Genomic DNA, 57,671 nt, shown 5'->3' with positions numbered 1-57,671 from the left:
GTATATAAAGCCAATAACTTTTTACCAATACAGTCTTTACCCTCATATAGTAAAGATAAAGAGTCATAATTTTTATGTAAATATTTCTTAATCAGTGTCTTTTCTTTCTCGTGTCCGATAACCTTCATATTATGCTTCTCTGTTTTAACGAATCAACAATAATTTTGTGTATTTCCATAATATCCATCGTTCCATCAATGACAACAAATCTACCTTTTTCATTTTCAGCAATCTTTAAAAATCCTTCTCTTAACTTTTTATGAAATTCTATATCTTCGCTCTCTATCCTGTCTTTACTTTCGCTTAATCTTTTAAGACTAATTTCAACAGGAATATCTATCAAAAATGTTAAATTAGGCTTTAATCCATCTGTTGCAAGAGTATTTAGATAGCTAACAATCTCATAATCAATCCCTCTTGCATAGTGCTGATATGCAGTTGTAGAGTCAATGTATCTATCTGATAAAACTATATAACCGGCATCTAAGCTTGGTTTGACTATGCTTTGAATATGTATATTTCTGTCTGATTCGTAAAGTAAAAGTTCAGCTATGTATGGAAATTTTTCATCCCATTTTGAAAGTAATATTTCTCTAATTTTTTGACCTATTTTAGTCCCGCCGGGTTCTCTTGTCTTTATAACATTCTTACCTATACTTTTTAAGTAATCATAAAGAAGATTTATCTGTGTAGTTTTACCTGATGCTTCTATTCCTTCAAACGTAATAAAAAACCCCATTTATCCTCACTTAAATCATAAAAATTTTAACCGCTTGGTATATAATTTTAGCATAAACAAAGTAGGAGGCTTTAAGATGGCAATAGATAGACAAAAGGTCGAGGAAGTTTTAGAGCAAGTTAGACCATATTTAAGATTTGACGGTGGAGATGTTGAACTTGTTGATGTTGGTGAAGATGGTACTGTTTATGTTAGATTAATGGGTGCATGTTCAGGATGTCATATGTCTTTATGGACTTTAAAAGGTGGTGTAGAGACAAGATTAAAACAAGCTATCCCAGAAGTTAAAGAAGTAGTAGCCATAAACTTAGGATAATCACATAAAAAGAGGTTTTTCACGGCAGAATCTCTTTTTTGATTTTTTGAAAATAAGAACATTCGTTCAGAATGACACTGTAAGGCATACAGGCGGAGATTCTTCTCACAGCTTTAGAATGACGCATTTTTACATTCCTCGTCATCCTGAGGACTTTAGTCCGAAGGATCTCTTTTTTGATTCTTTAAAAAGAAAAACAGGAAATTCTTCTAAGTGAGCATAGAAGATAAAAAGCCTTCAAAGTAATCAAAGTTTCTGTGAGAAAATCGATGGAAGGAATTTTAACTAGCAAGTTCTTGCCCCTTTCTCGGAAAGTTTTTTCTTAAGAGACTACTTCTCTGGAAAAGCTGTTAATGATTTGGCGAGACGTAGAATAGGATGGTAGGTAGGGGGCAATGCATAAATTGTCCATAACTTAGTCCTGTTTCAGACTGACGGGACATTCCTGTAGTAAAACCCACTCTCTTACCTCTCGTTTTCTTACTTCAAAAACAATAAAACATATACAAATTAATCTCAAAAAGTGATAAAATTATCCTAAATTTTTTGGAGGTTGTATCATGAAAAAAGTATTATTTGCATTAGCTATTACATCTGTTGTAAGCGCATCATTTGCAATCACAAAACAAGAAGCAGAGAAAAAGATAGCAAACTATGTAGGACTTGGTAAAGACTATACAATCAACGTTTGCGAAAATGATAAATATTTTATAGGTGAAATCAATCTAAAAGGTTATGAAAATTTATCAACTGTCAGAAAAGTTTATGTTAACAAACAAACAGGCGATATTATCCCGGAGATGGCTCAAGCTTCTGATTTTTGCTACATGCTAAATAAATAATGAAAAAAATCGGATTACTTACAAGCGGTGGAGACTGCCCTGGTCTTAACGCATGCATTAGGGCAGTTGTTAGAACTGCTAATTACTATAATATTGAAGTTGTAGCTTTTAAAAGAGGTTTTAAAGGTCTTATAGAAAACGATTTTACGACCTTAGATTACAAATCTGTTGCAGGTATTTTACAAAAGGGAGGAACTATTCTTTTAACTGCAAGAGAGCCAAGATTTAAAGATTATAATTTTAGAAAAATAGCTTATGAAAATATACAAAAACATAATATAGAGGCATTGTTTGTGATTGGTGGTAATGGAAGCTTTCAAGGTGCTTATTTACTGCAAAAAGATTTTGGACTAAACATCATAGGAATTCCAAAAACTATTGACAATGATATTTATGGAACAGATTATGCAATAGGGTTTGATACAGCTGTAAATAATGCTATGGAAGCAATAGATAAAATAAAAGACACAACCATGTCCCATGAAAGAATCTTTATTGTAGAAGTGATGGGAAGAGATAACGGATTTATAGCATTAGAAGTAGGTATTGCTGTAGGAGCGGAATTAACATTAATACCAGAATATCCATTTCCGCTTCATGTAATTGAAGAAACAATCTTGAAAGCAAAAGAAATGGGGAAAAACTTTGCGATAATTGTTCTTGCTGAAGGTGTTGCATCAGCAAAAGAACTTTCTGAAATACTAAACGAAAGATTAAAAGACAAAGATGTTGGAGAAATTAGATATCAGGTTCTTGGATACATACAAAGGGGTGGTAGTCCTTCAGCATACGATAGAGTAATGGCTTCAAAATTTGGAGTTTTTGCTGTTGAAAAATTTGTTCAAGGTGAGAAGAATTTTATGGTTGCCTATGAAAATGGTAAACTTCTTACAAAACCACTGGAAATTAGCTTTAATAAAGTTAGAATTCCAAATCTTGAAGAGTATCAAATAAATAACATTCTATCTATGTAATAAGCATGAAGATTACTCAAGTAAATCTATTTCCTTTTAACACTGGAAGAATAGGCGGAAGGGTTAGAGCTGTTGCAGAGATAGTTTTAGATGACTTAATCTTAATAAGAGATATAAAACTCATAGAATCAAAGCACGGTGGACTTTTTTTAAGCTTTCCAAAGAAAAGGTCTGGCAACAAATTCGTTGATATTGTTGAAATTCTTGAAAGTCAGCAATTAGAACAAATCAGAAGGGCAGTGGTTGATAAGTATAAAGAAATGATGGACGTAAAGCCGGAGGAAAACATTGATTAAAAAAATCATATCATTTCTTGGAAATGTAAAACTTGGAATTATTTATTTAATTCTTTTAGCAATTTTGTCTGTTTTAGGGTCAACATACATAAAACAAGGTGAAACCTATATTACTTACTATAAAGAGTATGGAGAAATTCCCGCAAAAATTATATGGATTACTTGGTTAAACAATGTATTCCATGCATGGTATTATCAGTTATTGATAGTTTTGGTAGCCATAGCTGTAATCTTTGCCACAATCGAAAGATTTCCATCAATCTATAGAACTGCCTTTGGTAAAGTAGAAAAGAAGATGCCGGAAGGTGTTTTAAAAAAGCCTTCTACGATAAAGCTTTCTTTCAATGAATCAATCGATGAAACTCTTCAAAAAATTGTTTCATTTATTCATAACTTAGGTTTTAGAAAGGTTGAAGTCATAAAAGAAGATAATGCTGTATATCTCTTTGCAGAAAAAGGCAAGGTCTCAAGACTTGCGATGCTTGTTACTCACATAGGTATCATTATTTTCCTTATAGGCGCTTTCTTAGGTTCCTATCTTGGTGTTAGGGGTCAGATAGAAATTCCAGAAGGTGAAAAAGCTGATTATATAAGAAAGTACAGAGAAGGTTCTTTAAAACCCGGAGATGAAATTTATAAATTGCCGTTTGAAATAAAGGTGGATAAATTTTGGCTTGAATTTTATGATAGCAAAGAGTTTGCAGGTGCTGTAAAATCCTATAACAGTGAAATAGAGATTTTAGAAGATGGAAAACCCGTTATGAAAAAAGTTATAAAAGTTAACGAACCAGCAGAACATAAAGGTTATAGAATTTTTCAAACATCTTACGGAAAAACAGGAGAGATTAAAGAAGCTTCTATAGTAGCAGTTAATTATGATGAACTTATAAAGTATATAGAAGAATCTCAAATTTTAAATCAAAAACTTGCATCAGAATCAGATGAAGACAAAAAAAGAGAGATTGAAAAACAGCTGAGAGATTTAGATAGGAGAGTTTCTGAATTTTTTAATAAAGCAAAAAGAATAAATTACAACTACAATAACAATATTTATAAATTTGACGATGCTGTAATTCAAGTTGTTAATACGACTTTAAACTACAAAAATCCAATGTTAGCCCAGCAAGATGTGTTTGACCCCTTAGTCGTAACAAAAGTAAAGTACAACGATAAAGAGTTTAACATGCCAGTTGGTGCAGATGTTAACGTTTCTATTTTTGCCTACGAAAAATTTGTAAAACCTTATGGATTTCCTTACTTACTTATCATTGAAAATATGCAACCAAGATATTTTTCAGGATTGCAGATTAGCTATTTCCCTGGAACCAATCTCATTTGGCTTGGAACTATTATAGTAGTTCTTGGAACAATGCTGGCATTCTATATCGTTCATAGAAGAATTTGGGTCAAGATTGAGGAGAATAACGGTATTTCTAATGTTTACATAGCCTTCTACTCTCAAAAGTTTAAAGAATCTTTTGAAGCTAAGCTGAAAGAAGAGGTGGAGAAGTTAAAAATTACTTCTTGAAAAGGAATTTAATATTAAGACAGGTTATCTATCCTCTTTTAAAAAATTGAGTAAAAAGGGAGGCTGCTTGCAAAAATCAACATCGTCATTCTGAGCGTTAGCGAAGAATCTCATGTTTTTTTGAGTTTCTTGGCCGATATATTTAATAAATATTAGAACTTTTTATTGTTTGTCTCCTAGATGACGTAGAACCGTATTATTTCTCCTTTGTAATTCCAAAGCACAAGACTGAACGAACTTCTACAAAATTTTGGAAAATCTGCTTACTTTAGTCAAAGAATTCTGCAAAACTAACTAATCAAATCTTGAAGATAATCTATATCAAAAATCTCTATTTTGCCTCTTTCTGTGTCTAATATTCCTTCTTTTTTCCATCTGCTTATTACTCTAATTGCTGTTTCTACCGTTGTTCCTGCCATTTCTGCTATATCTTGCCTTGTTATTGGGGCATTTATTACTACGTTATCGCCTTCTTTCTTTCCAATCTTATCAACAAGTTCGAGAATAAGCGTTGCTATTCTTCCTTCTACCTTTTCAACAGCTAAGCTTTTAAGTCTGTCATATGCTTCAAGAATATTTTTAGTAAGCTCGCACGTTATTCTTACTGCTAAAGCAGGATACATTAGAAGCAGTTTTAAGAAATCCTGATTTGATATATATAAAACTGTTGTATCAACCAAAGCTTGAGCTGTATAAGTATTAACAGGTGGTCTGTTATCTTTCATAACAAGCCAGCCAAAGCTTTCGCCTTTTGTTGCAAGTCTTAGTATTACAGTTTTGCCTTCGTTCGTTTCTTTGATTAGCTTTACTATTCCATCTATTACAAAATAAATACCCGGCTCTTTATCTCCTTCATAGAATATGTATTCACCTTTCTTAAATTTCTTTACAACAAAGAACTTTTCTATATTTTTCAACTCTTCTTCTTTAAGCTCTTTAAATAGTTCTAACTCTTTTAAAGCCTCTATTTTATCTATATTTATCCTTTCTCTTTCTCTCTTCATCATTTACCCCCAAATTTTATCTAACTTTTGGCAAACTGCCGAGAAGATATTTTAAATAATTGTCTGTAAATACAAATCCACCACCTACATAAAAGCCTCTAACAGAACTGTTTATTAAATCAGAGCCACCAAATTTTACAAATATTGGATAACCACTAAATCTGTACTCAAGTCCAATGTCTAACTCGGGATTGTTTGGCTGATTTATCAAATCTTTTCTATTAAATTTATAAAGGTCTGACACTAATTTCAAATTATCGTTTAATACTATATCTGCACCAAGGCCTGCTGAAGAATCTTTAATACCAAAACGAGCCCAAAGCTGTGTAGAGCCAAGTGTTAATATTTTTCTTGCATATTGAAGGTCAAAAAGTATTCCATATTTTTTTGTTACGTATGTTGTAGTGGTTCCGTTTGAAGTAATTTCTTCTTTTTTATCTACATAACCTTGAGAGTTGGAAAGTATTCCAACATAGTAGTATCTGTCATCTGTTGGTATAAATCTAAATGCTGCACCAGCTTTTGAATCATCGTTTCCTGTATGTTTCTCACCTTGCATGATAACTTCAAGATTTGACTCTTTTACAACTTTAAACGGCTCTGCAAAGGATTTTATACCCTCATTTACATTATTATACATATCATCTTGATTTACTAATTTTCCAAGTGTTCCTTTTCCTTCGTTAACTTTTGCCAAAAGTTCGTTTAAGTTTTGAGATGCTTTTCTGATATTTTCGATTGATAGCTTTAAATCTTGTCTATTTTCACTAACAGCTTGTTCTATTTGTGTAGCTGCCTTATCTACAGAATCAAGAGTCTTGGGAGCTTTTTCTTTCAGTGCAACAGATAGGTCTTTTAAGTTAGCAATCAACTTTCTCATATCTTCTCTGTTTTCTGCCGTTATATTTTTAGTGTTTTCAAGAGTTTTGTCTAAATTTTGGATAATACTTGGAAGCTGTTGTCTAATGTCTGCTGTAATCTGTCTGATATTGGCTATAGACTGTCTTATATCTTCTTTGTTTTCTACTACAACATCATTTGTGTTTGAAGCAAATTTATCAAAATCTTCTATGAGTTTCTTTAATCTGTCATCACCCAAGGCTTTGTTTAAATTATCCATCAATTGCGCAAATTTCTGTGCTGAAATCTGAACTTGATTTATCATCTCTTCCGTTGAAGCAACTTTTGCTTGATTTTGAATAACCTGATTTTCTGCTAAATTGCCTGCGTTAGGACTACCCGGATCTATATAGATATACTTATCTCCCATTAAACCATAAGTTCTAATTGAAACAGTTGCATTTTTGTATAAAGGTATTTCTTCTTTTATCTTTAAAAGTGCTTTAACTTTTCCATTTTCAAAGGCTATATCTTCAACTCTACCTGCTTTTACACCTAAAACCTGAACATCCGCACCCTTAGATAAACCTTGAGCATCATCAAAATAAACATAATAAGTCTTAAAAGATTGACCCAGCTCTTTGCCGCTAAATTTTATAATCAAATATCCTGTTAAAATTGATATCAATAAAACAAATATTCCTACTTTTTGTGAAGTTTTCATTTTATTTCTCCAAAATAGTCTCTTCCACTTTCATTCCAAAGTGTCTTCCAGCCTCTTCAACGTAGCCGACAATTTCATCTCCGACTTTTAAATCTACCACAGATATTGGCGTTCCGTCAGGCTTTACAACTCTTATTGTTTCTGCATTTTGTAATACTGCTGATAGTTTTTTTCCTTCATATTCAGCTTCTATTAAAAGCATAGGTCTTCTTTCTACCTTAGCCCTTCCTACATAGACAACCCTTCCGCTGCCGTTAAAATCATAAACCATCACTTCTTTTCCTGCTGAAAGCTCGCTTAAATAGGTGGTTTTTCCGTTTGGCACTCTTGTATACATATGAACCGCACCAGCATTAACTCTAAACGGCCTTGATGCTACATATTCAGATTCTTCCGTTTCTCCATGAACTAAAATCATTCCGGCTGAAGAATTTCCGACAAGCATTCCTTCACCACGTTTTAAAAGAGAGGTTGTATCTACCGCAACCCTATCACCCATTCCGATAGGTTTTATTGCGGTCACTTTTGCTTTAATAAAGTTTAATTTTTCAGTATCTTCTTTAATAACCTTAGCTACCTTTTTTACTTCGTTTATATCTGTTGTTTTTAAAACAACACCTTTAACTCCCTTTTCAAGAATGCCAACAGAGGTCTTTGCTTCTTCTGAATTTTTAACAATTGAGTATATGTTGGGAGATTGGGCAATTAAGTTTTCAAGTGGAATGATAGTCCAGTCTGTTGTTTCTACGATTACTTTTTTACCACTTTTTGCAAGATTTGCCGCCTTTTCTTCATCGGCTTTATTTTCTATTTTTACTATTACGAAATCGTCAGAAAGATTTCCTTCTTTGTCTTGGATTATCAATTTGACTCTTCCGAGCTTTTTTATCTCATTTGCTTGTTCTTCTTTTATTAATATAAAATCAACTCCAGATTCTATCGCGGTTGTTATTACAGCTTTAGGAACATTTCTGGCATCAAGAATAAACTCTTTCATTTAAACTCCTTAACTAAGTTTATGGTTTTCTTAATTTTATCACAAAATAATTATGATTACCATTAAAATGGTATAATTTAAAAACTAATAAAGCATTGTTTGAGGTGGTTAAATGTTAGATATATATCTAAATCCAAAAAAGTCTATGGAAAACTTAGAGATTAAAGGCTACTTTGAAATGTTTTTAAAATATATTCTTCCTTTCTCTTTCTTTCCGGTGCTTGGATATCTGATTGGTTTTACAGTTTTAAAGTCAAACTATATTTCTTCTATAATCCAGTTTTTAGACATGCTTAAAAATGACCCAAAGGCTGACAAATCAACTATTGACTATATGAATTTGATTTTAAACATGCTTCAAAATAATGATTTTAATAAAATCTTAATTTTCTTATTGATTGTATGGATATTTGAAATTTTCAAACCTATATTTTTAACAGGTTTAACTTACTTTTTTGGTAAATCTTTTGGTGGTGAGGATAATCCAATGAAAGTTTTTAACCTTGTAGTCTATGCTGTTATACCCGTTTATATATCTGAAATTACCTATATGATAAACTCGCCATTAACTGCTATTGCATTGTTTTTGAGTAGTTTTTATATGTTTTACCTTATTTTTATAGGAAGTGAAAAGGTTTTAAAAGTTCCTTCAGAAAATTCTAAAAACTTTCAGTTTGTAGTGGTGCTTGTTATCTTTTATGTAATATTGAGCGGAATTTTAGGTATGCTTCAAACTAAGCTTATTCAAATGCTAATTAGCTAAATCAATTATCAAACAAAGAATGTAATAAACTTCTAACAAAAAAGGCTATATCTTCTTTTGATGTTCCAATGCCTATAACTTCCACAAATGCTTGGTAGAGAAATGGCAGCATAATTCCGATCAACGCAATTAACATAACTACCATACCGGCATGTAAATTTCTTTTTAGAATGCTTTCTGAAGGATTCAAAGGATTATAATAAACCACAACCTTTTTATCAATAAAATCGTTTATTATTTTCTCGGCAGTGTTGTAGTCAGATTCAAAAGGAGTTATAAATATCCTATTAGACATGTACTCTTTTCCATCTACTTGGTATTTATATTCTATAACCGGCTTATAAGTCTCATATTTGATTATCTCTTTAACTCTCTCAACTCTCTTATCTAAAATCTCCCCTTCTATCTTTCTCCAAAAGAAAAATCTAAAATATTTGTATATAACAAATACAGTCAAAGCAGATGCAAATAACACGTAAGCAACAAACACTTTGAGCATAGCCTAACCTTTAAATAACGAGATTTAAGCTATTATTATAAATCAAATCCAATCTATGTTAAAATTTTCTTAATGAAAATTTTAGTTTATCAAACAGCATTCTTAGGTGATTTGATTTTAACTACGCCATTATTAGAATCTATAAAAAACATCTATCCAAACTCACATCTTGCCATTATTACAAAATCTTTTGGGAAAGATGTCTTAAAAAACAATCCATTTGTTGATGAGCTTATAATCTTTGAAAAAAGCAAAGATTCTATGATAGATTTAATAAAAAAAATCAGGAAAAGGTTTGATATTGCAATCTCTCCCCATAGGTCTCATAGGGCATCTTATGTTTTATTTTTTGCATCTATCAAAAAAAGAATTGGATTTGACAAAGCAGGATTTTCTTTCTTATATACAGACTTAGTTCCACACAGATTTGACGGCACTCATGAGATAGATAGAAATCTAAAACTTCTTGAAAAGCTTCCGGATTTTGATGAAAAAAAGATGGTAAAAAATCCAAAACTATTTTTAGACGAGGCAGAAGATAAATATATTCAAAAGTATGATCTAACTTCTAAAAACTACATTGTGATTGCTCCCGGGTCTAAGTGGGCAACAAAAAGATGGACTGAAAAAGGCTTTGCAAGTGTAATTGATTATCTGATTAGTAAAAATGAAAATGTTGTCTTGATTGGTGGAAAGGAGGATGAAGAGTTTACAAATAGAATTTTAAACATTGCTAAACACACTCCTTTAAACTTGGTAGGAAAAAGTTCTTTAAGAGAAAGTTTTGCGATAATCAAGCATTCAAAATTATTGATATCTAACGATTCTGCACCTGTTCATATGGCAGTGGCTTTTAACGTTCCAATAATTGATATCTATGGTCCGACTGTTAAAGATTTTGGATTTTATCCTTATAAAAATGGAATTGTTGTAGAGATTGAAGGCTTAAAATGTAGACCTTGTGGACTTCATGGCCATGATAAATGTCCCATCGGAACACATGAATGTATGGAAAAAATAAATCCTGAGATGGTAATTGAAAATATTGATAAAATATTAAGTTAAAAAACCTTAAGTAGAGGTGAAATATGGAATTATCTCAGAGAATTCAAAAGATAAAACCTTCTCAAACGTTAGCAATAACTGCAAAGGCTAACGAGCTTAAAGCTAAAGGTGTTGATATAATAAGCTTTGGAGCAGGAGAGCCAGATTTTGATACACCGGACTTTGTAAAAGAAGCAGCAATAAAGGCATTAAAAGAAGGAAAAACAAAATACACAGCGGCAGCAGGAATTCCAGAGCTTAGAAAAGCAATTGCAGAGAAATTAAAAAACAGAAATAACATAGAATACACACCTTCAGAAGTTATAGTAGTTCCCGGTGCTAAAATGGGATTGTATGAGATCTTTGCAATTCTCTTAAATTCAGGAGATGAAGTGATAGTTCCAGCTCCTTATTGGGTTTCTTATACAGAGCAGATAGCTTTAAACGATGGAGAAAGTATTACACCGGAGCTATCAGAAGAAAACGGCTTTGTTTTAACAGCGGAAATAGTAGAAGCATCAATAACTCCAAAAACAAAGGCTTTAGTCTTAAACACACCATCAAACCCTACCGGTGCAGTAATACCAAAAAAAGAGCTTGAAAGAATAGCAGAAGTTTGCTTAAAACACAAAATAATGATAATTTCTGACGAGTGTTATGAAGAGTTTAGCTATGGAGAGCCACACGTTAGCATAGCTTCTTTGTCAAAAGAAGTTAGAGAGATAACATTTACAGTTGGAGCATTTTCTAAATCTTACTCTATGACAGGTTGGAGGCTTGGATGGGTTGCAGCCCCTGAAAAGTACATAAAAGCTATTACTAACATACAAAGTCAGACAATCTCAAACCCAACAACTTTTGCCCAGTATGGAGCTTTAGAAGCATTAAAAGATAACGGTCAATTTCCGGCGATGATGAGAAATGAGTTTATAAAAAGAAGAGATTATATAGTTGATGCTTTAAACAGCATTAAAGGCGTTAAGTGTGTAAAACCAGAAGGTGCATTTTATGCTTTTCCTAATGTTTCTTATTACATAAAGGGCAATATTAAAAACGATTTAGACCTAACAGAGTATTTACTTGAAAATGCAAGAGTTGCGGTAGTTCCCGGCTCAGCCTTTGGAAAAGAAGGTTACATAAGATTATCTTATGCAACATCTATGGATAATATTGTTGAAGGAGTAAGAAGAATTAAAGAAGCTTTAGAGAAGTTAGAAAGTTAGGAGTGAAAATAACCAAGAATTACAGTCGGAGATTGGAGGTATAAATTTTTAGGTTAGAAATGAAAGAAAGTAAAGGATTTAAAGAAACTGAGATTGGATTAATTCCAGAGGATTGGGAAGTTGCGAGGTTGGGGGAGGTTTTTGAAGTTAAACAAGGAAAACAGCTATCTGCAAAAGAAAATAGGGATGGTAAGGTCTTAAAACCATTTTTAAGAACATCAAATGTTTTATGGAACAAAATAGATTTATCAGAACTTAGTTATATGCCATTTTCAGAATCGGAATTTAAAAATTTAAAACTCAAGAAAGGTGATATACTTGTATGTGAAGGTGGAGATGTTGGCAGAACTGCGGTTTGGGACGGTCAAATAGATGAAATATCTTATCAAAACCATTTACACAGGTTAAGGTCAGTTAAAGATAATATAAACAATTACTTTTTTGCTTACTGGATGGAATACGCAATTACTATAAAAAACCTTTATCATCAAAACGCTAATAAAACAACTATTCCTAATCTTTCTTCTTCAAGACTTAAAGCTTTTCCTATCCCCCTACCACCACTTGAAGAGCAAAGAGCTATTGCTGATATTCTTTCTACTGTCCAAAATGCTATAGAAAAAACAGAAAAAGTTATAAATGCTACAAAACAGCTTAAAAAGTCTATGATGAAGCATCTTTTTACATATGGAGCTGTTGCAGTTGATGAGATTGATAGAATTAAATTAAAAGAGTCTGAAATCGGACTAATTCCAGAACATTGGGAAGTTGTGAGATTGGGAGAGGTTGTTGACCTTGATAGAGGAATTTCTTGGAGAAAGTTTGAAGAAGGTAGCAAAGATAATGGACATTTGATAATTTCCATTCCAAACATTAAAGATGGATATATTGACTTTAACTCAAAATATAATCATTATCTAATTAAGCATATTCCCAAGAATAAGCAAATTCAATTGAACGATATTCTTTTTGTTGGTTCAAGCGGAAGTATTGAGAATGTGGGCAGAAATGTTTTTATTGAAAATCTTTCTTTTGAAGGTATTGGGTTTGCTTCTTTCGTATTTAGAGCAAGAGTAAAAGTTAATACTGTCATCCCAAAATTTTTATATTTTATGGCAAATTCACATTGGTTTAATTATAAAGATTATGTTAGAAGGTCTTCCGATGGTAAGTATAATTTCCAGCTAACAGAATTCAAGACTATAAAAATCCCCCTTCCACCACTTGACGAACAGCAAAAAATAGCTAACATCCTAACAACCATAGACCAAAAAATTCAAGCAGAAGAAAAAAAGAAAGTAGCATTACGAAGCTTATTTAAAACACTACTACATCAACTTATGACAGGAAAAATTAGAGTTAGATAACAACTTTTATATACGTCGGGTGAGAAATTCAACAAAAACATGAGATTCTTCGCTTCGCTCAGAATGACAGTGTGGATTTTTATAAGCAGCCTCCATATAAGGTTGTCTTTTTCTCTAATGCTTATCAATCAACCTTTCTGTCATCCTGAGGCCGTAAGGCCGAAGGATCTCATTTTTAAATTCTATAAAAATTACTAATTTCTCATCCCAAGCTATATAAAATATTCTTATGCTATAATATAGCTATTATGAAAAACTTAATTTTTACATTTTTGCTTATAAAAACTTATAAAAATGGATAGTAGTAGGCAGCCGCTTTTAAAGGTTGAAAATCTTACTAAAAGATATCTTATAAAAAAAGGATTTTTCAGTAAAAATTATTTCACAGCTGTTAATAATGTATCCTTTGAGTTAAACACAGGTCAAGTTTTAGGGCTTGTTGGAGAATCCGGAAGCGGAAAATCTACAATCGGAAAGCTTATTCTAAACCTTATCAAGCCAAATGAAGGAAAGATTTTATATAAAGGCATAGATATTACAAACAATTTATCAAAAGCTTTAAGAAGAGAAATATCCATCATATTCCAAGACCCAAGAACATCCTTAAACCCAAGATTTAAAATCTACGACATTTTAGAAGAACCTTTAATAGTTCATAATATACCAAAAAATGAAAGAAAAGATATTGTAGTCAAAACTATAAAATCTGTTGAATTAGATGAAACATTTTTAGATAGATATCCACACGAGCTTTCTGGTGGTCAAAGGCAGAGAGTAGCCATTGCAAGGGCTATTATTCTTAATCCAAAGCTAATAATTGCAGATGAGCCAACATCCGCCCTTGATGTTACAGTTCAGCTACAGATTGTAAATCTTTTAGAAAAACTAAAAAACGAGAAAAATATAAGCTTTATTTTTATATCTCACGATTTAAACGTAGTTGGAAAGCTATCTGATTATATAGTTGTATTATACAAAGGTAAAATCATGGAGAAAGGAGTAAAAAACGATATTATAGAAAACCCATTGCATCCATACACAAAAATATTATTTGATAGTCTGCCACCACATCATCCAAAATATAGAAAGACAATAACAAACATTATAGAACAAGATGATGAAAGCTTTGATGGATGTGAGTTTTACAGTCGTTGCCCAATCAAAAAAGATGAATGTAAAACAAAGCCAAACTATAAAAATATAAATGGGAGAGAGGTATACTGCCATTTTGTCTGATCTAACCATGGAAGCTTTAATAATATTCTTGGTTATTTTAACAGCCGGGTTTTTTGCTGCTATAGAATCTTCGTTTTTTTCCTTAGATAGAATAAAAATAAAAAAATTAGCAAATACTGGCTCAAAATCTGCAAAGCTTGTAGAGTTTTTAAGAAACCATCCAAAGGAACTTGTAATTACATTTTTGATAGGTAATGAGCTTGCAAACATAACAGCAACATCTTTAATAGCATCATTCACCATAAACCATTTTGGAAAAGAGTATTTAGCAGTTGGAGCCTTAGTAAGTGCATTACTTTTACTTAGTCTTGGAGATATAACGCCAAAGCTTATCGGAACAAATTATCCAGAAAAGTATGCATTAATAACTGCAAGACCTTTCTATCTGTTTTACATTTTAATAACACCTTTTAGAATTGTTTTTTTAAAATTTACAACTTTCGTCTTAAACAAACTTGGATTAGAGCTTGCTACCCATGAACACAAAATAACAGAAGAAGATTTAAAATTCATCATCCATCAGTCAGCCGAACATAAGATTCTGTCAGAAGAAGAAACGGAGTTGATTTTTAATACTTTTGAACTATCAGAGATTTCGATAACCGAGATAATGGTTCCAAGAAGAGATATATTTGCAGTAGAAAAAGGAATTTCAGTAAAAGAGTTAGCAAAAATATTAGAGGGTAAAGATTATAGTAAAATTCCTGTTTATGAAGATAATCTTGATAATGTGGTTGGAGTTATTTATCTAAAAGATATTTTATTTTTAATCTATGAGGGCAAAGAAGAGAAGATAGATAGCTTTATAAAAGCAATCTTATTTTTGCCAGAATTTACAACCGTCTTAGATGCAATGAAAAAATTTAACGAATCAAAGCAGAATATAGCCATCGTAGTAGATGAGCATGGTACAACCGTTGGACTTATTACATACAAAGATTTGATTGAGACAATCGTAGGAGATATACCAGAGGAGTATGAACCGGAAGAAGCAACAATAAAACAAATTTCAGATAATGTATGGATTGTCTCCGGTAAGGAAGATGTTGCATTCTTAACAGATGAGCTTGGAATTGTATTGCCAGAAGACTATGACTATGACACCATAGCAGGCTTTATTCTTGACTATTTAAAAAGATTTCCGGAGGAAAATGAAGAGTTCATCGTTCAAGATTACAAATTTAAAGTTATTGAAATGAGTTCAAACAGAATAGAAAAGGTAATGATAGAGAGATTAGAAACTCCAAACTCTAACGGGGAAGAAAATGATTAGTTCTGTAATATTGATAATCTTATTTATATTTTTTGAGGCTCTTTTTTCCGGTTCAGAGATTGCGTTATTTTCAGTAAACAAAAGCAAATTAAAGTATCAAGCTTCAAAAGGTGATGAGAAAGCAGAAAAAATTTATCAGCTTTTGGCTAAACATTACAATGAATATATCTCTATTGGATTGATTGGCACGATTTTAAGCATAACTTTTGCAACATCTACATTTGTCGCATTACTTCATGATATTTCCTATTATACACCTATCATAAAAGGAAAAGAAGAAATCTTTGCAGAAGCTATAGTAATTTTGACTCTTCTGTTTGGTGAAGTTATTCCAAAGAGTATTTTTCAGCATTACGCAAATGACATTATTTATTATGTTGTTCATTTTTTAGAAGTTTTTAGAAAAATATTTAAGCCATTCTTAATGTTTGCAAATTTGATAAACAAAATTGTTTTCGTACTTTTTAAGCTAAAACCTGCATCAGAAAAACCTTTATCAAAGCAAGAAATTTTAGATTTACTGATTTCTGAAGTTAAAGAAATAGATGAATTAAAGAAAAAAATAATAGCTAATATCTTAATTTTTAGCGAAAGAAGAATATCGGAGATAGTAGTACCACTTTCAGATGTTATTGCAGTTTCTGATGATAAAAAGGTTATGGATATAGTCCCGATATTTAAAGAAACAGGTTATTCAAGAATTCCGATTTATAGAAAAAGAATAGACCAAATAATTGGATTTGTAAGGTCTTATGATTTAATTTTTGCAAAACCAAACGAGCCAATAACAAAGTACATGAAAGGTATTAGATACATTCCGGAGTTTGCAAATCTGCCAAATGTTTTAAAAGGTTTTAAAAACTACAAAGACCATATAGCTGTAGTCGTTGACGAAAGAGGAGCAACTATCGGAATAATCACTTTAAGAGATGTTTTAGAAGAAATAGTAGGAGAAATTAAAGATGAGTTTGTCAAAAAAGATAAAGTAAGACTAAAAAAACAATCTTTAACGGAGCTTATTGTAGATGGACTTATGGAAATTAGAGAGTTGAAAAATTATATAGATATCAATATTCCGGATGGACCATTTGAAACTATCAACGGCATGATTACTTACATTCTTGGAAGAATGCCAAAGAAAGATGAAGAGATAGTTATAGACCAATATGTTTTCAAAGTTTTGAAAATTGAAAAGAGAAGAGTTTTAGAAGTTTTAATCAAAAAGTTAGAAGAGCGAGAGACGGGACTCGAACCCGCGACCTACTCCTTGGCAAGGAGTCGCTCTACCAACTGAGCTACTCTCGCATAAAAGATACTAAATATTATATCACAATTTAATATTCTTTTCAAGTGCGAGTGGTGGGAGTTGAACCCACACGCCCTTTCGGGCACGGGATCCTAAGTCCCGCGCGTCTGCCAATTCCGCCACACTCGCAAAGTAAATATATATTATATCACAATTAAATTAATTCCAGAGCGTTTCAAAATTAATTGAATATTATAAAGAAAGCAGGAATTAGCTTTGAAATATAAGTAGAGTCAATTCATTAATTGCCCATGCAATAAATAAGTGAGAGGTGAAAGGATGCAGATTCTTCGCTTACGCTCAGAATGACACTGTAGAGGGACAAAGGCGAAGATTCTTCGCTGTAGCTTCAAAATGACACCATTCGGAAGCTCCTTGTCATCCTGAGGCTGTAAAGCCGAAGGATCTCTTTTTTTGATTTTTTTTTAAAAATAAAACAGGAGATTCTTCGCTCGGTTGCAGAATGACGACTAAAAGGTTATTTAATTTTTAGATCACTCTCAGCTCAAAATTCTCTCATTCGCAAACATTAAACCCTTATCACTTCCAACGTGTTACTTTCATCCGGGTTTTTCTCAGAAGGACCTTTGATTAATACAAAATAGCCATTTTTCAATAATGTTATATTTTTGATATACTCTTTCCAATTTTTTGGCATTTGTTCTTCGTATACTGGATAAACACCATATGAAAATTCTAAGCTTTTTTCTACATTTTTATTAAAACAAACAGCAATTATCCATACAGGAAGTTTGAACCTGCTCATTCTTCTAGCTGTGGCTCCACTTGATGTTGGAGTTATAACAAACTCAGGATTTAGGTTTTTTACTAAATTAAAGGCATTTAGTGTCATAGTATCTTGGAGTGAGTTTGACTTTGAAAGGTCTTTCAAAAGCACTTCATACATTGGACTTTCATATCTTTCTTTTTCTATGCATTTCGCAATATTTTTTAATGTTAAAACTGCTATATCTGGATATTTGCCAACAGCAGTTTCTGCCGATAGCATAAGACAGTCTGTTCCGTCTAATATTGCATTTGCTACATCCGTTGCCTCTGCTCGTGTTGGTCTAACGCTTTCAATCATAGACTCAAGCATTTGTGTTGCAGTAATCACCGGCTTTCCGGCTAAATTTGCTTTTTTAATGATTCTTTTTTGTGTAATTGCTATACACTCTATCGGCGTTTCTATGCCAAGGTCTCCTCTTGCAACCATTATCCCATCAGCTTCTTGTATAATCTCATCTATATTTTCTACTGCCTTTGGTCTTTCTATCTTTGCAATCAAAAAAGGATGGTAATCTATACTTTTTGCATACTCTCTTGCATCTACAATATCCTGCCTATCTCTAACAAAGGATACACATAAAGCGTCAATCTCAACTTCTTTTGAAAACTCAATGCATTTTTTCTCAAACTCTCCGATGGCTTTTAATGGTAAATCTACGTTTGGCAGGTTTATACCTTTACGAGAAGTAAGCTTCCCATTTGTTAAACTTACAACATAAACTTTATCATCTTTTATATCTTCAACCTTAAACTGTAAAAATCCATCGTTTATATAAATAACATCTCCAACTTTTAAGTACTTAGAAAAATCTTTTAAGTTAACAGAAATGACTCCTTCCTGTGGCTTATCTGAAAGGATTAACCTATCGCCAACTTTTATATCAAGAGGCTGCAAGTCTCCAATTCTGATTTTTGGTCCGGGCAAGTCTCCTAAGATAACTATTCTTTTATTTAAAGATTTTGCTGTTTGTCTAAGAAGATTTATAACTTTTTGATGAGATTCAAAAGAGCCGTGAGAAAAGTTAATTCTGGCAATGTTCATGCCATTTTGAATCAATTTTTTAATAGTCTCTTCATCAGAAGATGCCGGTCCAATGGTGCATACAATCTTTGTTTTGATTTCTGGCAGGTTTAGCATGGTTATTTACTCAAATAGTGCATCTACAAACTCTTTTGCGTCAAATGGCTGTAAATCGTCTATTCCTTCACCAACGCCGATAAATTTGATTGGTATTTTTAAATCCTTACAGATAGGAATGATTGCTCCGCCTTTTGATGTTCCGTCAAGCTTTGTGATAATAATACCGCTTACATCCGTTGCTTCTTTAAATGTTTTTGCTTGATTTATTGAGTTTTGACCTATCGTTCCATCCAAGACTAATAAGGTCTCTACCGGTTGATTTTCAGAAAATTTAGCAATCGTTTTTTTAATTTTTTGTAGTTCTTTCATCAGATGTTCTTTTGTATGAAGCCTTCCGGCTGTATCAACAATAACAATATCATCGCCTTTAGCTTTAGCACTGTTTATAGCATCAAAAACAACCGCTGATGGGTCTGCTCCTGGCTGATGTTTTACAATTCTAACTCCTACTCTGTTAGCCCATACTTCAAGCTGGTCTATTGCCGCAGCTCTAAACGTATCTGCCGCAGCAAGGACTACCGATTTGCCGTCTTGTTTTAGCATATAAGCTAACTTTCCAACGGTTGTAGTTTTTCCACTTCCGTTAATTCCAAGAAATAATAAAACATCCGGCTTTTCACCTAAAAATGTCAGCCTTCCTTCGCAATCTTTTAAAATATCGTATATTTTCTCTTTTAATAGCTCTTTTAACTGCTGGCCTTCGGTGATTTTTCTTTTTTTGCTCTCTTCTCTTAAAAATTGTATTATCTCCTGAGTAGCTTTTACTCCAACGTCTGCTTTAAGTAAAACAGCTTCTATATCTTCAAACAATGACTCATCTATCTTTCTTCCAAAGGAAATTTTACTAAAGCCTTCAGCTAATTGTTTTTTTGTTTTTTCAAGACCTTTTTTGACTTTTTCAAAGAAAGATTTAAACAACGCCTGCACCTCTTAAAGTTAGTTTAATTAATATTTTATCATTGTAAAGAGACTTTTTGTGTCAACGTATAAGTTAAAAAGCATGGAAAAATGTATAATAGATTTCAAAAAAGAATTATTAAGATTTGTACCTTGGGTGAGAAATTAGTGGTTTTTATAAAATTTAAAAAGAGATCCTTCGGACTAAAGTCCTCAGGATGACAAGAAAAGGTTGAATGATAAGCATTAAATAAAGGATAACCTTATATGTCATCGTATATTAAATATACCAAAAATTTTTTAAACTATAAGAGAATAAGATTTTATAATAATTATAGACATGAGAGAAAAAAGAAGGACAGATCAAGTGACTGTCATTGGTCTTTTAAGACCGCTCAGGATGTTTTAGACTGTCCTTCCTCTACTTCCTACAACCTGAATTAGAACATTAGGCTTTTAAGCCTGTATTTAACTACGATGATAGGTTATCAGGAAGTTTCTTTCATGTCAAGTATTTTATGAAAGGAGGTACTATTATGAACAGCTACAAAATAGTCATAGGAATTGATGTATCTAAAAACTCATTCACTGCTACAGTTTTGTATGATAACAAGAAAGAAAATTTTGAAGTTAAATCTGACCCAGTTGAGTTTGAAATGAAAGTAAAGCCTTACCTTAAGAAGTTTAAAAAGTCAGATATGCTTATCATAATGGAGCATACAGGAGTTTACCATTTAAAGCTTGCTAATTATCTGTATGAAAATGACTATAATGTAGCAGTAATAAATCCATTTTCAATAAAGAAATTTATGGAAGCTAAAATGACAAGAGTCAAAACAGATAAAGCTGATTCATTCTTTATTGCAGAATATGGAAGAACGTTTTTCGATGGAGAGCTTTATAAACCAAAATCAGATGTAGAAAAAGAAATTGAAGTAAAACTAAAGATATTAGAAGACCTACAACAGCAGCTTACAATGCTAAGAAACAAAAGAGAATCATTAACCTATGTGGAGACTTATCAATAATTTTGTGTCTGGATTGAAAACTTTTTATTAAACAATTGTAAAATTTCATAAGAAGCTCCTTTAAAAGCAGGTATAGGTTTTTTCCATTTTCCATTCTTTAAATTATCTCTCTGTATAAGCAGATTTATCTCAAGAATGTCTACAGATTGAAAATATCCGCCTAAATTTATTCTTACTTTCTCTATCATGCTATTAACACTTTCAACTGGATTTGTTGTGTATATGTGCTTTCTTAGATTTTCTGGATATTTTAAAAAACATAAGTATCTCTCTTTGTTAGATTGAATATGTTTTATAAAGCTTGGATATTTAGATTTAAATCTACTACATAAATCATCTAATTTTTCTAATCCATCTTCATAATCTAAGCTGTTTTCTTTTATGTTTTTTAATTCTTTGTTAAATACTTGTGAATCTTCTTTATCCATCTGATTTCTAACGTTTCTTTGTAAATGGACTAAACATAGCTGATGGTCTGTATAAGGAAATAGTGTTTCTATGGCTTTTGTTATCCCAGGAAAATCATCACTTACTATAAGCATTACCCTTTTTAGTCCTCTATCTATTAAATCATTGAATACTTTTATCCAGTCTGCTTTGTTTTCACTACTGAAAAATGTGTAAAATCCAAATATATCTTTATTTCCTTGTAAATCTATTCCAAGAACTACATAGACAGAAGCCTTTCTGATTTTGTTTTTCTCTTTTATATCACAGTGATATGCGTCTATATACAGTACAAATGCATCCGATGGAAGCTCTCTTGTTTTAAAATCATTAAGTCTTTCTATAAGCTCTTTTTTGATTTTATCCATATGTTGTTTTGAATAGTTTAAGCCTAAGCTTTTTAATGTAGAATCTATCTTGCTTTCTGAGTATCCATTGGATACCAAACTCATAAGAAGGTCTATATAATCTTCATCAACTCTTTTGTAAGGGTCAGGTAATATTTGTGGTCTAAATTTACCCTTTCTATCTCTTGGGACATTTATGTTAAGCTTGAAAGAACCAGTATTTAGGTTTCTTTCGTAGTATCCATTTGCTTTGTTATCTTCATCATTTTCAAGGAAGAAATTTCTTTCCTGATTCATGACCAGTTCTACAACAGATTCTAAAAGCTTTCTTATACCTATCTTTTCTTTGGTTGTTATACCGTTTGGGAAAAATTCTTTTACTAATTCCTCTGTGGATCTGTTTAATACTTTTTCAAAGTATTCTTTTTTATCCATTATCATTCCTCCTTATAAATTTAATTTAGACACAACATTATTTTAACTCCCATACCCGGTATAAGTGATAGGACTATAGGAATGATAATATCAGTATATGGAAATTTTGAAAGATTTAAGAGTGTAAAAGATGCATCAAGTTTTATAGGAATCAGTCCGGGTATACATGAAAGTGGAACGAGTGTAAAGAAAAGTGGTTCAATAAAAAAGATGGGAAATCCATATGCAAGGAAAATATTATACATGGCAGCATTATCAGCAATAAGGTTTAACAAATACTGCAGAGAATTATACGAAAGATTAGTAAGTAAAGGTAAGGCTAAAAAGTTAGCATTAGTGGCTGTAGCACATAAGTTATTAAGGCAGGCATATGGTGTATTAAAAAGCAGAAGACCATTTGATGAAAATTTTTGTACTTGACATTTAACATAGAACATTCTGAGCGAAGCGAAGAATCTCCTATTTTTATTGAATTTCTCATTCGACGTATTTCACAATTTTTATTTTTCAATTTTCCTAAACTGATATGACTTTATGCACTTTCTCACTTTATTTAAAAAGATGTTATAATTTTTATGAGGTTTAGGATGGATACGAAAATAAAGGTTGAAAATCTTACAAAAAAGTTTGGAAATAGAGAAGTTTTAAAGAATATATCATTTGATGTTAAAAAGTCTGAAGTCTTTGTTATTATGGGTGGTAGTGGAAGCGGTAAAAGTACCGTTATCAAACACATCATCGGACTTTTAAAACCCACATCAGGAAAAATCTATATCGATAACGTTGATATCACATCTTTAAAGGATACCGAATTAATAGAATTTAGAAAGAAAATAGGCTATCTATTTCAAGAAGGAGCATTATTTGATAGTCTAAAAGTTTGGGAAAATGTAGGTTTTTACTACTTAGAAAATACAAAAATGCCGGAAAGAGATATATATAACCTTGCAAAAGAAAAGCTTGCGTTGGTTGGTTTAAAAGATGTGGAAAATTTATATCCTTCTCAGCTATCAGGTGGTATGAGAAAAAGAGTTGCCCTTGCACGGGCAATTTCTTATAATCCAGAAATCATACTTTATGATGAGCCATCTTCCGGACTTGACCCTGTAACTGCTGCAATGATTGATAAATTAATCTTAAAACTTAGAGATGAGCTTGGAGTTACTTCTATCGTAGTTACCCATGACCTTGAAAGTGCTTTTAGCATTGCAGATAGAATAGCTATGATTCATAAAGGTGTTATTTACGCTATCGGGACGCCTGAGGAGATTAAAAACCATCCAGACCCAGTAGTTCAGCAATTTATCAGAAGAAGCCCAGAAGGTCCAATAACGGAAGAGTTGATGAAAGAGCTTAATAACAATCTTAAAAAATAATAAAGGAGGCATTTTTTCTTGGGTTGTAAATGGAAAGGAATCATAGAAGCATACAGACAGTATCTACCAGTTAATGAAAATACTCCAATCATAACGCTTCATGAAGGAAACACACCACTTATAAAAGCTGATAATTTATCAAAAGAAATAGCGCCAAACTTAAATTTACAGATTTATTTAAAATATGAAGGACTTAATCCAACCGGTTCTTTTAAAGACCGTGGAATGACTATGGCAATTTCAAAAGCGAAAGAAAATGGAAAAGAAGCTGTAATCTGTGCATCTACCGGAAACACTTCTGCATCTGCGGCAGCCTATGCAGCAAAAGCCGGAATGAGAGCATACGTTTTACTTCCAAAAGGAGCTGTTGCCATAGGAAAATTATCCCAAGCAATGGTATACGGAGCAAAAATAATAGCGGTTATGGGAAATTTTGACGATGCCTTAGAAATTGTTAGAGAAATAGGAGAAAAATATCCTGTTGAAGTTGTAAACTCTGTAAATCCTTACAGAATAGAAGGACAAAAAACAGCAGCATTTGAGATTTGCGATTACCTTGAAGAAGCACCAGACTTTCATTTTATACCCGTTGGTAATGCAGGAAACATTACAGCATACTGGAAAGGATATAAAGAATACCATCAACTTGGAAAGGTTAAAAAACTTCCAAGAATGATAGGATGGCAAGCAGAAGGAGCAGCACCAATTGTAAAAGGATTTCCTATAAAAAATCCACAAACAATAGCAACAGCAATTAAGATAGGCAATCCTTACAGCTGGCAGCCAGCACTACAAGCAGCAAGAGAAAGTAATGGTTTTATAGACGCAGTCTCTGATGATGAAATTTTATATGCTTACAAACTTGTAGCATCAACGGAAGGTGTATTTTGCGAGCCGGCATCTGCTGCATCAGTGGCAGGAGTGATAAAATCTGTTAAAAAAGGTTTATTTAAAGGTGGAGAAGTTATCACTTGCACACTTACAGGAAATGGACTTAAAGACCCGGACACAGTAATAAAAGCAAGTGAAAAACCGGTAGAACTCCCACCAAACTTAGAAGAAATAGCAAGATTTTTAGAACTAATATGAAAAATATCCTTGTCGTAGGACTTGGAGCTGTTGGAACAGTATTTGCAACGTTTTTAAAAGAATCTAAGCATAATGTTTATGGCTTAGTAAAAGACCATCATTTAGAGTTTGCAAAAGACAATACTCTAAACGTTGAAGGAATTTGGGGCAATCATAAAGCAAAGCTTGATTTAATAACAACTAACATAGAAAATTTAAAAGATATAGATTTTGATTTAATCATAGTTGCCGTTAAGTCTTTTGATACAAAAGAAACTATAAAAAAGATACTTCCACTTATAAAACCAAAAACCAAAATACTATTAACCCAAAACGGCTATGGAAACTATGAAACAGCATCAAAATATATAAACAAATCAAAAATTTTACTTGGCAGAGTGATTTTTGGCTCAAAATTAATTGAACCTTTTCATGCTTACATAACCGTAAACGCAGATGATGTAAGAATAGGACAGCCGGAGAATCTATTAGAAGACAAAGAAGTTTTAGATGTAGTTTGCACAATAAAACATGCCGGCATTCCTGCTTCTTTTTCTAAGGATGTGTATAAAGTTTTATGGGATAAGATACTTTATAACTGTGCGTTAAATCCTCTTGGTGCGTTGCTTGAGTGTAGTTATGGAACGCTAAAAGAAAATAAAGAAACAAAAGAGATAATGGATTTAATCATAGATGAAATCTTTCAAGTGGCAAAGTTAAACAACATACAACTAAACTTTGACAACCCAGAAGATTATAAAAAATTGTTTTATGAAAAATTAATCCCACCGACAAAGGACCATTTCCCATCTATGTATTATGATTTGAAATCCGGTAAAAGGACAGAGATAGACGCTTTAAATGGTGCTATTGTAAAACTTGGTGAAAATGTAGGCTATCTGCCAAAGGTTAATTTTACGATTACAAATTTGATTAGATTTAGAGAAAAGAAATTAATAAACAGTTAAAAAGTAAGTAGAGGCGTTTCGCGAATCGTCCACAACTTCACTCATTATTTGCTGCTTGAGGCTGCTTATAAAAATCCACATCGTCATTCTGCAGCCGGCGAAGAATCACCTGTTATTGTTTCCTTCCTTTTAAAACACATTAAAACATTAGATCCTTTACTTCGTTGCTGGATGACAAGGAAAATAAAAATCCGTCTTCTGAAGCCGGCGGAGAATCTCGTAATTTTATTGAACTTTTCACTCGACGTATTTATAAAAATTACTAACCAACCGATTAACTTAAAAAAGAAAAAATCAAACAGTATTTGATTTTTATAAAAAATATGTTTAAATATATGAATGTAAATTTTTACAGAGGTGGCAGCTATGGAGTTTTTTTATCTTAAAGTGTTTAGATACGACCCAACAAAAGACGCAGAACCATATTACAAAACTTACAAACTCCCGGTAGAAAAAGGAATGACGCTACTGGCAGCACTCTTCAAAGCTAAAGAAGAACAAGACCCGTCAATCTCTTTCAGATATAACTGTAGGGCTGCAATCTGTGGTTCTTGTGCAGTAAAAATAAACGGACATGCGAACTTAGCCTGCAAAGTCCAAATTACGCATCTATTAGAAAAATATAATACAGATACTATAATCGTAGAACCGGCAGGAAATATTAGAGTATTAAAAGACCTTGTCTATGATATGGACTGGGTAGTTGATAAATTAAAAAGAATTAAGCCTTGGTTTATACCAAAAGAGCCTCCACCTGCAGATGGTAAAGAATACAGACAAGACCCATTTGACCATCAGAAAATAGATTATGCTTCTGATTGTATTTTATGTAATTCTTGTATGTCAGATTGTAATGCTCTTAAAGTTAATAAAGATTTCTTAGGACCAATGGTAATATCAAAAGCATACAGATTTATTGCAGATTCAAGAGATGGGGCAAAGAAAGAAAGACTTGAAGAAGTATTAAAAGAGTTCAATCTTGAATGGTGTGTTAGATGTATGGAGTGTACAACAAGATGTCCTAAGGAAGTTCAGCCGTATGAAAACATCATAAGAACAAGAATCATTGCAGCAGAAGAGGGCTTTAAATCACCGGGAGAAATCCACGCTGAGATTTTTGAAAATGATATATACAACAGGGGTCTTTTAAACGAAATGCTTCTTCCAATGAGACAAGAAGGATTGCTTGGTGCTGCAAAAAGAGCTCCATTTGGTCTTAGAATGTTCTTTAAAGGTAAAGTTAACATTGCAGACTTCTTTGGTGGTCATAAAGTAAAAAGACATGAAGAAGTTCAAAAGATCATGGATAAAGCAAGAGAAATGAAAGATAAAGTTAAGATAAAAATTATTCCGGACGTACATACTGTTTATGAAGACAAGAGAAAAAGCAAGAAGAAGGAGGTTCAATCATGAAATATGCATTTTATACAGGATGTTCAGCTAAGGGTGTAGCTCCTGAGCTTTATGATTCAACAAAGCTTGTTGCAGAAAAGCTTGGAATGGAATTAATAGAGCTTGAAGCTGCTACTTGCTGTGGAGCAGGTGCCGTTCAAGAAAAAGATGAATTTTTATCTCTTGTTATAAATGCAAGAAACTTAGCATTGGCAGAAGAGCTTGGGCTTGATATGTTAACAATCTGTAATACTTGTACATTAATGCTTAGAGAAGCAAAATTCAAATTAGACCATGACCCAGAAGTTAGAGCTGCAGTTAATGAAGTTTTAAAAGAATCCGGATTAGAATATAAAGGAACGATAGAAGTTACTCACTTTTTATGGGAAGTAATAGATGCGGTTGGTCTTGATAAAATTAAAGAAATGGTGGTAAGACCATTAAAAGAGTTTAAAATAGCTCCTTTCTATGGTTGTCACATCATAAGACCACCTTACTTAACAGGATACGAAGACCCAGACAACCCAACTTCTATAGAGAGATTGATAGAAGCTCTTGGCGGAACACCGGTAGACCATGATGCAAGGCTTGCTTGCTGTGGATTCCATTCTTTCTGGTCTGCAGAAGACAAAGTTACATTAAGATTAACAGCAATGGATACACAAGCAGCAAAAAAAGAAAAAGCCGACTTTATGGTAACACCTTGTCCATTATGCCATACGCAACTTGATGCTATGCAGCCGGAAGCAGAAGAAAAAATCGGAGTAAATATTGGAATGCCGGTTTTACACTTACCACAGCTTATAGGTTTAGCAATAGGTTTAAAACCAAAAGAGCTTGGATTACACAAGCATGTAATTTCAACAAAAGCAATCATTGAAAAAGTAGCATAGTAAATAGGTAAGAAAAGAGAAGGTCTTAAAATTTTAGTAAATTGTAGAGTGTAAATACAACTTTATCTTCAACCATCATCCTGAGGACTTTAGTCCGAAGGATCTCTTCTTTTAAGAAAATGAATAAGTGAGAGGTAAAAAAGGAGATTCTTCGCTAACGCTCAGAATGACATTTTCACTTTCCTTGTCATCCTGAATGAAGTGAAGGATCTCTTTTTTTAAAAAGCAAGAAAGTAGAGGTAATTCATTAATTGTCTATACAATAAATAAATGAAAGGTAAAAGGATTAAGATTCTTCGCATGGCTTCATAATGATGATGTTGATTTTTGCAAGTAGTCTCTAAATTTCTATTGCATATATAAAAAAATATATTTATAATATATTCTAATATTCTAAATCGCAGGTGATTTTTATGGAATTGAAGGAAGGAACAAAAGAGCTTGAAAAATGGCAAGATGAACAATTTTTAGAAGATACAGCTGAACTTCTTAAAGCTTTAGCTCATCCGGCGAGACTTAAAATTATCGGGTTTCTTGCAAGCGGAAAAAAATGCGTTAAACATATATGGGAAGCTTTAGATTTGCCACAACCAAACGTATCTCAACATCTATCAGTATTGAGAAACAGAGGAATACTTGGATACAAGCGAGAAGGCTCAATTGTATGTTATTATATTAAGGATAAAAGAGTATTAGATTTATACAAAAATTTAACACAGGAGGATTAAAAGTATGGCTGGCAAAGTTATATCCGTGAACGAATCCAATTTTGAACAAGAAGTATTAAACTCAGATGTGCCTGTATTAGTAGACTTTTGGGCTCCATGGTGTGGTCCATGTAGATTAATAGCTCCGATCGTAGAAGAGCTTGCAGTAGAATTAGAGGGAAAAGCAAAGGTTGTAAAAGTAAATACAGATGAAAATCCTAATCTTGCAATGAAATATGGCATAAGAGCTATTCCAACAATCATGGTATTCAAAAACGGAAGAGTAGTTGATACAAAAGTTGGCGTACAATCTAAGGAAGTTTTAAAAGCATTACTTACATAAAGGAATTTAATGGTAGAAATACATCCAACAGCAATTGTTAGTAATAAAGCAAAGCTTGGGACCAACGTTAAGGTTGGTCCTTTTTCTATTATTGAGGATGAAGTAGAAATTGGCGATAACACAGTCATTCATTCATCTGTCAAAATTAGAAATTATACAAAAATAGGTTCAAACTGCGAAATCTTTGAAGGCTGTGTTATTGGAAACATTCCGCAGCATCTTGGCTTTAAAGGTGAAATTTCTTACGTAGAAATCGGCAATAATACAGTTTTAAGAGAATACTGTACAGTACACAGAGGAACATCTTTTGATGATGGAATTACAAGAATCGGAAATAATACTTACTTGATGGCATACGTTCATATTGCTCATGATTGCAAAGTAGGAGACAATACAATCTTAGCTAACTGTGTCACATTAGCAGGACACGTAAAAATAGGAAACTATGTATTTGTAGGCGGACTAACACCGATACATCAATTTTGCAGAATTGGTGATTATGCTATGGTAGGCGGTGCATCTGCCGTAGATAAAGATATACCACCTTTTACAAGGGCGTCAAAAAATCATGTTTTATTGTATGGTTTAAATTTAGTTGGTTTAAAAAGAAGAGGATTTAGCTCAGAAACTATAAAACTTTTAAAAGAAGCATACAGAATATTATTTAGAACATCTCCAACTTTGGCAGAGGGTATAAAAGAAGTAGAAGAAAAACTTCCTAAGACTAAAGAAATTCAAATGCTTTTAGACTTTGTCAAAACAACAAAAAGAGGAATAGCCCCAGAAGCTTCAAAAAGGAAACTGCTTATATCTGACGAAGAATGAAAATCGGACTTATCGCAGGTAGTGGAGAACTTCCAAAAGCCTTTGCAAAATCAGCCTATCAAAACAACGAAGACCTAACAATCATAGCCATAAAATCCTCAGCAGATAAAGAGTTAGAACGCTATGGAAAAACTCACTGGTTTTCATTCACAGAAGCTCAAAAAATAATAGATTTTCTCAAAAAAGAAAACATTCAAAACCTTGTTATGCTTGGGAAAATAGAGCATAGCTCTATACTTTTTCATTTTCATAAATTAGACCATAGAGCAAAAACATTTTTAAGTAAATTGAAAGACAAAAGGGCAAAATCTATACTCCATTCAATCATTCAGGAGCTTGAGTCAGAAGGATTTAAATTTATAGACCCAACACCTTATTTAAAAGAGTTGCTAATCCCGGAAGGTTTTTTGATAAATCCGGTTGATGATACAGAAGTTTTAAACGATGTAGAATTTGGGATAAAGATAGCAAAAGAGATTGCAGACCTTGATATTGGTCAAACTGTGGTTGTAAAAGATGGTGTTGTGATAGCTGTGGAAGGCGTGGAAGGAACTGATAAGTGTATTTTAAGAGGTGGGGAGCTTGGAGGAGAGAATACAGTAGTCTGTAAAACTGCACGTAGTAATCAAGATATGAGATACGACGTTCCAGTTATTGGCTTAAAAACTCTTGAAAGTATGAAGAAAGCAAAAGCCAAAGTTTTGGCAGTCGAGGCAAATAAAACATTTTTGTTAGAAAGAGAGAAGTTTATAAATAGAGTAAAGGAATATGGCATTACTGTAATGTCTGTTAAGGTTTAATAAAAATGTTTTAAAATTTTTGTAAGTTTACATTTCATCATATCGTTCTAAGGACTTTAGGCAGAAGAATTTTCTGTTTTAAGGAAAGCAAGTAGAGGCAATTCATGAATTGCCCGTACAATGAATAAGTGAGAAGTAAAACAGGAGATTCTTCGCTTCGCTCAAAATGACGAATAAGATTATCCTTTTTCTAGTGCTTACCATTAAACCTTCCTCTGTCATCCTGAGGCCGTAAATCCGAAGGATCTCCTTTTTTAAGAAAGTGAAAGAGTGAAAAGAGGAGATTCTTCGCTTCACTCAGAATGACAGATTTAGACACACAAAGGCAGAGATTCTTCGCCGGCTGCAGAATGACGGTGTGAATTTTTGGAACAGTTCCCCCCCAAGATATTTATCTAAAATTTTAAAGCACTTTCATAACACCATAAAAACCTAATCTAAAAAATATCTTATGCTTGCAATTCCATAAACGCCTGTATCAAGCACAGATTGAACATTGTACTTATTTATACCACCAAGAGCATAAACAGGCAAAGGTAATTTATTTACTATCTCTCTTAACTTTTCTACCCCGATCGGTGGTGCTTTGCCTTCTACCTGAAAAATTGGAGAAATAAAAACATAATCTACCCCATCTTGATAAGCCTGTAATCCACATTCCAAAGAATGACAAGACTTGCCAACTATCAAATTAGGAAATTTTTTCTTTATTGGCTCTATTGGAAGACCATTTTCTGGAAGATGCACGCCATCAAGATTTAAAAGTAAAGCAACATCAAGCCTGCTATTGATGATTATCTTTACATCGTAACCTTCGGCAATCTTTAAAACATCTTCCGTAAGCTTAAAAAGTTCATTATCTGGAAGGTCTTTTTCTCTGATTTGAAATAATCTAATGCCTTTATCTAAAACTTCTTTTATAGTATCAAGAAAAGGTTTTTTAAACTTTTTTCTGTCAGTAATAAAATAAAATCTATGGAGCATTAGTCCCTATCTAAGTATACAAAAATTCCAAATAGTACAAAAGTAAAAATCACCATTCCAAGAATTACTATTGGAAACCAAGTTCCAACATCCATAGTATTAACCTCCAAGGCAGATTAATACTATTTTAACATATCAACCGCCAATGCTCGTCATAACTCTTACACAGTCTGAAAAAGCATAATTTGATTTTTGAATGTTTAGATTTGAAATTTCCTTAGCTATTAAAACTTTTCTTAAAAATTCATCTAAATCTTCATCAGTTCCATATCTTAATACTTCTTTAACTGATAGTTCTTCATCCGTTCTCAAGCAAAGTTTTATTTTTCCTTCTGCTGTAAGTCTTAATTTAGAGCATCCATCACAGAAAGGATTTGAGATAGGAGTAATAAAGCCAACCTTCACACCTAATTTTGGTATTTCATAAACCCTTGCTGCACCACTACCTATAGACGTTGAAGGGATTAATCTTCCATACTTTTCTTCAATCTTTTCTCTCACTTGGTCTAATGGTTTAACCATCTCTTCATTCCATTTTATATAACCATGACCAATTGGCATCATCTCAATGAATCTTACTTCAACACCATAATCTATTGCAAATTTTACAAAATCTAAAGCTTCATCTTCGTTTAAACCTTTTATTATTACTGCATTGACTTTGATTGGGTCAAATCCAAGTTTTTTGCTCATCCTTATTCCTTCCAAAACATCTTCCAATCTACCTTTTGTTATCTGATGAAATAATTCTGGCTTTAGGCTATCTATGCTTATATTCAATCTATCTAAGCCTGCTTCTTTAAGCTTTTCTGCATGGTGTTTTAGTGTTATAGCGTTTGTTGTCATTCCTATATCTTCTATTTCAGGGATTTCTCTAATTAGCTTAACTAAGTTTTCTATCTGTGGTCTTACCAACGGCTCTCCGCCTGTAATTCTGACTTTTTTTAATCCGTATTTTGTCATTGCTTTTACAAGTCTTACTATCTCTTCATATCTCAATATTTCTTCATGTGGAATGAATTCCTGATTATCAGGTCTGCAGTAGAAACATTTAAGATTACATTTATCTGTAACTGATATTCTAAGATATGAAATTTCCATCTTCATCACCTCAAATATTATTCATTTTAATGATATAACAAATTTGTCATTTTGACAATATTGTAAGTTCGGTAATATGCACAAAAAAGGTGCATCTATTACTTGACTTTACTTAAAAAATGGGTCATACTATAAGAACAAAATAATAGAAGACGTTTAAAGAAGTACTGTTAAATCAGGGGAAGGAAGTAACACATCAAAAAATCTCTTCAGGTCCCAAAAAATCCAAAGTGTTTCTTTAAACCTCTTCTGTTAGAGGTAAATTTATTATTTTTTTGGAGGTATTATAGTCGTGCGTATCACAGGTACAGTTAAGTGGTTCAACTCAAAGAAAGGATTTGGCTTCATCACAAGAGATGATGGTCAAGGGGACGTTTTTGTTCATTTTTCAGCGATTCAGTCAAGAGGATTCAAAACTCTTGAAGAAGGTCAAAAAGTAGAGTTTGAAATTGCTCAGGACGAAAAAGGTCCAAAAGCAGCAAACGTAGTAAGAGTTTAAGGAAAAAGGAGGTAATTAGAAATGGCAGTAACAGGGACAGTAAAATGGTTTGATTCAAAAAAAGGTTTTGGTTTCATTACAAGAGATGACAATGGACAAGACATATTTGTACACTTCTCAGCTATCCAAGGTTCTGGATTTAAGAACTTAGAAGAAGGTCAAAAAGTTAGATTTGAAATCGTTCAAGACGAAAAAGGTCCAAGAGCTGATAAAGTAGAAAAACTTTAATCAAATACACCCGGGTCTATCCCGGGTTTTCTATATTTCCAATCAATCTTTTAAATTAAAATGGTGTTCCAAATTTCAACTAAGTTTAAAAATTAATTAGCTTTTTTATTGTCATTCTGAACGAAGTAGAGAATCTCCGTCCTTTTACCTCTCACTTACTCACTTTCTCACCTTCTTTAAAAGAGGAGAACCTTCGGACTAAAGTCCTCAAGGATGACGAGCAAATGTAAACCCATTTTACACATACATTCTACAACTTACGAGAATTTTAGAACACCCTCACTTATAACTTGTGAATTTGTTGGTGTTCATTCTAAAATTAGGTAATTTAATTTTTTGCTTGACTACAGTATAATCGGTAGAAGTGTTCTAATCAGGAGCTTGAAATCAACCTATGTTTATCATCTAATTACTACTTTTTATCTTTTTCTTGAAGCTTATAAACCAAGTAAAAAATAACTATCAACAGAATTGGATAAACAAAAAACAATGCAGGCATTTTTTCAATGATTTTTAAAAAGTAGTAGTTTAATACCATATAGCCAATAGACAGGCTGACGGCAAAGGTTAAAAGGGTTTCTTTTGAACGATAGGTATTTATTCCTGATAAAAAACCAATAAATCCTAAAAACATAAAAGGTATTACAAAATAAAATCTATCAGCTAAAATAGATAAAACTTTACTATCTTCTTCAACGGCAAGTTTTAATAAATCTTTTGTTCTAAAATCTTGCATAGAAATCTCTTTTATGTAAGAAACATCCAAGCTAAATGTATATTTTTCGTACTTTATTGTGTCAAAGGATTTTTCGGATGGTAGCTGTATGTAGCCATCTTTTAAAATTAGGTTGTTTGATATAAACATACCTTCTTTGGCTGTGATAAGATAGCCGTTAGAAGCATTATAAATCAAGATATTATAAAAAGTGTTTTTTTCCTTCTTTTCAACGTATACAGAGACATTGTCGTTTATCTTAGAAAAGTTTTTTGGAGAAACATTTTCTAAAATGTAGCTTTTGACTTTATACGTTAAAAATTTATATCTTTCTCTGTTTGCTGATGGGACTATAACCGTAGAAAAAACAAACGCAATGATTACAAAAATAACAGTCATGATAAAAACAGGTTTTAAGAGCTGTTTTTTTGATATGCCGGCAGAGTACACAGCGTAGATTTCATTTTTGTCTCTTAAAGATATCCCAACAAGTAGCCAACTTATAAAAAAAGCAAAAAGAAGTTGATATTTTATAAAAGATATGTCTATCAAAAACAGCAGCTTTGAAAAGTCTATTATATTCATACTGTAGGCAAAAGATGGAAGATGCAAAAGCTGAGAAGATGTTATGATCAGTGAAAATAGTCCGATAAGCAGTATAAAGTTTTTAAAAAATAACTTTATCAGATACTTATCAAGAATTTTCATCTATAAGCTAAACCATCCTTCCGGCGGTGTTATTTGCATTTTGTTTTCTTTTACATTTACATCTTTCACAAATTCATTAATAAATGGTAAGTGTCTTGTTTTTTCATCTGTGCATTTTATTATCAAATACGCTTGAGATAATCTATCATCTATTTTTTCAACCTTTCCAATTAGCTTGTCATTATAATAAACATCCATTCCAATTAATTGAAATTCGTAAAACTCATCTTCTCCAAGTTTTGGCAGCAAATCTTCTGGTACATAAATTAGCCTATGGCTAATTTCTTTTGCTTTTTCTGGTGTGTCATAGTTTTTGAACTTTATCAATCCTTTTTTTCTGTCTACGGTTTCTATGTTCAAAGGTTGCAGCTCATTTTCTTCATCTTTTATGTATATCTCTTCCGGTAGATAAAAATTTTTAACAAATATCTCAAATTTTAAATTGCCTTTTACGCCATGGGTTCCGTGAATCTTTCCAATGGCTATAAGGTCTTTTTTCATCTGCCTACCTCACACATTTTGGTAAATCTTTTAAAATGTTTATGGCTGTATTTTTAATATTTTCATCTTCGTAATTTTGTAAAGGTGTAAGCAGGCAAGATGCTTCTTTTCTTTTTTCAGCTTTTAATAAGATTTTTGCAGCTTCGATTCTCGATTTTGCTGTAATATCCTTTGCTTCTGGATATAGATATATTCCGTTTAAAAAGTAGTTCAACGCTTTATTAGGATTTTCTTTATTATAAATCATACCAAGGAGGTAATAGCTTTCTGCCGCGTCGTTGTAGTTTGAGGATTTTGTCCCATTTTCTAAATAACTTACAGCATCTTTTTCATTGTTCATAAGATAATATGTTTTTCCAATATAAAAGCTAAGTTCATTAACCTTTTCAGGGTGTTTTTCTAAAAGTTCTTTAAAGTATGCTGATGCTTTATCATAATCCCCTTTTTGAAGTAGTATTTTTGCAAGTTTAAATTTAACGTCATCATTTTCTTTAAGCTCTTCATAGATTTTTATGCTATTGTCTAAATCGTTTTGTTTTTCATAGATTTCTGCTAAAAGTAATTTACTTGGAACTTTATATTCTTCGTTGTTTGTATTTAAGTAATCTATTAAAACTTGTTTTGCTTTGTCAAGTTGGTTTAGTTTATAGTAGCTTTCTGCAAGTTTGTAAGTAGCAAGGGCTGATTCTTTACTATTTGATGCCGCTACTTCTTGATAAATTTTAATAGCATCTTCTATTTTTCCTTTGTTTTGATAAATCTCTGCAAGCTGGATTTTTAGAATATTTGCTAAAGGATAGTTTGGATATTTAGCCAAAAAGCTTTTAATCATACTTTCCACATCTTCAGAAGAACCTTTAGATTCAAGAATGATTAAATTGTAGGCAGCATCAATACTATCTTTAGTACCTGAGTATTTGGTTATGAAATCTTTGTATATATTTACTGCTAAGTCTCTTTCTCCAAGGTTGTAGTAGCTATCTGCAAGTCTAAGAAGTGCTTTCCTTGTGTATATATCATCATCATTTTTATATTTTTCTAAAAATTTGCTAAACTCTTGGGATGCTCTTACAAAATCTCCTGAGGAGAAAAATGTGTAAGCATAAAGATAGTATGCTTTTTTTGCAATTAAATCATCTCCATTTAGCAGCTCTTTTAACACTTCTCTTGCTTTTTCAAGGTCGTTTTCTTTGATGTAAACATAAACTAATAAAAACTTTGATTTTCTATCGTTTCTATTTTGAATTATATTTTTAACAGCTTCTAAATCTCCTGCGTTAAAGGCTGATACTGCTTTCATATATGGGTCTTTAAAGGCTTTAAAAGCGTTTTGATAGTCTCCATTTAAGTAAAAGTACCAACCAAGTAAATCATATGCATAGATTTGGTCAAACTCTTTTAGCTGTGAAACTGTATTGACAAAATTTTCATCATCTTTATTTATTAAATAGATTTCTGCTAAATATATCAATGCTTTCTTTCTAATCTCTGAATTTTTTGATTCTGATGCTTTGTTTAGAAATCTTTCTGCTTTTACAAAATCTTTATCTGCGTAAGCGGTTATTCCTGCATAATAAAATACTTCCGGGTCTTTTGTTTCTGTCGTTAAATCAGAAAATAATTTTAATGCGTAGTCGTAGTTCTTAAGATTGTATAAAGATGTTGCAATGGCAAGCTTTAAGTATGTTTTATTTTTGTCTGTTAGCTTTATAGCATTTTGGAAGTATATAAAAGCATCTAAATAATCTCCTTTTTTAAACCTTTCATTTGCAAGTTTTATGTAAAGATAATGTGCTAAAAGCTCATCTCTTGATTGTAAAACGCCTGCGTAGTCATCAATGTTATTTGAATCTATTAAAGCTTTACCGTATAAAGCAAGATTATAAACATACCCATTTGTGTTTTCTTTGAGAATAAGGTTGAATTTTTCCAAAGCATTTTGATAATCACCTGTATAATAATAAGAAAATCCATCTATTAAGATAGAGTCATATATTAACTGTTTGTTCTTGCCTGTGTATTTTATCTTTAAAGCCTTTAAAAAGTTTCCTACTGAAAAATTATAATACTTTTGAATGTATTGACAGTACTCTATGCTTCCAATGTCTAAATTATCGCAATTTATATTGTTAAAATCAGCTTTACCGCCTGATAGTAGATTTATCACTTGATTATAAAAACTAACATCTATATCTTTGTCAAATTGTGATAATAAGAATTTGGCTTTTTCTTGATTGCCAAGCATTATATTAACAATAGCTGAAGATAGGCATGCCTCTTTTGTTTTTAATATTTCACAGCTTTTTGATAGATTACTTTCTGCCTCCAGGTATTTTCCAAGATTGTATTTAACTACCCCAAGTAGATAATAAGCATAAAACAGGTTTTTATGGTCTTTATATTTTTCTATAAATTTTTCAAGACTGCTTTCAGCAAACAATAAATCTCCTTTGTTGTAGTAATCTATTGCATCGGATAATAGTGCATTTGATGGAGGGATTCCTAAGTAAGCTGTAGGTTTTTCTATGGTAAGGACTGGAAGTTTTACATCTGTCGGTTTTTTTGGTTTTATGTATTGTGTAATATTTAATTCTTCGTTTAAAGTTTTCAGCTCAAGAGTATTAGGTGGTTCTAAATAGGGTTTTTCTTCAGTGATTTTTGTCGTTATTTCTAACGGAAAAACTACCTCCGGGACTTTTACTTCTGCATAAGAACAAAAAAATAGAGTTAAGACTAATGCCAAAATAATATTTAGTTTTATCAAGCTTTCTTTTTCATTCTGAGAAAAAAGCTCTAAGGATCTACTGTTTAATACTTTCATTTAAAACCTCTAAAGCTTTTTGTATATCTAATTTTATCTGATTTTTAAGCTCATCTACAGAGTTGAATTTTCTTTCTTCTCTTAAATATGTTTTAAAAACCAATTTTACATAATCGTTTGTTTTTGGATGTATTTTTAAATCTTCAATAATATGTGCTTCCATAAATGTTTTTGTTCCATCAACTGTTGGTCTGTTTCCATAATTTATAACTGCTTTTTGACATACATTTTCATAGCATATAAATCCGGCATAGACACCTTTTTTAAGACAAAGGTCATCGTCTGGCTTAAGGTTTATCGTTGGAAATCCAAGTTCTCTACCTTTTTTGTCTCCTTCTACAACTTTGTCAATAAGATAATAATCTCTTCCAAGAAGTTGGACAGCTTTTTCGAGACTTCCATTTTTTAAAAAATCTCTTATATCGCTGCTGCTTATTCTTTTATTCTCCTCTGTAATATCTTCTATAATGACAACTTTATAATCTAATTTTTCTTCTAAGGATTTTGCAAGGTTTATATCTCCGGACCTTTTATGTCCAAACCTCCAATCTTTACCAACAACTAAATATTTACAATTTATTTTTTCTTTTAAAAAATTTAAAAAATCTTCTGGTTGTTTTTCATAAAAGTTTTTATCAAAATCTATAACTAAGATGTAATCGATTTTTGCTTCTTTTAAAAGCTGGACTTTCGTTTCAAGATTTACAATAGAGCATTTATATTGCTGGGGGTTTAAAATTTTTCTTGGATGGGGATAAAATGTTATTACAACTGTTTTGAGATTTCTTTCTGATGCAATGTTTTTTAGCTTATCAAGGATTTCCTTATGTCCTTTATGGACCCCGTCAAAGTTCCCAATAGTGCATGCTGTTTTTTCTTTTATAGGAAGGTCTGTTAATCTTAAAATCATAACTCCTCGTTAAGGAATTTATTGGTAACCTTAGAAATTACAGAGTATCTAAATCCTCTGTTCTTTAGAAATTTTACCACATTTTCAAAAGTCTTTTCTTTTTTAAATGACCTTTTAAGAAGATTTATGGCTGCTTCTAACTCTTCATCTTCAGAAATTTCTATAAATTCTCCTGTTTTCTGATAGATTTTTTGATTTATTTTTAAAGAGCTTTTACCTTTATTAATACTTTTCTCTTTAAGCCTTTCTTTTAATTTTTCATCATTTAAAAGATTTTGCTGTTTTAAATATGCTAAAACTTCTTCAATTTTTTCTTTATCAAAGCTTTTTTTAATAATTTTTGGTTTAACTCTTCTTCAAAGTAATCTCTTTTTGATAATAGCTTTAAAGCGTAAGATTTAATACGTGAATCCACCAAAATCTAATCCTTCATCTTCTCCCGCAGTAATACCTTTTATCTTTAATTCAACATCCGATGGATTTGAAGCATGCATGAGTGCATCTTCATAAGAAATAAGTCCCTGATTGTAAAGGTCTACAACTGCTTGGTCAAAAGTTTGCATTCCGTACATTTTTTTCCCTTTTTCCATATAATCATTTATTAAAAGGAGTTTATCTGGATCCATAATACATTCTGTTATTGCTCCAGTATTGATTAAGACCTCAACAGCTGGAACAACTCCTTTACCATCTTTCCTTGGTATTAATCTTTGAGATATAACAGCTTTTAATACGGCAGCTAAAAGTATCCTTAAATGATTCTGTTCTTCTCCAGGGAACATATTTATTATCCTGCTTATTGTGTCTTTCGCGTCTTGAGTGTGTAATGTGGATAAAACGAAGTGTCCAGTTTCTGCAGCTCTTAAAGCGGTTTGAATTGTTTCTAAATCTCTCATCTCACCAACCATAATAACATCTGGGTCCTCACGTAAAGCAGCTCTTAAGCCAGTGCTAAAGTCTCGTGTATCCAAATCTACCTCTCTTTGAACAATATATGCTTTTTTATCTCTGAAAACGTATTCTATAGGGTCTTCTATTGTTATGATAGTTTCCTCGAAAATTTCGTTTCTGTAATCTAACATAGATGCTAAAGTTGTGGATTTACCTGAACCTGTTGGACCAGTAACAAGAACTAACCCCCTTGCTTCTTCAGCTATTTTTCTTATTACTTCTGGCAGAAGAAGTTCTTCAAATCTTGGAATGTTTGTTTTTAAAGCTCTTAAAGCAATAGCATAAGTTCCTCTTTGTCTATAAATATTTACCCTAAACCTGCTTACAGTTGGGATAGAATAAGAAATATCAACCTCTCCATTTTTTATAAGCTCAGCTTTTTTATTTTCGGATTTTGCAAGAATTTTAGATATAAAATTTGTCATATCTTCAACAGTAATGGGATTATACTCATCCAAAGTTTGAAGAATTGTCTTTATTCTGACCTTTGGCTTACTGGCAACTTTTAAATGTATATCTGATGCACCTAACTTTACAGCTTTAGTAAGAATTTCATCAAGCTCCATTTAATGTCCTCTCCTTAATTATCTGTTCTAACTTTTCGGTTAATTCTTTATTTTGTTTTAAAAATTCTCTTGCTTTTTCTTTACCTTGACCAAGTTTTATTTCTTCGCCATTTTCATCCTTGTAAGAATACCAAGCTCCACTTTTTTTAATTATACCAAGCTCTTCTCCCAAATCAAGGATTTCTCCTTCCTTTGAAATACCTTCTCCGTATATAACATCAAATTCTGCTTCTTTAAATGGAGGTGCTAATTTATTTTTAACAACTTTAACCTTTACTCTGCTACCAACTTTTTCACCATCGGTTTTTATATCACTTTTTCTAACCTCCATTCTCATATCTGCAAAGAATTTGATAGCTCTACCACCTGTTGTTGTTTCTGGATTTCCAAACATAACACCGACTTTTTCTCTGATTTGGTTTATAAGAATAAGAGCAGTATTGCTTTTGTTTACAGCCCCTTTTAATACTCTCATAGCTTTAGACATAAGTCTTGCATGAAGACCTACGTTAGAATCTTCGATATCTCCTTCAATTTCTGCTTTAGGAACCAATGCAGCCACAGAGTCTATAACTATTACATCTACAGCATTACTTCTTACTAATGTCTCTGCTATTTCTATAGCTTGTTCGCCATAATCTGGTTGAGAAATTATGAGTTCGTCAAGATTTACCCCAATCGCTTTTGCATATTTTGGGTCAAAAGCATGCTCTGCATCGATAAATACCGCTCTTCCACCCTTTTTTTGTGCTTCTGCTATTATGTGTAGTGTTAAGGTTGTTTTTCCTGAAGATTCTGGACCGTATATTTCAATTACTCTGCCTTTTGGTACTCCACCGATCCCTGTTGCTATATCTAAGGATAAAGAACCTGTTGGAATAACTTCTACAGATTTTATACCTTCAGAAGACAATGTCATAAGTGAGCCTTTTCCATACCTTTTCTCTATTTGAAGAATAGCACTTTCAAGAGCCTTCTTTTTTGCTTCTAAATTTTCTTCTACAGCCATTGATGCCTCCTAAAATATAAACTTTTAAATCATTGTTATAAAAATTTCTAAAAATCGGGGAGATTATTCGCCTACTTCAGAATGACAATACTTTACTTTCGTAAGGGCGATTCATGAATCGCCCCTACTCTTCCACTTTTCCATTTTCGCTGTCATCCTGAGGACATAAGTCCGAAGATCTCCTTTTTAAATTTTATAAAAATCACTAATTTCCCATCCAAGGTATTTCTGCCAAATATAATTTATACCATTGATGCTGAATAACAATATAAGGTTATAATTTTATTCTTCGCCAACAACTCTTGGAACAACAAAAAATCCACCTTTTGCTTGTGGTGCGTTTTTTATTGCTTCTTCGTTTGTTATTGAGCCTGTAGGAATATCTTCCCTTTCCGATTTTTCTTCAATTTGAAGTTCATAAAATGGCAATGTATCTTTTACATCAACCTCATTTAGCTTATCTATAAAACTCAAAATATCTTTAAACTGATTTGAAAATAACTCTATCTCTTCTTCTTTTAATTTCAAGTTTGATAATTTTGCTACTTTTTCAATTAACTCTTTTTCTATTTGATTTGTCATTTTTCACCTCTCTAAGATATGATTTTTGTCATTTTAAATATATTCGAATGTTAATATATTGTTATTACTTAGTTCGCATCCCCCTCCCTCCCCCTCCATACCTGGTCGGGAGCAATCCCGACCCTTTTTATTTTTTATATCTTGAAAGCTTACTTTTTATAAACTTTAAAGCTTGGACCGGATTGTTAACCAAATCTTCTCTACCATACTTTATTAAAACATTTTTTTGTTTTTCTGACAACTGGTAGTTTTTCATCATTTCTTTCTTTGCTTTATTTATCCATTTTGTAAGCAATTTTCTATCTAAAAGCTCTTTCTCTGTTAGTTTCAAGCCCGTTTTTTCAGCCAAACTTTTTGCGTATTCTATTTGTTTTTGAGATGGATTTTTTTCAGCGTGAGCATCGATAAACTCTTTTAGTTTTTCTGGGTCATCTTTTATCTCTTCTATGCTTTTGCCATGTTTTTCTGCTAAATCTTTTGCATAATCAAGCATTTTCTTTGATATTTTCACATTTTGTTTTGAACCTGATTTTTCATGAAGCTGTTTTACAAACTCTTTCCAATCTTTTTTATTCTCTTCTACTTTATCAAGAAAATCTTCCATTTTCTTTGTAAAAGAGTAATCTATCACCCAATTGTAGCGAGTGTTTAAATATTCAATCAGATGAAAGGCGTTTTCTGTTGGTCTTAAACTTCCATTTTCCTTAACTACATAACCTCTTTCTTTTATAGTTTTTATTATCGTTGCATAGGTTGAAGGTCTACCTATACCAAGCTCTTCCAATTTTTTGACAAGTCCGCCTTCTGTGTATCTTGCCGGTGGTTTTGTAAATTTTTCTTCCAAATTTATTTTTTCAAGCGTTAAGACATCTTTATTTTTTAAATCTGGTAGTTTTTGATTTTCTTCTTTATCTTCCTCTTCTTCTAAATCATAAACAGCCTTATAACCTTTAAATTTTAAGATTGAGCCACTGGCTTTAAATGTATAGCCTTTTATATCAACAGCCGCACTTGTTCTTTCAAAAATTGCATCAGCCATCTGAGATGCTACTGTTCTCTCATAGATAAGCTTTAACAGTTTAAAATGGTCTTCTGATAAACCTTTTTCTTTAATAAGCTTTTTTTGTTCTTCTAAGTTTACAAAATGGGTGATTCTTATGGCTTCATGGGCATCTGCTTGTGTATTTTTTGATTTGTAAACTCTTATTTTTTCCGGCAGATAATCTTTACCAAACTCTTTGTTTATTAGATTTCTAATTCCATCTATAGCTTTTTCACTTATTCTCACGCTGTCTGTTCTGTGGTATGTAATAAGTCCGCTTTCAAAAAGGTCTTGGGCTAACATCATCGTTTTTTCTGGAGCAAATCTATAAACTGTGCTAGCGGTTTGCTGGAGTGTAGAAGTTGTAAATGGTGGTTTTGGGGATTGTTTTACTTGCTTTTTTTCTACTTTCTTTATAGTAGCTATTTTCTCATCTTTTATATCTGCATAGATTTTTTCTGCTTCTTCTTTGTTTTCTATTTTTGGATTTTCATAAATAGCTGTAAACGTGAGAGGTGAGACGTGAGACGTTGCACGTAAAACAGCAGATAACACATAGTACGGCGTTGGCTTGAAATTTTGAATTTCTATTTCTCTTTCTACTATCAATCTTACAGCTGGAGACTGAACTCTACCGACGCTGAATCTTCCACCTATCTCTCTTGATGCTATCGGTGATAATGTATAACCAACAATCCTGTCTCCAACCCTTCTTCCAAGAAACGCATTAAATAATCCAAAATTTGTTTTTTCAAATGGAACTGCGTTTTTTATTTTTTCTTTAATATGCTCCTTAGTAATTTCATGAAATTCAGCTCTTTTTACTTCCTTTGCTTTTTTCTTTAATTCTTCATACATAAAAAATCCTATAGCATATCCTTCTCTATCTGGGTCAGTTGCTATGATTACTTCAGATTTTTCTGCCAATTTTTTTATTTCTGATAAGATTTTTTTATGATTTTGAGATTTTATTACAAATTTTGGCTCATATGTGTTTAAGTCAACTCCCATTTCATTTTCTGGAAGGTCTTTAAAGTGCCCTACTGTTGCTTTCACAATAAAATCTTTTCCTAAAAAGTGTGATATCTCTTTTGCTTTTTTTGGTGATTCTACAATAACTATTTTCTTTTCGCTCAAACTTTAACCTCTGTAAGTTTTTAAATAATTATATGCTTATTTTCAGCTATTCTCAAGTTGGTGTATGAGAGTGCTTTAAAATTTTGACTAAGTCAAGAATTAATTAAGTTCTTGAACTTTATTCTGCAGTCGTTAAAGAATCTCCCCACTTTCACCCATCACTTTCTTGCTTTTTTTAACAGGAGATCCTTCGGACTTACGTCCTCAGGATGACAAATAAAAGTGAAAAGTGGGGGGCGATTCATGAATCGCCCTTACAAAATTAAAGTTATCATTCTACAGCTGCGAGAAGAATCTCCTACTTTTATTGAATTTCTCACCCGACGTATATTGAAAAATCTTACTATTTATCTTATTATTATTATTGACAAGACTATAAAATAAAAATGGAGCTAAGAATGATTGACCCTTCAGCATTTAATCAAATGGAAAAAGAGGCTACTAATGTATTAATAAAGATTTTTATTCCTTTGTGGATTATTCTTTCGGTAGCTGTAACTATTTGGAGTTATAAATCTACAAGAGCAAAAGTTTTTTGGAAGAATCTATATAGAAGCGTATTTCCACCAAGAGAAGGCAAAGGTGAGAAAAAGCCTTGGTTTAGAAGATAGGGTTATAACTGTTTTGAATCAAGGATGAATGTTACTGGTCCATCGTTTAAAATATAAACTTTCATATCAGCACCAAAAATACCTGTTTGAACTTTCACATATTTAGAAAACTCTTCTACAAATTTTTCATATAAAGCTTTAGCTTTATCTGGCTTGGCAGCATATTCAAAAGATGGTCTTCTTCCTTTCTTTAAATTAGCAAGAAGTGTAAACTGAGAAATAATAAGAGCTTCTCCGTTGATATCAAGAAGCGAATAATTCATCTTTTTATCCTCATCTTCAAACATTCTTAAATAAACAATTTTATTAACTAACTTATTTATATCTTCTTCTGTGTCATCTTCGGCTACCCCAAGAAGTATATTAACTCCTTTTCTTATTTCTCCTACAACCTTACCGTCTACTTCAACGCTTGACTTTGTAACTCTTTGAACTACCGCAATCATTTTTTAATGATTCCATAGAATAATTCTGAGATTAACTGATCTGGGTCTTTGATTATTGGTCCTTCTCTTCTTTCCATTACATACGCAAAAACTTTTGCCTGTATTAGTCCTACAAAAAGCATTGCTGTTTCAGATGGGTCAATATCTTCTCTTACAAATCCTTCTTCTTGACCTTTTTTAATAATCTCAGAAAGTTTCTTTTTGTAATCTTCAACAAAGTTATGAAGTATATCAAAAAACTTTTTATTTCCAGACCTGCTAAATTCGAAGCATAAAACAGGAACAGCCCCTTTTGTTTCTTCCAATACTTTTATATGTTCTCTCATTACTTGTTTTAAAGTTTCTTCTGTAGAAAGTCCTAACTCTTTTGCTCTGTCAACGCTTTGAGAACACCGAGATATATATCTATTGATAATTTCTACTACTATAGCATCTAAGGAAGGAAAATGTTTATAGATGGCTGCATCGGTGATGCCTATTTTATTGGCAATATTCTTTGCTGTAAATCGTTTTAATCCTTCATGGATTATTATTTCAGCTCCTGCTAATATTATTTTTTCTCTTGTAGATAGCTCTTCTACCATAAAATTCCTCCTACATCATAATCATGCTGCAAAATTCGTTAATGCTTACAGATGCACCAGCAGCATTTCTATGACCGCCACCATTTAGTAATTTTGCAAGGTCTAAAGCCGACGGATTATGATTATCAAGACTTCTAAAACTCAACTTCACATAATCGCCATTGATTGAAAAAAGACAAACAGCTTCATTATACCTAGTAGCTAATAAATTTCCAATTTCAGACTGAAATAAACCAGTGTTGTATACTCTTACTTTGTAATTTCCTACTTTTATAAACAGGTCTTTGGCTTTTTCTACAAAGGTGTTGATTAAATAAGTTGTATACTGATTTATTATTTTACCTTTTTCTATAATTTCTGTAATATCTTTATCTAAAAGCTCTTTTACCTCTTCTGGTTTATTGGTGATTAGGAATAGATAATCATTAACATATTTTGTTATATCTCCATACTGCCATTTCCATATATCTTTATCTTCTACATATTTTATTATTTCTGGCGGCTCAGTATTAAATAGATAATGCCAAGTTAAAGATGCTCCTGATTTGTCATTATCAAATATAAATTCAAATTTTGGGTCTTTTATCTCCTCCAATATGTTTTTTATGCTGATGTGATGGTCTAAATTTATTACTTTCTTGGCTTTTTCTAAAACTTTGTTTAAATACTCTGGTTTTAATGCAAAATCTACAATATAGACTATTGTATTTTCATCTATCTGCCCAAGTATTTGCTCAAAATCTTCACCTTTGAAGTTGTGTTCTATTGGAATGACGGTTGCATCCGGAAATTTTTTTAGTATCACTGCCGCCGCTGTAGTTCCGTCTGTACAATTTTTATGATAAAGTCCGATAATTTTCATATTTAAAACCTCCTACAATATTTTAAGTTAATAATTGCTAACTGTAAAGATAGAAAATACATTTTTTATATTTTGGCTTGAATTATTGGATTGATATAACAAGAGCATTCCAAATTTCACCATAACCTGAAAATTATTAATTAACCTTTCGTACGCTATTCTAAGTGAGGCGAAAAATTTTCTGTTTTTATTTTTCAAAAAAATCAAAAAACATATTATCTCTGGAATGTGAAATTACCTACGTAGTTTACTTTTACTAAAAAAGTTATAACCAATAGTATATGCATCATAGACAAGCGATAAAAGTTTTAACTTTTTCCTATTACTTGTAAGATTAAAATTATTTATCTAAGAATTTATTGCCTCAATAACTTGTTTTTTTGCTCGTTATCACACACTCTAACATTTTTACATACTCTATAGTCTTCATCTCCGGATAAATTCAAATTTTTATAGTCAAAAATTTAAACCGTTTGCTCGTATCTTGAGTGAAAAAATTCAATAGATTACACAAGATTCTTTGCCGTAGCTAGAATGTTAAAAGTGGGAGATTGATGTTGGGCAATTCATGGATTGCCCGCTCATAAGTAGCTCATGACCTGACCTTGTGTAAGAGGTGAATGACGGGAGTTGATTAACTTTCATTTTAAAATTTGAAGTTTTACTTTGATAAAATACTTTAACATATAAATTGAGCCCTGGAAGAAAACCATGAGACTTTTATTGGTAGAAGATGATAAAACCTTAGGAAGGCTTATTAAGAAAGGTCTTGAAGAGGAAGGATTTTTGGTTGACTTAGTTTCTAATGGAGCTACAGCAGAAGAGTACTTGAATACAGAAAACTATGAAGTGATAGTTTTAGATTTGATGCTTCCTGAAAAGGATGGTCTAAGCATTCTAGAAAGCTTAAGAAATCGTGGAATTTGCACTCCAGTTTTGATACTCACCGCTAAAGGTTCTGTTGAAGACAAAATAAAAGGACTGAATGCAGGAGCTGATGATTATCTTGCAAAGCCGTTTGATTTTCAAGAGCTTGTTGCAAGAATAAAAGCTTTAATAAGACGCTATCATAATGTAAGCAAAGGCATGGTCTCCTTTGGTGATGTTGAAGTAGACTTAGTTAATCAAAATGTGAAAGTGAAAGGTAAAGATGTGGAGCTTACAGCTATGGAGCTAAAACTTTTAATGATGCTCGCCCTAAAGTCTAACAGAATTCTTTCTAAAACTTATATAGAACAAAGCTTATACGGATGGGAAGGATCTCCTGACAGCAATGTAATAGAAGTTTTAATAAGCAGATTGAGAAAAAAGCTTGACCCGAAAGGTAAGTACATCAAAACCGTTAAAGGATTAGGATATATACTTAAGATATGAAAAGCCTATTTTTAAGAGTGTATGTATTATCTCTCATCTTGCTTTTTAGTGCTTTTTTGTCAATCTATCTTTTTACACATTTGACGATAAAAAATTCTGTGCATCAAGAGATAAGTTCATCTTTAAACATTCTGTGGCGGTCAGTTGCGTATCTTATTAAAGAAGAGGGAAAGTTTCAGTACGATGAAGAAGTCATGATAAACTTTAGAAAAGGTTCTGGCAACTATCTAAAAATCTTGGAAGATAACAAATATGTTGAATTACAACCTGATAAAAGCGTTCTTAATTTCCCATTGGAAAATGGACTTTTCTTTTTTGAAATCAACGGTAAAGAGTGCGCAGGCTATGGTGAAAAATACGGTAGATATTATATTTTGGTTTACAGAGAAATCAGCAATCAGCAAGCAATGTTAAAAAAGTTTTCTAAAAATTTTTTTACAGGTTGGCTTGCTATTTTGGTAGTATATACTCTAATTGCATATCCTTTATGGTATTTATCTTTTAGAGTTGTTATGAGGTTAGCCAAAAAAATAGAAGAGAGTAGCCCAGCCAAGCTTGACATCTTAGATGAAAATGTGTTTTCTGAGATAAAACCAATTGTAAAAGCCTACAATCAATTAGTAAATCAATTAAACAAGTATCTTGATACTCAAAAGTTTTTCTTTTATCACCTGTCCCACGAGCTTAAAACACCGTTGTCTATCATAAGAACTTCAACAGACTTAGCCTTACGAAAACCAAGAAGTCAAGCTGAGATGAGAGAGTTTCTGTTAAGCATTAAAAGCGCAGTTGAAAGAGCTTCTCAGGTAGTAGAAAAACTTTTATTGCTATACAGATTAGAAACTCAAAATGTAGATCCAAAGAGAGAAATTGTAGAGCTAAAAACTTTAATACTCGGCATATTAGGGGATTTTAAACAACTGATTAATAATAAAAATCTAAGTTTTGAGATTTTTGAAGATGAATTTAAGGTGTTTGGTGATTATGAGCTTATTCATTCACTTTTTAGCAACATTATAGAAAATGCAATAAAATATAGCCCGCAAGACGGAAAAATAGGTATAAAAAAAGATGGCTATTGCGTTATCATAGAGGACGAAGGTATCGGAATTTCAAAAGAAGAGCTGATTAAAATTTTTGAACCTTTTTACAGGTCAGAAAAAGCAAAGCTTGAAGAAGGTTCGGGTCTTGGTCTTAGTATAAGCAAAGTTATAGCTAAAATCTTAGGTTGGGAATTAACCATTCATAGTGAACTTGACAGAGGAACTTCTGTAAAAATTTGTACAAAAAGTCATTAAGCTTGTGTTAAGGTAATTTTAATATTAGATTAATCATTGTCGTTTATAATCTAAGATACTCTCGACTTTAATCAGGTGGTACTGTGATTTTTAAATCATGAAAAAATTAATCTTTATTATGTTTGCTTTATTTTATACGGTAAAAGCTGATGAAGTAATGGATATTTTCCAAGCTGCAAAGAAGAATTTTTTAGTAGATGAGAATCTCAAAAATAACAAAGAGTATTATCAACTTTCAAACAAAGACCTATACGCTACAAGATTTTTAAAATTAACCGCAGATTTAAACTTCTCTCATTACAACACTCAAGCAATATCTTCCTATAACGTTTCTTCTTTGAAATTTGGCAACGAAATAGATATTTTTGGAAAATCTAAGTACGATGAAGAGATAAACAAAATAGAGATTGAAAAGTCAGCAGTCTTGTCTGAAAAAGAAAAAGAAACTTTGTTTAAAAACATCCTTACAGCCTACGCTAATTACAGTATGTACTTTGAGCTTGTAAAACTTCAGGAGGAGAGAATAAAAAACATCAAAGAGAACTTAAGCTTTATAGAAAAAGCAGTAAAAGATGGAAAGCTTCCTGCCATAGAGTATGACAACTGGCAGCTGAAACTTCTAAATGAAGAAGAAAACCTTTTAAAGTATCAAAAAGCTTTGGAAACATACTTGAAAATCTTAAAGATAACTTCAGGTTTAGACCAGATTAAACCTTTGCAAGCTTACAGTTTAACAAAAGAAGAGTTAAATCAAATTTACAGTCAGAAAGAGGGTTATTTAAAAACCAGTCCAGACGTTAAAGTCATAGATTTAGAAAAAAAGTTAAACGATGCACATTACAAAAAAGAAAAAAATTATTGGATTCCAAATTTATTATTGTCTTATGAACGACAGATCAACAAAGACCCAACAGGAAACGGAAATCAGAATATATTTACAGTTGGGATTATGTCAAATATTTTCTATGGTGGCTTAAAGTATAAACTACTAAGTCTTTCAGTTAGAGATAGGATATTAAACATTCAAAAATACAGAGAGAGTTTAAATTTAAATCAAAATCTTGAGAGTCTTTATACATCTGTATTTTACGATATAGATAGACTTAAAGCTTACAAAAAGCAGATTCAATCATCTTACGATATATATGAAAAATACCTTAAAGCCTACAAAATGGGCTTGTCTAATTTCGTTGTTTTAGACAAATATTATTACGATTACATAAATGCAACCAACAACTACATTCAAACAAAGTATAACGCATACATGAATTTTAAACTTTTAGAGCATCTGATAAAAGGAGATTTATACAGATGAGACTTATATTACTTTTGACTTTTATATCTTTGAGTTTTAAAGTTGCCTTTGGTCAAGATACTTATAAAGTAGTTCCTGCTAAGTCGCAGATGGAAATTCAGGTCTCAGGACAAATAGAATCTAGCAAACAGTGTAGTATAACATCAAAAACTGAGGGATACTTTTATCCTTTTGTTTCAGTTGGTGATAGAGTGAAAATAGGACAGGTTATGGGCAGCTTTAAGAATGAGTTTTTAGATGCAAACTTACAGTCAACAATCAAAAAAATTCAGATTACCCAAAGCGAGGTAGAGAACTTAACAAAAAAACTTGAAAACTACGAAAAATTGTACAGCTTAGGCTTAGCATCAAAAAACGAAATTTTAGACCTTAAAAACAATATATCATTAAAACAGTCCGAGATTGAATCATTAAAGGCACAGCTTAAAACTTACAACATCCAGAAAAACAACTTTAAACTATCTTCAAATTGTGAAGGCTATATTATTAACATGATACCAGAAGGTCAGTATGCTACTATAGGGACAACCGTCGCAACAGTTTATAATCAAAATTCAAACTTTTTGTATCTGTATTTTCCGGTTGAGTTTTTAAATCTCATAAAGTCTAAAAAAGTCTTAAACGCAAAATTAAACGATGAGACAATCTCTTTGAAAGTAAAAGAAATCATTCCAGTTTCAGAAGGAAACCTTGTAAAAGTTAAAACGTTTTCAGAAAAAGCCTTAGAACTTCCTTTAAACTTTAGACAGAGTATAACACTATATGTTGATGGTTTATCAGGCTTTAAAATACCTAAGAAGGCTTTAGTTTTAGGGAAAAAAGGATTTTTTGTATATAAGATTTACAACGGTAAAAAGTTTAAAGAAAAAGTTAACATAATCAAAGATGAAGGAGATTTTATTATCGCATCCGGCAATCTTAAAGATGGGGATGAGGTAGAAATTAGATGATTTCTAAGGATTTTTTTATATTTATCATCAAAAGAAAGTTTGCTATTATGCTCATTTTTCTTTTGCTTGCCATCATTGGCTACTCTACATCTAACTCTATAACGAAAGACATCTTTCCAAATGTCTATTTTCCAAGGGTTGAGGTTGCAATAGAAAATGGCTACACTCCTACAAAGCAGATGCTGCTTGAAATTACAAAACCTGCGGAGGAGTCTCTTAAAACCGTTCAAGGTGTAGAGAAAATAGTTTCAAAGACTTCTATCGGTTCAACAGAGATAAACCTCTACTTTAACTGGTCTACAAATCCATTCACCGCCTATCAGCTTGTTTTAGCAAGAGTAAGTGAGTTAAAAAACGTCTTACCGCCGACGGCAAAGGTTGTTGTAAGACAGGCTACGCCAAGCATGTATCCAATAGGCATTTATGCCATAGGTTCTGACGCTAAATCACAAACACAGCTGACAGACATACTCTATTACAAAATAAAACCTTTAATAATATCCTTGCCCGGCGTTTACGACCTTGAAATAAAAGCTCCACAATGGCAGGAGTTTCATGTAGTAATAGATACAGACAAGCTAAACAGCTACAACATCTCCTTGGATTATTTAAAATCTGTGATTTACGACCAAACCAAGATAGACTTCTTAGGCATAACTGAGATGTTAAACAAACAGTATGTAATAACTCTCTACCAAAAGCCTGACGATGTATATAAACTTTTAGATGTAAAAATACCACTTTCCGGTGGTAGATACATAAACCTATCTGAGGTAGCGACGATTATAAACTCTAAGTATCCGTCAAGGTCTATCTCAGGGTTTTCTCACGCCAAAAATGCGGTTGTCTTTAACATCCTAAGACAGCCGGACGCAGATACAACAACGGTTATACAAAACGTTGACAGTCAAATAGAGAGTATAAATAAATCCTTGGAAAAGGAAGGTATCAGGATATACAAATCATATGACTCTTCAGCATTCATAAAAGAATCAATAAAGAGCGTAAGAGATGCGATAGTTTTAGGAAGCATCATAGCGGTCTTGATTCTGTTTATCTTTTTGAGAAAGTTAAAGCTTTCCTTTGCTACCTTGCTAACCCTTCCGGTGGTATTTTTCACCACAATCATAGGCATTAAAATTTTGGGCTTAGACTTTAATCTGTTCTCTTTGGGCGGTATGGCTGCTGCAATAGGAGGCTTGGTAGACCATCTTATCATCGTCATAGAAAACATAGACAGACACCTAAAAATGGGCAAGGATAAGCTAAACGCCATAATAGACGGTTCAAAAGAGATCCTTCCTATCATGACCGCCGCAACTTTAATATCTACTTTAGTCTTCTTGCCTCTTCTCTTTGTACCCGGTGTTGTTGGAGTATTTTTAAAACAACTTGGTTTGGTATTAGTTTTGACCTATATCGTTTCACAAATTGCAGCCATATTTTTAGTCCCTATAATGGCCTACATACTACTACCAAGCAGATTTAAAAGTCAAGAAGACTTTATATCAAGATTAGAAAAACGTTATGAAACCTTTTTAGAAAGACTATTTAAGTATGATTTTGTATCCGTACCGCTTGTTTTAATTATTGCATTAATAGGATTTTTACTTTTTAGGGCAATTCCTACCACGTTTTTACCTAAATGGGATGAAGGAAACTTTGTAGTAGACTTTACACTACCAGCAGGAACTCCTTTGGAAGAGTCTTACAAAACCGCCATGGAAATGGGAAAGATTTTAAATTCGATTCCTGAGGTTAAAAGCTGGACTTTAAGAATAGGCACATCCTTAGGGCACGTAGCAGAACAGCCTAACATCGGCGACTTTTTGGTGGTATTAAAAGAAAACAGAACAAGAAGCATTTTTGATATAGAAGACGAGGTCAGAAAAAAGATAGAGGCGAAGTTTGACAACCTTGAAGAGTTTGACCTTCCACAGGTTGTAGAGGATAGATTGGCAGACATACTCGGAGAGGAAGCACCAATATCTGTAATACTCTACGGCTATGACCCTGACAAGCTTGTAAAATACGGATTTAAACTCAGAGACCTGCTAAGAGAAAAGCCTATCCTTACAGAGGTAAATTTAAAAACCACCTTTGCATCAGGAGAAATAAGAATAAGATTAAAACCGGAGGCACAGAGTATTTATGGCTTAAATCTAAACGACCTTTATCAACAACTTTACAACGCCTACTGGGGAAATGTGGTAGGAAACATAGTTTACGGCGAGAAAATTATAAATCTTAGATTGATATCCATAGACAGACAGCAATTTTTAAATCCAGAAAATGTTAAGATTTACTCTCCTGCAGTAGGAAGGTTTATACCATTGTCCCAAGTGGCAGAAGTGTCTTACATGACTAACGTTCCAGAAATCACACACTATAACCTATCTCCTGTTGCGGTTATAACTGTAAGATTTAAAGGTAACGATATGTCTAAGGCTGTAAAAGTAGTAAGTCAAACCATCCAAGAAGCAAACCTTCCATCAGACATAACCCCCGTCATATCAGGATTTTACAAACAACAGCAGAAGTCTTTTAAAAGTCTAATGCTTGTAATTTTAGCAGCATTAACACTTATGGGCATTTTTACCATGATTCTTTTTGTAGATACAAAAATTACTGTCTCTGTTTTACTTGCAGTAATTTTAACATTAACAGGAGTTTTAACAGCTCTTTTTATAACAGGAAAACCCCTTGATATAACCGGGCTTATCGGAATGCTAATAGTTTTAAGCATTGTTATAAACAATAACGTTTTAATTTTTGATTTTTACAAAAATTCAACAGAAGAAAAATTGGAAAAAAGAATCCTGTATGCAACTGCAAGCAGGTTTAGACCAATTACCATGACGATGTTATCAAACGCCTTTGCGATGCTACCGATTGCCTTAACCATAGGAAGTGGAACCCAGATACTCCAAGACCTTGCCATAAGCACGATAGGAGGCCTAATTTTTGCCATATTCTTAAACTTACTGATAATACCGATGCTCTTTCACTTTTTATCAAGAATTAGAATAAGTAAAACATAATAAATTGTTTACAGTTTATTTAATACAAAACCTTGAATTATAGATAAAATATTTAGTTTGTTAAAACTAAATGAATTTTGTGATAGATTGAGAATTTTATTAAAATTTGAATAAGTGATCCTTCGGCTTTGCCTCAGAATGGGAATTAACCAAAAACATAGTTCGGCAGCCGGCAAGGATCTCATAATTTTTAAATTTCTTAAAAAGGAGTTTTTAATTGCTTACATTTTTTTGTGATTTTGACGGGACGATATCAAAACAAGATGTAATAGATACATTATTAGAAAATTACGCATCAAGACAGTGGCTTGAAATAGAAAAGCTATGGAATGAAGGCAAAATAACAACAAGAGAATGTTTAGACGCCCAAATGGCTCTAATAACAATAACAGAAAAAGAATTAGACGATTTTTTATCAAAGATAGAAATTGACGAAAGTTTTTTGATGTTTGTAGATTTTGTAAAATCAAACTACAACTCAAAAGTTTATATACTCAGCGATGGATTTAAGCTTTTCATTGAAAAAATATTAAAGCCTTATGGTGTTCTATCAAATATAGATGGTATCTATGCAAACAATGTAAAGCTTATAAATAATAAATTTCAAACTTTCTATAACCATTCAAAACATGACTGTCAGCTTGGAGTTTGCAAGTGTTCATTGGTTCAGAGTTTAAAAAACAGTAAATCTATCTACATTGGGGATGGCAGGTCTGATTTTTGTGTAAGTCAAACAACAGATTTTGTTTTTGCAAAAGGAAAGCTTTTTGATTTTCTAAAAGAAAATAAGTTTAAACACTTTACAAAATTTTCTACCTTTAAAGACGTAATAAATAAAATACCTTACATAAAGGAGATATTATATGAAGAAAGAAGAAATCTTGGCAGTAGAGCAGGAAGTATGTTCATGGGGTGATACGGTACATTATCTAAATCCTCCAAAAATTTTTAAGGCTTGTGAAGGGTCTTATCTTTATGATGAAGAAAACAAACCATACCTTGACCTTCAAATGTGGTATAGTGCCTGTAATTTTGGGTACAAAAACGAGCGTATAAACAATGCCATAAAAGACCAGATGGATAGAATGGGACAGCTGGCGTCCCAGTTTTTATTTGAAGAAAAAGTCATTCTCTCTAAAAAATTGGTTGATGCTAATCAAAAAAGATTTGGATTAAAGGGAAGAGTTCATTTTAATGTTGGCGGTTCTCAGGCTATAGAGGACAGCTTAAAGCTTGTAAGAAATTATAAAAAGAAAAATCTAAACTTCGCTTTTATGGGCGGATATCACGGAAGAACTCTTGGAGCTACTGCAATTACATCAAGCTATAGATACAGAGAAAGATTTGGACATTTTAGCGATAGAGCGTTATTTATTCCATTTCCATACTGTTTTAGATGTCCTTATGGCAAAAACTTAGACAGTTGCGATTATTACTGTGTAAAAGAATTTGAAAAATTATTTGAATCGGAGTACTACTCTATTTATAATCCAAGAACAAAAGATTGTGAATATGCAGCCTTTTACGTAGAGCCTATACAAGGTACTGGTGGATACGTAAAAGCTCCACCGGAATACTTTAAAAAACTAAAAAAGATACTCGACCAAGCAAACATTTTATTAGTAGATGACGAAATTCAAATGGGATTTTACAGAACTGGCAAACTGTGGAGTATAGAGCATTACGGAGTTAAGCCCGATATCATAGTTTTTGGAAAATCTCTTACAAATGGAATGAATCCTTTATCCGGACTATGGGCAAGAGAAGAGCTTATCAATCCAAGTATATGGCCGCCGGGTTCTACTCATTCTACTTTCTCTTCAAATCCAATAGGTGTAAGAGCCGGCTTAGAAGTTATGAGCATCATAGAAGAAAAAGATTACGAAAGCACGGTAGCACAAAAAGGGCAGAAGTTTTTAGAGGGCTTGAAAGAATTAAAGAAAAAGTATAAAAACATTGGAGATGTTGATGGTATTGGATTGGCTCTTAGAATAGAAATATGTGAAGCTGACGGATTTACCCCATCAAAAGCACTTACTGACAAAATATTACAAGAAGGACTAAAAGGAGACCTTGAATATAAAAATAAACGTTTTGGCCTTGTGTTAGACGTTGGCGGTTATTATAAAAACGTATTTACACTTGCACCATCCTTAGAGATCACAGATGAAGAGATAGACATGTCTATATCTTTATTAGATCAACTATTTAGAAGGGTGTTTTAGTTTGGAGTTTTCTATCGTAAACAATAACGAAAAAGCAGTACTGCTACTTCACGGCCTTACAGGAACGCCGTTAGAATTAAGATGGGTAGCAAGGGATTTTTCAAAAGAAAATTATGATGTATACTTTCCGATACTACCCGGTCATTGCTCTTCTTTAGAAGAAATTAAAAATATAAAATGGCAAGATTTGTACAGATTTACAAAAGATTATTATCTTTCATTAAAAGCCAAATATAAGCATGTTTTTGTTGGTGGATTGTGCGTTGGCGGTATGCTATCTTTAATTCTTGCTATGGATTTTCCGGATATTGACGCAGTAGCATCGTGGTCTCCAGCCATGGACATTGATGGCTGGGCGATACCATGGTACAGATTTTTACTGCCTTTTGTGTTGCATTCTCCTTTAAAGCATTTGTATTACTGGAAAGAGTCAGACCCTTATGGTATAAAAAACGAATCTATGAGAAGAAAAATAAAGCAGATGATGGAAAGAGAAGAAAATTTTGGAGCTTATGATAAAATACCTGCTACCACAATATTAGAACTAAACAGAATGTCAAAATATATCAAACAAAACATCAATCGCTTGACAGCACCTTTAATAATAATTCATTCCAAAGAAGACGACCTTTCTTCTATAAAAGGGGCAAAGTTTATATACGAAAAAGCACCAAGCAAGATAAAAAAATTTGTAGAGCTTACCAACAGCTATCACATAATAACAATGGATAACGAAAGGGATATTGTATCAAAGGAGACTATATCATTTTTTAACAGCCTCTTA

At 32.3% G+C, this 57,671-nt stretch carries 54 protein-coding genes, 2 tRNA genes and 3 pseudogenes (2 of these 59 only partly in view); 34 read left to right on the top strand and 25 right to left on the bottom strand.

Translation table 11 applies throughout. The annotated features are described in order from the left end of the window. Positions 1–128, bottom strand: partial view of a DNA polymerase III subunit delta' gene (locus SYO3AOP1_RS02110; RefSeq protein WP_012459126.1) — the 5' portion only. Its footprint begins 811 nt before the window's first position; only the first 128 of its 939 coding nucleotides appear in the window; it begins with the start codon at positions 126–128; its stop codon lies off the left edge, out of view. Beyond that, on the bottom strand, positions 125–739 hold the full coding sequence (gene tmk / locus SYO3AOP1_RS02105; RefSeq protein ID WP_012459125.1) for a dTMP kinase: 615 nt from the start codon (positions 737–739) through the stop codon (positions 125–127). The genes SYO3AOP1_RS02110 and tmk overlap by 4 nt, the downstream gene beginning before the upstream one ends. Positions 740–815: 76 nt before the next feature. On the opposite strand from tmk, the gene SYO3AOP1_RS02100 reads away from it, so the two are divergent. The 5 genes from SYO3AOP1_RS02100 (at position 816) to SYO3AOP1_RS02080 (ending at position 4,695) form a co-directional block, all read left to right on the top strand. After that, a complete protein-coding gene (locus SYO3AOP1_RS02100) occupies positions 816–1,055 on the top strand; it encodes a NifU family protein (RefSeq protein ID WP_012459124.1) in 240 nt (79 codons plus the stop codon). A 560-nt stretch (positions 1,056–1,615) separates the two neighbouring features. Then, positions 1,616–1,897, top strand: coding sequence for a hypothetical protein (locus tag SYO3AOP1_RS02095; protein ID WP_012459123.1), 282 nt, complete (start codon positions 1,616–1,618; stop codon positions 1,895–1,897). Beyond that, positions 1,897–2,871 carry a 6-phosphofructokinase gene (gene pfkA / locus SYO3AOP1_RS02090; RefSeq protein ID WP_012459122.1) on the top strand — a complete coding sequence of 325 codons (975 nt, stop codon included), beginning with the start codon at positions 1,897–1,899 and terminating at the stop codon, positions 2,869–2,871. The genes SYO3AOP1_RS02095 and pfkA overlap by 1 nt, the downstream gene beginning before the upstream one ends. A gap of 5 nt (positions 2,872–2,876) precedes the next feature. Then, the gene (locus tag SYO3AOP1_RS02085; RefSeq protein WP_012459121.1) at positions 2,877–3,167 is read left to right on the top strand and encodes a septation protein SpoVG family protein; all 291 of its coding nucleotides are present in this window, start codon (positions 2,877–2,879) and stop codon (positions 3,165–3,167) included. Next, entirely contained in the window at positions 3,160–4,695 is a 1,536-nt protein-coding gene (locus SYO3AOP1_RS02080; RefSeq protein ID WP_012459120.1) for a cytochrome c biogenesis protein ResB, read from the top strand. Before SYO3AOP1_RS02085 ends, SYO3AOP1_RS02080 begins: the two co-directional genes overlap by 8 nt. Positions 4,696–4,985: 290 nt before the next feature. Here the strand turns inward: SYO3AOP1_RS02080 and SYO3AOP1_RS02075 are convergent, their stop codons facing one another. From SYO3AOP1_RS02075 to SYO3AOP1_RS02065, 3 genes are read right to left on the bottom strand one after another with little or no spacing between them, the layout of a single operon-like run. Then, a complete protein-coding gene (locus SYO3AOP1_RS02075; protein ID WP_012459119.1) occupies positions 4,986–5,699 on the bottom strand; it encodes a Crp/Fnr family transcriptional regulator in 714 nt (237 codons plus the stop codon). A 16-nt stretch (positions 5,700–5,715) separates the two neighbouring features. Then, positions 5,716–7,263, bottom strand: coding sequence for an MlaD family protein (locus tag SYO3AOP1_RS02070; RefSeq protein WP_012459118.1), 1,548 nt, complete (start codon positions 7,261–7,263; stop codon positions 5,716–5,718). Position 7,264: 1 nt separating this feature from the next. Continuing rightward, entirely contained in the window at positions 7,265–8,260 is a 996-nt protein-coding gene (locus SYO3AOP1_RS02065; RefSeq protein WP_012459117.1) for a 3-dehydroquinate synthase II, read from the bottom strand. A 112-nt stretch (positions 8,261–8,372) separates the two neighbouring features. Between SYO3AOP1_RS02065 and SYO3AOP1_RS02060 the strand changes: the two genes are divergently transcribed. After that, positions 8,373–9,023: a Yip1 family protein gene (locus tag SYO3AOP1_RS02060; RefSeq protein ID WP_012459116.1), complete on the top strand. Its 651-nt coding sequence runs from the start codon at positions 8,373–8,375 to the stop codon at positions 9,021–9,023. 1 nt (position 9,024) lies between these two features. On the opposite strand, the gene SYO3AOP1_RS02055 is transcribed toward SYO3AOP1_RS02060, so the two are convergent. After that, a complete protein-coding gene (locus SYO3AOP1_RS02055; RefSeq protein WP_012459115.1) occupies positions 9,025–9,522 on the bottom strand; it encodes a DUF3592 domain-containing protein in 498 nt (165 codons plus the stop codon). Positions 9,523–9,594: 72 nt separating this feature from the next. Here SYO3AOP1_RS02055 and waaF point away from each other — a divergent pair, with 72 nt between their 5' ends. The 6 genes and pseudogenes from waaF to SYO3AOP1_RS09200 all read left to right on the top strand — a co-directional run. Next, a complete protein-coding gene (waaF, locus tag SYO3AOP1_RS02050; protein WP_012459114.1) occupies positions 9,595–10,587 on the top strand; it encodes a lipopolysaccharide heptosyltransferase II in 993 nt (330 codons plus the stop codon). Between the two features lie 23 nt (positions 10,588–10,610). After that, entirely contained in the window at positions 10,611–11,789 is a 1,179-nt protein-coding gene (locus tag SYO3AOP1_RS02045) for a pyridoxal phosphate-dependent aminotransferase (protein ID WP_012459113.1), read from the top strand. 59 nt (positions 11,790–11,848) lie between these two features. Beyond that, positions 11,849–13,156 carry a restriction endonuclease subunit S gene (locus SYO3AOP1_RS02040; RefSeq protein WP_012459112.1) on the top strand — a complete coding sequence of 436 codons (1,308 nt, stop codon included), beginning with the start codon at positions 11,849–11,851 and terminating at the stop codon, positions 13,154–13,156. Between the two features lie 294 nt (positions 13,157–13,450). Next, the gene (locus tag SYO3AOP1_RS02035; RefSeq protein ID WP_012459111.1) at positions 13,451–14,392 is read left to right on the top strand and encodes an ABC transporter ATP-binding protein; all 942 of its coding nucleotides are present in this window, start codon (positions 13,451–13,453) and stop codon (positions 14,390–14,392) included. Then, positions 14,361–15,665: a hemolysin family protein gene (locus SYO3AOP1_RS02030; RefSeq protein ID WP_012459110.1), complete on the top strand. Its 1,305-nt coding sequence runs from the start codon at positions 14,361–14,363 to the stop codon at positions 15,663–15,665. The genes SYO3AOP1_RS02035 and SYO3AOP1_RS02030 overlap by 32 nt, the downstream gene beginning before the upstream one ends. Beyond that, positions 15,658–16,881: pseudogene (locus SYO3AOP1_RS09200) on the top strand (hemolysin family protein); the annotation flags it as partial. The gene SYO3AOP1_RS02030 and the pseudogene SYO3AOP1_RS09200, both read left to right, overlap by 8 nt. A 16-nt stretch (positions 16,882–16,897) precedes the next feature. Here the strand turns inward: SYO3AOP1_RS09200 and SYO3AOP1_RS02025 are convergent. From SYO3AOP1_RS02025 to ftsY, 4 genes are all read right to left on the bottom strand, one after another. Next, positions 16,898–16,970, bottom strand: a tRNA-Gly gene (locus SYO3AOP1_RS02025). 46 nt (positions 16,971–17,016) lie between these two features. Beyond that, positions 17,017–17,100: transfer RNA gene (locus tag SYO3AOP1_RS02020), tRNA-Leu, on the bottom strand. A 400-nt stretch (positions 17,101–17,500) separates the two neighbouring features. Next, on the bottom strand, positions 17,501–18,898 hold the full coding sequence (gene pyk / locus SYO3AOP1_RS02015; RefSeq protein WP_012459108.1) for a pyruvate kinase: 1,398 nt from the start codon (positions 18,896–18,898) through the stop codon (positions 17,501–17,503). Positions 18,899–18,904: 6 nt separating this feature from the next. Continuing rightward, positions 18,905–19,819, bottom strand: a complete 915-nt coding sequence (gene ftsY, locus SYO3AOP1_RS02010; RefSeq protein WP_012459107.1) for a signal recognition particle-docking protein FtsY — start codon at positions 19,817–19,819, stop codon at positions 18,905–18,907. Positions 19,820–20,334: 515 nt separating this feature from the next. Between ftsY and SYO3AOP1_RS02005 the strand changes: the two are divergent. After that, a pseudogene (locus SYO3AOP1_RS02005) lies at positions 20,335–20,811 on the top strand (transposase); the annotation flags it as partial. Positions 20,812–20,819: 8 nt separating this feature from the next. Here the strand turns inward: SYO3AOP1_RS02005 and SYO3AOP1_RS02000 are convergent. Beyond that, positions 20,820–22,055 carry an IS256 family transposase gene (locus SYO3AOP1_RS02000; RefSeq protein WP_012459106.1) on the bottom strand — a complete coding sequence of 412 codons (1,236 nt, stop codon included), beginning with the start codon at positions 22,053–22,055 and terminating at the stop codon, positions 20,820–20,822. Between the two features lie 39 nt (positions 22,056–22,094). Here SYO3AOP1_RS02000 and SYO3AOP1_RS01995 point away from each other — a divergent pair. From SYO3AOP1_RS01995 to lpxI, 10 genes and pseudogenes are all read left to right on the top strand, one after another. Next, positions 22,095–22,475: pseudogene (locus SYO3AOP1_RS01995) on the top strand (IS110 family transposase); the annotation flags it as partial. A gap of 167 nt (positions 22,476–22,642) precedes the next feature. Continuing rightward, positions 22,643–23,431: an ABC transporter ATP-binding protein gene (locus SYO3AOP1_RS01990; protein ID WP_012459105.1), complete on the top strand. Its 789-nt coding sequence runs from the start codon at positions 22,643–22,645 to the stop codon at positions 23,429–23,431. An 18-nt stretch (positions 23,432–23,449) separates the two neighbouring features. Beyond that, a complete protein-coding gene (thrC, locus tag SYO3AOP1_RS01985) occupies positions 23,450–24,520 on the top strand; it encodes a threonine synthase (protein WP_012459104.1) in 1,071 nt (356 codons plus the stop codon). Next, on the top strand, positions 24,517–25,467 hold the full coding sequence (locus tag SYO3AOP1_RS01980; protein ID WP_012459103.1) for a 2-dehydropantoate 2-reductase: 951 nt from the start codon (positions 24,517–24,519) through the stop codon (positions 25,465–25,467). The genes thrC and SYO3AOP1_RS01980 overlap by 4 nt, the downstream gene beginning before the upstream one ends. 366 nt (positions 25,468–25,833) lie before the next feature. Beyond that, positions 25,834–26,880, top strand: coding sequence for a succinate dehydrogenase/fumarate reductase iron-sulfur subunit (locus SYO3AOP1_RS01970; protein WP_012459102.1), 1,047 nt, complete (start codon positions 25,834–25,836; stop codon positions 26,878–26,880). Continuing rightward, complete coding sequence (locus SYO3AOP1_RS01965; RefSeq protein ID WP_007545651.1) at positions 26,877–27,752, top strand: CoB--CoM heterodisulfide reductase iron-sulfur subunit B family protein; 876 nt, start codon at positions 26,877–26,879, stop codon at positions 27,750–27,752. The genes SYO3AOP1_RS01970 and SYO3AOP1_RS01965 overlap by 4 nt, the downstream gene beginning before the upstream one ends. Positions 27,753–28,165: 413 nt before the next feature. After that, complete coding sequence (locus SYO3AOP1_RS01960) at positions 28,166–28,480, top strand: metalloregulator ArsR/SmtB family transcription factor (RefSeq protein WP_007545650.1); 315 nt, start codon at positions 28,166–28,168, stop codon at positions 28,478–28,480. A 4-nt stretch (positions 28,481–28,484) separates the two neighbouring features. Next, positions 28,485–28,802: a thioredoxin gene (trxA, locus tag SYO3AOP1_RS01955; protein ID WP_012459101.1), complete on the top strand. Its 318-nt coding sequence runs from the start codon at positions 28,485–28,487 to the stop codon at positions 28,800–28,802. A 9-nt stretch (positions 28,803–28,811) separates the two neighbouring features. After that, the gene (gene lpxA, locus SYO3AOP1_RS01950) at positions 28,812–29,627 is read left to right on the top strand and encodes an acyl-ACP--UDP-N-acetylglucosamine O-acyltransferase (protein WP_012459100.1); all 816 of its coding nucleotides are present in this window, start codon (positions 28,812–28,814) and stop codon (positions 29,625–29,627) included. Continuing rightward, complete coding sequence (gene lpxI / locus SYO3AOP1_RS01945; protein ID WP_012459099.1) at positions 29,624–30,427, top strand: UDP-2,3-diacylglucosamine diphosphatase LpxI; 804 nt, start codon at positions 29,624–29,626, stop codon at positions 30,425–30,427. Before lpxA ends, lpxI begins: the two co-directional genes overlap by 4 nt. A gap of 432 nt (positions 30,428–30,859) precedes the next feature. Here the strand turns inward: lpxI and SYO3AOP1_RS01940 are convergent, their stop codons facing one another. Both SYO3AOP1_RS01940 and moaA read right to left on the bottom strand, forming a co-directional pair. Beyond that, positions 30,860–31,411, bottom strand: coding sequence for a thiamine phosphate synthase (locus SYO3AOP1_RS01940; protein WP_012459098.1), 552 nt, complete (start codon positions 31,409–31,411; stop codon positions 30,860–30,862). Between the two features lie 135 nt (positions 31,412–31,546). Then, entirely contained in the window at positions 31,547–32,512 is a 966-nt protein-coding gene (moaA, locus tag SYO3AOP1_RS01935; RefSeq protein ID WP_012459097.1) for a GTP 3',8-cyclase MoaA, read from the bottom strand. A gap of 292 nt (positions 32,513–32,804) precedes the next feature. Between moaA and SYO3AOP1_RS01930 the strand changes: the two genes are divergently transcribed. After that, complete coding sequence (locus SYO3AOP1_RS01930; RefSeq protein WP_012459096.1) at positions 32,805–33,011, top strand: cold shock domain-containing protein; 207 nt, start codon at positions 32,805–32,807, stop codon at positions 33,009–33,011. A 21-nt stretch (positions 33,012–33,032) separates the two neighbouring features. Beyond that, complete coding sequence (locus SYO3AOP1_RS01925) at positions 33,033–33,239, top strand: cold-shock protein (RefSeq protein WP_012459095.1); 207 nt, start codon at positions 33,033–33,035, stop codon at positions 33,237–33,239. A 412-nt stretch (positions 33,240–33,651) separates the two neighbouring features. Here SYO3AOP1_RS01925 and SYO3AOP1_RS01920 read toward each other — a convergent pair whose 3' ends face one another. The 9 genes from SYO3AOP1_RS01920 to topA all read right to left on the bottom strand — a co-directional run bounded on the left by SYO3AOP1_RS01920 (position 33,652) and on the right by topA (position 44,181). Beyond that, on the bottom strand, positions 33,652–34,662 hold the full coding sequence (locus tag SYO3AOP1_RS01920; RefSeq protein WP_012459094.1) for an LptF/LptG family permease: 1,011 nt from the start codon (positions 34,660–34,662) through the stop codon (positions 33,652–33,654). Then, on the bottom strand, positions 34,663–35,163 hold the full coding sequence (rimM, locus tag SYO3AOP1_RS01915; protein ID WP_012459093.1) for a ribosome maturation factor RimM: 501 nt from the start codon (positions 35,161–35,163) through the stop codon (positions 34,663–34,665). It abuts the gene before it with no gap. 4 nt (positions 35,164–35,167) lie between these two features. After that, positions 35,168–37,984, bottom strand: coding sequence for a tetratricopeptide repeat protein (locus tag SYO3AOP1_RS01910; RefSeq protein WP_012459092.1), 2,817 nt, complete (start codon positions 37,982–37,984; stop codon positions 35,168–35,170). Further along, positions 37,965–38,894, bottom strand: coding sequence for a bifunctional riboflavin kinase/FAD synthetase (locus SYO3AOP1_RS01905; protein WP_012459091.1), 930 nt, complete (start codon positions 38,892–38,894; stop codon positions 37,965–37,967). The genes SYO3AOP1_RS01910 and SYO3AOP1_RS01905 overlap by 20 nt, the downstream gene beginning before the upstream one ends. Further along, the gene (locus SYO3AOP1_RS01900; RefSeq protein WP_281340809.1) at positions 38,891–39,202 is read right to left on the bottom strand and encodes a RecX family transcriptional regulator; all 312 of its coding nucleotides are present in this window, start codon (positions 39,200–39,202) and stop codon (positions 38,891–38,893) included. The genes SYO3AOP1_RS01905 and SYO3AOP1_RS01900 overlap by 4 nt, the downstream gene beginning before the upstream one ends. Positions 39,203–39,292: 90 nt before the next feature. Then, on the bottom strand, positions 39,293–40,411 hold the full coding sequence (locus tag SYO3AOP1_RS01895; RefSeq protein ID WP_012459090.1) for a type IV pilus twitching motility protein PilT: 1,119 nt from the start codon (positions 40,409–40,411) through the stop codon (positions 39,293–39,295). After that, positions 40,401–41,420 (bottom strand): recombinase RecA, encoded by a 1,020-nt coding sequence (gene recA, locus SYO3AOP1_RS01890; protein ID WP_012459089.1) that lies wholly within the window; start codon positions 41,418–41,420, stop codon positions 40,401–40,403. The genes SYO3AOP1_RS01895 and recA overlap by 11 nt, the downstream gene beginning before the upstream one ends. Positions 41,421–41,702: 282 nt before the next feature. Continuing rightward, complete coding sequence (gatC, locus tag SYO3AOP1_RS01885; protein ID WP_012459088.1) at positions 41,703–42,002, bottom strand: Asp-tRNA(Asn)/Glu-tRNA(Gln) amidotransferase subunit GatC; 300 nt, start codon at positions 42,000–42,002, stop codon at positions 41,703–41,705. A gap of 127 nt (positions 42,003–42,129) precedes the next feature. Further along, positions 42,130–44,181: a type I DNA topoisomerase gene (topA, locus tag SYO3AOP1_RS01880; protein ID WP_012459087.1), complete on the bottom strand. Its 2,052-nt coding sequence runs from the start codon at positions 44,179–44,181 to the stop codon at positions 42,130–42,132. 386 nt (positions 44,182–44,567) lie between these two features. On the opposite strand from topA, the gene SYO3AOP1_RS01875 reads away from it, so the two are divergent. Continuing rightward, positions 44,568–44,792: a hypothetical protein gene (locus SYO3AOP1_RS01875; protein ID WP_281340771.1), complete on the top strand. Its 225-nt coding sequence runs from the start codon at positions 44,568–44,570 to the stop codon at positions 44,790–44,792. A gap of 2 nt (positions 44,793–44,794) precedes the next feature. Here SYO3AOP1_RS01875 and dtd read toward each other — a convergent pair whose 3' ends face one another. The 3 genes from dtd to SYO3AOP1_RS01860 are packed head-to-tail and all read right to left on the bottom strand — an operon-like array spanning position 44,795 to position 46,684. Next, positions 44,795–45,238: a D-aminoacyl-tRNA deacylase gene (gene dtd / locus SYO3AOP1_RS01870; protein WP_012459086.1), complete on the bottom strand. Its 444-nt coding sequence runs from the start codon at positions 45,236–45,238 to the stop codon at positions 44,795–44,797. After that, the gene (locus SYO3AOP1_RS01865; RefSeq protein ID WP_012459085.1) at positions 45,235–45,822 is read right to left on the bottom strand and encodes a TetR/AcrR family transcriptional regulator; all 588 of its coding nucleotides are present in this window, start codon (positions 45,820–45,822) and stop codon (positions 45,235–45,237) included. The genes dtd and SYO3AOP1_RS01865 overlap by 4 nt, the downstream gene beginning before the upstream one ends. Positions 45,823–45,832: 10 nt before the next feature. Beyond that, positions 45,833–46,684 carry a DHHA1 domain-containing protein gene (locus SYO3AOP1_RS01860; protein ID WP_012459084.1) on the bottom strand — a complete coding sequence of 284 codons (852 nt, stop codon included), beginning with the start codon at positions 46,682–46,684 and terminating at the stop codon, positions 45,833–45,835. A 711-nt stretch (positions 46,685–47,395) separates the two neighbouring features. Here SYO3AOP1_RS01860 and SYO3AOP1_RS01855 point away from each other — a divergent pair. The 8 genes from SYO3AOP1_RS01855 to SYO3AOP1_RS01820 form a co-directional block, all read left to right on the top strand. Further along, entirely contained in the window at positions 47,396–48,058 is a 663-nt protein-coding gene (locus SYO3AOP1_RS01855; protein ID WP_012459083.1) for a response regulator transcription factor, read from the top strand. Positions 48,059–48,252: 194 nt separating this feature from the next. Next, on the top strand, positions 48,253–49,356 hold the full coding sequence (locus SYO3AOP1_RS01850; RefSeq protein WP_281340770.1) for a HAMP domain-containing sensor histidine kinase: 1,104 nt from the start codon (positions 48,253–48,255) through the stop codon (positions 49,354–49,356). 97 nt (positions 49,357–49,453) lie between these two features. Next, positions 49,454–50,671, top strand: coding sequence for a TolC family protein (locus SYO3AOP1_RS01845; protein ID WP_012459081.1), 1,218 nt, complete (start codon positions 49,454–49,456; stop codon positions 50,669–50,671). After that, positions 50,668–51,621, top strand: a complete 954-nt coding sequence (locus SYO3AOP1_RS01840; RefSeq protein WP_012459080.1) for an HlyD family efflux transporter periplasmic adaptor subunit — start codon at positions 50,668–50,670, stop codon at positions 51,619–51,621. The genes SYO3AOP1_RS01845 and SYO3AOP1_RS01840 overlap by 4 nt, the downstream gene beginning before the upstream one ends. After that, on the top strand, positions 51,618–54,662 hold the full coding sequence (locus SYO3AOP1_RS01835) for an efflux RND transporter permease subunit (protein WP_012459079.1): 3,045 nt from the start codon (positions 51,618–51,620) through the stop codon (positions 54,660–54,662). Before SYO3AOP1_RS01840 ends, SYO3AOP1_RS01835 begins: the two co-directional genes overlap by 4 nt. 217 nt (positions 54,663–54,879) lie before the next feature. Beyond that, entirely contained in the window at positions 54,880–55,578 is a 699-nt protein-coding gene (locus SYO3AOP1_RS01830; RefSeq protein ID WP_012459078.1) for an MtnX-like HAD-IB family phosphatase, read from the top strand. Then, complete coding sequence (locus SYO3AOP1_RS01825; RefSeq protein ID WP_012459077.1) at positions 55,526–56,887, top strand: aminotransferase class III-fold pyridoxal phosphate-dependent enzyme; 1,362 nt, start codon at positions 55,526–55,528, stop codon at positions 56,885–56,887. The genes SYO3AOP1_RS01830 and SYO3AOP1_RS01825 overlap by 53 nt, the downstream gene beginning before the upstream one ends. A gap of 1 nt (position 56,888) precedes the next feature. Beyond that, positions 56,889–57,671 carry the 5' portion of an alpha/beta fold hydrolase gene (locus tag SYO3AOP1_RS01820; RefSeq protein ID WP_012459076.1) on the top strand. Its footprint extends 15 nt past the window's final position, so the window shows 783 of its 798 coding nt (coding positions 1–783); its start codon is at positions 56,889–56,891; its stop codon lies off the right edge, out of view.

The organism is Sulfurihydrogenibium sp. YO3AOP1 (genome assembly GCF_000020325.1).
Taxonomy (GTDB): Bacteria; Aquificota; Aquificia; order Aquificales; family Hydrogenothermaceae; genus Sulfurihydrogenibium.
The sequence above is the reverse complement of the archived record's forward strand: the minus strand, read 5'-3'. Positions and strand labels throughout refer to the sequence as shown.

Coding starts and splice junctions, on each gene's coding strand:
- SYO3AOP1_RS02070 (WP_012459118.1), bottom strand. CDS start 7,263: ATGAAAACTTCACAAAAAGTAGGAATATTTGTTTTATTGATATCAATT.
- SYO3AOP1_RS01855 (WP_012459083.1), top strand. CDS start 47,396: ATGAGACTTTTATTGGTAGAAGATGATAAAACCTTAGGAAGGCTTATT.
- SYO3AOP1_RS01850 (WP_281340770.1), top strand. CDS start 48,253: ATGATAAACTTTAGAAAAGGTTCTGGCAACTATCTAAAAATCTTGGAA.
- SYO3AOP1_RS01940 (WP_012459098.1), bottom strand. CDS start 31,411: ATGCTCCATAGATTTTATTTTATTACTGACAGAAAAAAGTTTAAAAAA.
- SYO3AOP1_RS02085 (WP_012459121.1), top strand. CDS start 2,877: ATGAAGATTACTCAAGTAAATCTATTTCCTTTTAACACTGGAAGAATA.
- SYO3AOP1_RS02000 (WP_012459106.1), bottom strand. CDS start 22,055: ATGGATAAAAAAGAATACTTTGAAAAAGTATTAAACAGATCCACAGAG.
- SYO3AOP1_RS01910 (WP_012459092.1), bottom strand. CDS start 37,984: ATGAAAGTATTAAACAGTAGATCCTTAGAGCTTTTTTCTCAGAATGAA.
- SYO3AOP1_RS01835 (WP_012459079.1), top strand. CDS start 51,618: ATGATTTCTAAGGATTTTTTTATATTTATCATCAAAAGAAAGTTTGCT.
- lpxI (WP_012459099.1), top strand. CDS start 29,624: ATGAAAATCGGACTTATCGCAGGTAGTGGAGAACTTCCAAAAGCCTTT.
- SYO3AOP1_RS01970 (WP_012459102.1), top strand. CDS start 25,834: ATGGAGTTTTTTTATCTTAAAGTGTTTAGATACGACCCAACAAAAGAC.
- SYO3AOP1_RS02030 (WP_012459110.1), top strand. CDS start 14,361: ATGGGAGAGAGGTATACTGCCATTTTGTCTGATCTAACCATGGAAGCT.
- recA (WP_012459089.1), bottom strand. CDS start 41,420: ATGGCTGTAGAAGAAAATTTAGAAGCAAAAAAGAAGGCTCTTGAAAGT.
- moaA (WP_012459097.1), bottom strand. CDS start 32,512: ATGGAAATTTCATATCTTAGAATATCAGTTACAGATAAATGTAATCTT.
- SYO3AOP1_RS01920 (WP_012459094.1), bottom strand. CDS start 34,662: ATGAAAATTCTTGATAAGTATCTGATAAAGTTATTTTTTAAAAACTTT.
- SYO3AOP1_RS02055 (WP_012459115.1), bottom strand. CDS start 9,522: ATGCTCAAAGTGTTTGTTGCTTACGTGTTATTTGCATCTGCTTTGACT.
- SYO3AOP1_RS01925 (WP_012459095.1), top strand. CDS start 33,033: ATGGCAGTAACAGGGACAGTAAAATGGTTTGATTCAAAAAAAGGTTTT.
- SYO3AOP1_RS02065 (WP_012459117.1), bottom strand. CDS start 8,260: ATGAAAGAGTTTATTCTTGATGCCAGAAATGTTCCTAAAGCTGTAATA.
- waaF (WP_012459114.1), top strand. CDS start 9,595: ATGAAAATTTTAGTTTATCAAACAGCATTCTTAGGTGATTTGATTTTA.
- SYO3AOP1_RS01865 (WP_012459085.1), bottom strand. CDS start 45,822: ATGGTAGAAGAGCTATCTACAAGAGAAAAAATAATATTAGCAGGAGCT.
- lpxA (WP_012459100.1), top strand. CDS start 28,812: ATGGTAGAAATACATCCAACAGCAATTGTTAGTAATAAAGCAAAGCTT.
- pfkA (WP_012459122.1), top strand. CDS start 1,897: ATGAAAAAAATCGGATTACTTACAAGCGGTGGAGACTGCCCTGGTCTT.
- trxA (WP_012459101.1), top strand. CDS start 28,485: ATGGCTGGCAAAGTTATATCCGTGAACGAATCCAATTTTGAACAAGAA.
- SYO3AOP1_RS01840 (WP_012459080.1), top strand. CDS start 50,668: ATGAGACTTATATTACTTTTGACTTTTATATCTTTGAGTTTTAAAGTT.
- SYO3AOP1_RS02100 (WP_012459124.1), top strand. CDS start 816: ATGGCAATAGATAGACAAAAGGTCGAGGAAGTTTTAGAGCAAGTTAGA.
- SYO3AOP1_RS01875 (WP_281340771.1), top strand. CDS start 44,568: ATGGAGCTAAGAATGATTGACCCTTCAGCATTTAATCAAATGGAAAAA.
- pyk (WP_012459108.1), bottom strand. CDS start 18,898: ATGCTAAACCTGCCAGAAATCAAAACAAAGATTGTATGCACCATTGGA.
- dtd (WP_012459086.1), bottom strand. CDS start 45,238: ATGATTGCGGTAGTTCAAAGAGTTACAAAGTCAAGCGTTGAAGTAGAC.
- SYO3AOP1_RS01825 (WP_012459077.1), top strand. CDS start 55,526: ATGAAGAAAGAAGAAATCTTGGCAGTAGAGCAGGAAGTATGTTCATGG.
- SYO3AOP1_RS02060 (WP_012459116.1), top strand. CDS start 8,373: ATGTTAGATATATATCTAAATCCAAAAAAGTCTATGGAAAACTTAGAG.
- SYO3AOP1_RS02035 (WP_012459111.1), top strand. CDS start 13,451: ATGGATAGTAGTAGGCAGCCGCTTTTAAAGGTTGAAAATCTTACTAAA.
- SYO3AOP1_RS02095 (WP_012459123.1), top strand. CDS start 1,616: ATGAAAAAAGTATTATTTGCATTAGCTATTACATCTGTTGTAAGCGCA.
- SYO3AOP1_RS01845 (WP_012459081.1), top strand. CDS start 49,454: ATGAAAAAATTAATCTTTATTATGTTTGCTTTATTTTATACGGTAAAA.
- rimM (WP_012459093.1), bottom strand. CDS start 35,163: ATGAAAAAAGACCTTATAGCCATTGGAAAGATTCACGGAACCCATGGC.
- tmk (WP_012459125.1), bottom strand. CDS start 739: ATGGGGTTTTTTATTACGTTTGAAGGAATAGAAGCATCAGGTAAAACT.
- SYO3AOP1_RS01980 (WP_012459103.1), top strand. CDS start 24,517: ATGAAAAATATCCTTGTCGTAGGACTTGGAGCTGTTGGAACAGTATTT.
- SYO3AOP1_RS01905 (WP_012459091.1), bottom strand. CDS start 38,894: ATGATTTTAAGATTAACAGACCTTCCTATAAAAGAAAAAACAGCATGC.
- SYO3AOP1_RS01860 (WP_012459084.1), bottom strand. CDS start 46,684: ATGAAAATTATCGGACTTTATCATAAAAATTGTACAGACGGAACTACA.
- SYO3AOP1_RS01965 (WP_007545651.1), top strand. CDS start 26,877: ATGAAATATGCATTTTATACAGGATGTTCAGCTAAGGGTGTAGCTCCT.
- SYO3AOP1_RS02075 (WP_012459119.1), bottom strand. CDS start 5,699: ATGAAGAGAGAAAGAGAAAGGATAAATATAGATAAAATAGAGGCTTTA.
- SYO3AOP1_RS01960 (WP_007545650.1), top strand. CDS start 28,166: ATGGAATTGAAGGAAGGAACAAAAGAGCTTGAAAAATGGCAAGATGAA.
- SYO3AOP1_RS02040 (WP_012459112.1), top strand. CDS start 11,849: ATGAAAGAAAGTAAAGGATTTAAAGAAACTGAGATTGGATTAATTCCA.
- SYO3AOP1_RS02045 (WP_012459113.1), top strand. CDS start 10,611: ATGGAATTATCTCAGAGAATTCAAAAGATAAAACCTTCTCAAACGTTA.
- SYO3AOP1_RS01895 (WP_012459090.1), bottom strand. CDS start 40,411: ATGGAGCTTGATGAAATTCTTACTAAAGCTGTAAAGTTAGGTGCATCA.
- SYO3AOP1_RS01990 (WP_012459105.1), top strand. CDS start 22,643: ATGGATACGAAAATAAAGGTTGAAAATCTTACAAAAAAGTTTGGAAAT.
- gatC (WP_012459088.1), bottom strand. CDS start 42,002: ATGACAAATCAAATAGAAAAAGAGTTAATTGAAAAAGTAGCAAAATTA.